The 57,671-nt window shown below is 52.3% G+C and carries 44 protein-coding genes and 2 pseudogenes (2 of these 46 running past the window's edge); 25 read left to right on the top strand and 21 right to left on the bottom strand.

The features are described from left to right. On the top strand, positions 1-476 hold the end of the coding sequence (locus PED39_03090; protein ID WII08201.1) for a glycosyltransferase. The gene continues 673 nt to the left of window position 1, outside the view; 476 of the gene's 1,149 nt are visible here — the last part of the coding sequence; its start codon lies beyond the left edge, outside the window; it ends in the stop codon at positions 474-476. Positions 477-509: 33 nt separating this feature from the next. Here the strand turns inward: PED39_03090 and PED39_03085 are convergent, their stop codons facing one another. Both PED39_03085 and PED39_03080 read right to left on the bottom strand, forming a co-directional pair. Further along, complete coding sequence (locus PED39_03085) at positions 510-1,529, bottom strand: NDP-sugar synthase (GenBank protein WII08200.1); 1,020 nt, start codon at positions 1,527-1,529, stop codon at positions 510-512. 4 nt (positions 1,530-1,533) lie between these two features. After that, on the bottom strand, positions 1,534-2,397 hold the full coding sequence (locus PED39_03080) for an ARMT1-like domain-containing protein (GenBank protein WII08199.1): 864 nt from the start codon (positions 2,395-2,397) through the stop codon (positions 1,534-1,536). Between the two features lie 334 nt (positions 2,398-2,731). Here PED39_03080 and PED39_03075 point away from each other — a divergent pair, with 334 nt between their 5' ends. Next, complete coding sequence (locus PED39_03075; protein WII08198.1) at positions 2,732-3,163, top strand: hypothetical protein; 432 nt, start codon at positions 2,732-2,734, stop codon at positions 3,161-3,163. 130 nt (positions 3,164-3,293) lie between these two features. On the opposite strand, the gene PED39_03070 is transcribed toward PED39_03075, so the two are convergent. From PED39_03070 to PED39_03050, 5 genes are all read right to left on the bottom strand, one after another. Beyond that, on the bottom strand, positions 3,294-4,949 hold the full coding sequence (locus PED39_03070; protein ID WII08197.1) for a hypothetical protein: 1,656 nt from the start codon (positions 4,947-4,949) through the stop codon (positions 3,294-3,296). Positions 4,950-5,175: 226 nt separating this feature from the next. Then, positions 5,176-8,211, bottom strand: coding sequence for a hypothetical protein (locus PED39_03065; GenBank protein WII08196.1), 3,036 nt, complete (start codon positions 8,209-8,211; stop codon positions 5,176-5,178). 178 nt (positions 8,212-8,389) lie between these two features. Continuing rightward, complete coding sequence (locus PED39_03060) at positions 8,390-10,420, bottom strand: InlB B-repeat-containing protein (protein WII08195.1); 2,031 nt, start codon at positions 10,418-10,420, stop codon at positions 8,390-8,392. A 2-nt stretch (positions 10,421-10,422) separates the two neighbouring features. After that, complete coding sequence (locus PED39_03055; GenBank protein ID WII08194.1) at positions 10,423-18,438, bottom strand: MBG domain-containing protein; 8,016 nt, start codon at positions 18,436-18,438, stop codon at positions 10,423-10,425. Between the two features lie 245 nt (positions 18,439-18,683). Then, a complete protein-coding gene (locus PED39_03050) occupies positions 18,684-24,149 on the bottom strand; it encodes a hypothetical protein (protein ID WII08193.1) in 5,466 nt (1,821 codons plus the stop codon). A 542-nt stretch (positions 24,150-24,691) separates the two neighbouring features. Here PED39_03050 and PED39_03045 point away from each other — a divergent pair. From PED39_03045 to PED39_03020, 6 genes are all read left to right on the top strand, one after another. After that, on the top strand, positions 24,692-25,615 hold the full coding sequence (locus PED39_03045) for a hypothetical protein (protein WII08192.1): 924 nt from the start codon (positions 24,692-24,694) through the stop codon (positions 25,613-25,615). Positions 25,616-25,739: 124 nt separating this feature from the next. Then, positions 25,740-26,339 (top strand): DUF4365 domain-containing protein, encoded by a 600-nt coding sequence (locus PED39_03040; GenBank protein WII08191.1) that lies wholly within the window; start codon positions 25,740-25,742, stop codon positions 26,337-26,339. Between the two features lies 1 nt (position 26,340). Next, a complete protein-coding gene (locus PED39_03035; GenBank protein ID WII08190.1) occupies positions 26,341-27,435 on the top strand; it encodes a hypothetical protein in 1,095 nt (364 codons plus the stop codon). 191 nt (positions 27,436-27,626) lie between these two features. Next, positions 27,627-27,794, top strand: coding sequence for a zinc finger domain-containing protein (locus PED39_03030; protein WII08189.1), 168 nt, complete (start codon positions 27,627-27,629; stop codon positions 27,792-27,794). Between the two features lie 9 nt (positions 27,795-27,803). Next, positions 27,804-28,073 carry a translation elongation factor EF-1beta gene (locus PED39_03025; protein WII08188.1) on the top strand — a complete coding sequence of 90 codons (270 nt, stop codon included), beginning with the start codon at positions 27,804-27,806 and terminating at the stop codon, positions 28,071-28,073. A 51-nt stretch (positions 28,074-28,124) separates the two neighbouring features. Beyond that, positions 28,125-28,301 (top strand): hypothetical protein, encoded by a 177-nt coding sequence (locus PED39_03020; GenBank protein WII08187.1) that lies wholly within the window; start codon positions 28,125-28,127, stop codon positions 28,299-28,301. Positions 28,302-28,514: 213 nt separating this feature from the next. Here PED39_03020 and PED39_03015 read toward each other — a convergent pair whose 3' ends face one another. From PED39_03015 to PED39_03005, 3 genes and pseudogenes are all read right to left on the bottom strand, one after another. Continuing rightward, the gene (locus PED39_03015; protein ID WII08186.1) at positions 28,515-30,011 is read right to left on the bottom strand and encodes a trimethylamine methyltransferase family protein; all 1,497 of its coding nucleotides are present in this window, start codon (positions 30,009-30,011) and stop codon (positions 28,515-28,517) included. A 9-nt stretch (positions 30,012-30,020) separates the two neighbouring features. Continuing rightward, complete coding sequence (locus tag PED39_03010) at positions 30,021-30,386, bottom strand: cobalamin-dependent protein (protein ID WII08384.1); 366 nt, start codon at positions 30,384-30,386, stop codon at positions 30,021-30,023. Positions 30,387-30,446: 60 nt separating this feature from the next. Next, a pseudogene (locus PED39_03005) lies at positions 30,447-32,243 on the bottom strand (trimethylamine methyltransferase family protein). A 288-nt stretch (positions 32,244-32,531) separates the two neighbouring features. Here PED39_03005 and PED39_03000 point away from each other — a divergent pair. The 5 genes and pseudogenes from PED39_03000 (at position 32,532) to PED39_02980 (ending at position 36,776) form a co-directional block, all read left to right on the top strand. Continuing rightward, positions 32,532-33,170, top strand: coding sequence for a methyltransferase cognate corrinoid protein (locus PED39_03000; GenBank protein WII08185.1), 639 nt, complete (start codon positions 32,532-32,534; stop codon positions 33,168-33,170). 19 nt (positions 33,171-33,189) lie between these two features. Continuing rightward, positions 33,190-34,581 (top strand): annotated as a pseudogene (mtbB, locus tag PED39_02995) ([dimethylamine--corrinoid protein] Co-methyltransferase). Between the two features lie 60 nt (positions 34,582-34,641). Further along, a complete protein-coding gene (locus PED39_02990) occupies positions 34,642-35,679 on the top strand; it encodes a DMT family transporter (GenBank protein ID WII08184.1) in 1,038 nt (345 codons plus the stop codon). Between the two features lies 1 nt (position 35,680). After that, positions 35,681-35,965, top strand: coding sequence for a hypothetical protein (locus tag PED39_02985; protein ID WII08183.1), 285 nt, complete (start codon positions 35,681-35,683; stop codon positions 35,963-35,965). Between the two features lie 250 nt (positions 35,966-36,215). Then, positions 36,216-36,776 carry a hypothetical protein gene (locus PED39_02980; GenBank protein ID WII08182.1) on the top strand — a complete coding sequence of 187 codons (561 nt, stop codon included), beginning with the start codon at positions 36,216-36,218 and terminating at the stop codon, positions 36,774-36,776. A 418-nt stretch (positions 36,777-37,194) separates the two neighbouring features. Here PED39_02980 and PED39_02975 read toward each other — a convergent pair whose 3' ends face one another. Further along, the gene (locus PED39_02975) at positions 37,195-37,662 is read right to left on the bottom strand and encodes a nucleoside deaminase (GenBank protein WII08181.1); all 468 of its coding nucleotides are present in this window, start codon (positions 37,660-37,662) and stop codon (positions 37,195-37,197) included. Positions 37,663-37,879: 217 nt separating this feature from the next. On the opposite strand from PED39_02975, the gene purE reads away from it, so the two are divergent. From purE to PED39_02945, 6 genes are all read left to right on the top strand, one after another. Next, a complete protein-coding gene (gene purE, locus PED39_02970; GenBank protein ID WII08180.1) occupies positions 37,880-38,359 on the top strand; it encodes a 5-(carboxyamino)imidazole ribonucleotide mutase in 480 nt (159 codons plus the stop codon). Continuing rightward, positions 38,346-39,293, top strand: a complete 948-nt coding sequence (gene guaA, locus PED39_02965) for a glutamine-hydrolyzing GMP synthase (protein ID WII08179.1) — start codon at positions 38,346-38,348, stop codon at positions 39,291-39,293. The genes purE and guaA overlap by 14 nt, the downstream gene beginning before the upstream one ends. Before the next feature lie 127 nt (positions 39,294-39,420). Beyond that, positions 39,421-40,215, top strand: coding sequence for a 2-amino-3,7-dideoxy-D-threo-hept-6-ulosonate synthase (locus PED39_02960; GenBank protein WII08178.1), 795 nt, complete (start codon positions 39,421-39,423; stop codon positions 40,213-40,215). Positions 40,216-40,302: 87 nt separating this feature from the next. Continuing rightward, positions 40,303-40,878, top strand: coding sequence for a GMP synthase subunit A (locus PED39_02955; GenBank protein ID WII08177.1), 576 nt, complete (start codon positions 40,303-40,305; stop codon positions 40,876-40,878). Positions 40,879-40,923: 45 nt separating this feature from the next. Next, complete coding sequence (locus PED39_02950) at positions 40,924-41,508, top strand: hypothetical protein (protein WII08176.1); 585 nt, start codon at positions 40,924-40,926, stop codon at positions 41,506-41,508. A gap of 1 nt (position 41,509) precedes the next feature. Further along, a complete protein-coding gene (locus tag PED39_02945; protein WII08175.1) occupies positions 41,510-42,376 on the top strand; it encodes a nucleotidyl transferase AbiEii/AbiGii toxin family protein in 867 nt (288 codons plus the stop codon). A gap of 35 nt (positions 42,377-42,411) precedes the next feature. Here PED39_02945 and PED39_02940 read toward each other — a convergent pair whose 3' ends face one another. Both PED39_02940 and PED39_02935 read right to left on the bottom strand, forming a co-directional pair. Next, positions 42,412-43,287: a tetratricopeptide repeat protein gene (locus PED39_02940; GenBank protein ID WII08174.1), complete on the bottom strand. Its 876-nt coding sequence runs from the start codon at positions 43,285-43,287 to the stop codon at positions 42,412-42,414. A gap of 83 nt (positions 43,288-43,370) precedes the next feature. Beyond that, on the bottom strand, positions 43,371-44,831 hold the full coding sequence (locus PED39_02935) for a hypothetical protein (GenBank protein ID WII08173.1): 1,461 nt from the start codon (positions 44,829-44,831) through the stop codon (positions 43,371-43,373). A 137-nt stretch (positions 44,832-44,968) separates the two neighbouring features. Here PED39_02935 and PED39_02930 point away from each other — a divergent pair, with 137 nt between their 5' ends. Continuing rightward, positions 44,969-46,261 carry an orotidine 5'-phosphate decarboxylase gene (locus tag PED39_02930; protein WII08172.1) on the top strand — a complete coding sequence of 431 codons (1,293 nt, stop codon included), beginning with the start codon at positions 44,969-44,971 and terminating at the stop codon, positions 46,259-46,261. Here PED39_02930 and PED39_02925 read toward each other — a convergent pair. Continuing rightward, positions 46,255-47,145, bottom strand: a complete 891-nt coding sequence (locus tag PED39_02925; GenBank protein ID WII08171.1) for a zinc metalloprotease HtpX — start codon at positions 47,143-47,145, stop codon at positions 46,255-46,257. The two genes, PED39_02930 and PED39_02925, sit on opposite strands and share 7 nt — an antisense overlap. A gap of 148 nt (positions 47,146-47,293) precedes the next feature. Beyond that, on the bottom strand, positions 47,294-48,841 hold the full coding sequence (gene hcp / locus PED39_02920; protein ID WII08170.1) for a hydroxylamine reductase: 1,548 nt from the start codon (positions 48,839-48,841) through the stop codon (positions 47,294-47,296). A 93-nt stretch (positions 48,842-48,934) separates the two neighbouring features. Between hcp and PED39_02915 the strand changes: the two genes are divergently transcribed. Continuing rightward, the gene (locus PED39_02915; protein WII08169.1) at positions 48,935-49,291 is read left to right on the top strand and encodes a helix-turn-helix domain-containing protein; all 357 of its coding nucleotides are present in this window, start codon (positions 48,935-48,937) and stop codon (positions 49,289-49,291) included. Between the two features lie 18 nt (positions 49,292-49,309). Here PED39_02915 and PED39_02910 read toward each other — a convergent pair whose 3' ends face one another. From PED39_02910 to PED39_02900, 3 genes are all read right to left on the bottom strand, one after another. Then, on the bottom strand, positions 49,310-49,648 hold the full coding sequence (locus PED39_02910; GenBank protein WII08168.1) for a hypothetical protein: 339 nt from the start codon (positions 49,646-49,648) through the stop codon (positions 49,310-49,312). A gap of 64 nt (positions 49,649-49,712) precedes the next feature. After that, positions 49,713-50,459, bottom strand: a complete 747-nt coding sequence (locus tag PED39_02905; protein ID WII08167.1) for an MBL fold metallo-hydrolase — start codon at positions 50,457-50,459, stop codon at positions 49,713-49,715. 9 nt (positions 50,460-50,468) lie between these two features. Continuing rightward, the gene (locus tag PED39_02900) at positions 50,469-51,305 is read right to left on the bottom strand and encodes a TatD family hydrolase (GenBank protein ID WII08166.1); all 837 of its coding nucleotides are present in this window, start codon (positions 51,303-51,305) and stop codon (positions 50,469-50,471) included. A 103-nt stretch (positions 51,306-51,408) separates the two neighbouring features. Between PED39_02900 and priS the strand changes: the two genes are divergently transcribed. The 4 genes from priS to ftsY all read left to right on the top strand — a co-directional run bounded on the left by priS (position 51,409) and on the right by ftsY (position 54,527). Further along, positions 51,409-52,638 carry a DNA primase catalytic subunit PriS gene (priS, locus tag PED39_02895; protein WII08165.1) on the top strand — a complete coding sequence of 410 codons (1,230 nt, stop codon included), beginning with the start codon at positions 51,409-51,411 and terminating at the stop codon, positions 52,636-52,638. 131 nt (positions 52,639-52,769) lie between these two features. Then, entirely contained in the window at positions 52,770-52,997 is a 228-nt protein-coding gene (gene rpl18a / locus PED39_02890) for a 50S ribosomal protein L18Ae (protein WII08164.1), read from the top strand. 2 nt (positions 52,998-52,999) lie between these two features. Then, a complete protein-coding gene (gene pfdA, locus PED39_02885) occupies positions 53,000-53,428 on the top strand; it encodes a prefoldin subunit alpha (protein WII08163.1) in 429 nt (142 codons plus the stop codon). A 10-nt stretch (positions 53,429-53,438) separates the two neighbouring features. After that, positions 53,439-54,527: a signal recognition particle-docking protein FtsY gene (gene ftsY, locus PED39_02880; GenBank protein WII08162.1), complete on the top strand. Its 1,089-nt coding sequence runs from the start codon at positions 53,439-53,441 to the stop codon at positions 54,525-54,527. Here the strand turns inward: ftsY and PED39_02875 are convergent, their stop codons facing one another. From PED39_02875 to PED39_02865, 3 genes are all read right to left on the bottom strand, one after another. After that, the gene (locus PED39_02875) at positions 54,528-55,754 is read right to left on the bottom strand and encodes a M20 family metallo-hydrolase (protein ID WII08161.1); all 1,227 of its coding nucleotides are present in this window, start codon (positions 55,752-55,754) and stop codon (positions 54,528-54,530) included. Between the two features lie 78 nt (positions 55,755-55,832). Beyond that, on the bottom strand, positions 55,833-57,182 hold the full coding sequence (locus PED39_02870) for an NADP-dependent malic enzyme (protein ID WII08160.1): 1,350 nt from the start codon (positions 57,180-57,182) through the stop codon (positions 55,833-55,835). Between the two features lie 134 nt (positions 57,183-57,316). Then, positions 57,317-57,671: the 3' portion of a hypothetical protein gene (locus tag PED39_02865; protein ID WII08159.1), read on the bottom strand. 179 nt of this gene lie beyond the right edge of the window; 355 of the gene's 534 nt are visible here — the last part of the coding sequence; the start codon falls outside the window, past its right edge; it ends in the stop codon at positions 57,317-57,319.

Raw genomic sequence — 57,671 nt, 5'->3', positions numbered from 1 at the left:
TGAAGCACCTTGACGATGACATCGTCCTTCTGATTTGCGGCAAAGGTCCGGCCGGTGACGAGTGGAGACAGCTCGCATCGGACGAAGGGGTGACGGACAAGGTCGTGTTCGCCGGATTCGTTCCCGACGACGACCTGGTCTCGTACTATTCGTGTGCGGACCTCTTCATAACCGCATCCAAGTTCGAGACCCAAGGACTGACCACCCTGGAGGCCATGGCCTGTGAGGTACCTGCGCTGTGCGCCAACGGCCGTGCGTTCACCGACGTGATCAAAGACGGCGAGAACGGTTATCTGTTCGAGACCACTGAGGAGGATTGCGTCAGGGTCATCCATCAGGGACTCGAGAACATCGACAAACTGAAAGCGGGTGCGAGAAGGACCGCCGAGATCTACTCGATACAGGGCACAGCGGATGCTCTTGAGAAGCTCTATCAGGAAGTCATCGAGGAAAAGAAGAGAAAGCAATCCTCGTAAACTCCAGGACCGAAAATTTTTGGACCTTTCTATTCAGACGATCCTGTCGCCTTCCAGATTGCTGCCCTCTTCGACGACCGTCCTGTCGGCAAGGACGCAATTGGAGATCTTCGCTCCCTTACCTACCCTGCAGCCCACTCCGAGGATGGAATTGACTATGGTAGCGCCGCTGACCTCGCAGTCATCGAGCAGAAGTACCCTGTCCAGATCCGAATCCTCGACCTTCGATCCCTTGGATATCACGGTGCTTTTGGCCTTGGAATTGCCTATGAACGCTCCCTCTCCAAGATAGAAGCTACCCTTGGTGCAGCATTCTACGGCGGAATCGAACCTCTTCAGACGGTACTCCCGCTCGGCCACCAAAAGATTCGCTTCCAATAGATCGTGGGGGCGTCCGACATCCATCCAGACGCCGTTGAGCTGATAGGCCTGTATGCGTCCCTCGGCCATCACCTCCGGGATCAGCTCCTTCGAGACATCGTAGAAGGTGTCCTTCGGAACCTTCTCCAGGACACTCCTGTTCATGACGTAGATCCCCGCGTTGATCAGATTGGAGAACACCTCCTCGGGTTTCGGTTTCTCCTTGAACTCCAGAATCCTGCCGGTGTCGTCGACCCTGGCGATACCGAACTGCGTCGGATCCTCCACCGCCGTCAGAGCGACTGTGATGTCCGCCTTGTTTTCGAAATGGATCCTGACCTCCTCGGAGACGTCTATATCGGCGAAGATGTCGCCGTAGGCGGCTATGAAGACGTCGTCTAGCCTGTCCTCGGCCAGCTTCATCGATCCGGCGGTCCCCATCGGGGTGTCCTCATAGGAATAGACTATCCTGATGCCGAGATCGGATCCGTCGCCGAGAGCCTCCATCATGCCGGGCTTATATCCGCATGCGAGGATGACCTCTTCCACTCCCGCCCTGGCCAGAGACCTGAGCAGATACCAGATGCAAGGCCTGTCGGCCACCGACAGCATGGGCTTCGGCCTGTTCTCCGTCAAGGGACGGAGACGCGTTCCCATTCCACCCACCATCACGATAGCCTGTCTGACCTTCATATTATCATCTCACATAGACAACGTTCTGGTCCAGCGGCATGCCGATGGATTCCGCCACCGGAGCGCACTTGGTGCGCATCACATGGACCACGGGAACGGGTAGGGCCTCATCCGATAAAGACTCGTAGTTCCCCATGCCCTTGGCGATTATCAGATCGCTGTTCCCGATCTCCTTCATCAGATCGTCCGGGACGTCCCTCCAGTCGATGCCCACGTAGAACGTTCCCGTCGTGAGCAGGAGGTCCACCTCCCTGTCCAATCCGGAGCGGATGGCGTCATCGTATGTGACGTCGTTGAGTATGGGTTCCCCGCGTACCATCCCGACAACCCTCTTTCCGTGGCTGCGGAGGTACCTTATGAATATCTTATCCAACTGCGATTCGCCGCAGTTATCGAACATGTAAACGATTGTGCCAGGCTTGTCCAGAACTGCCCTGATCCTATCGGAGTCGTCCCTGCCGAGTCCCTGGTCGATGAGCTTCTGGAAGATGGGCTCGAACTGCTCCGGATTGTCTATCCCCCCAGTGGAGCCGAAGTCCATGATGTTGCCAATCACGGACACCATCAGGCATGCCCTGAGCTTGTCGTCCGAGGAATCGACGTAGTCCTGCGCCATGCCCATAAACTTCTCAGCGATGATATCCGCCCTGACCTTCAGATCATGATATGGATCCTTCCCGAGAACGGCATAGGATGCCCTGTGAACCTCTGTCGCCAGATCGACCGATTTCTTGTCGTAGCTGAACCCCTCCGCGAAGACCTTCAGACCGTTCTCCACGGATGACCTCTCGTCAGATCCTGGTACGAGTCTGGATTGGAAGAGTATGCGTTTCATCAGACAGGGCACGCAGTCGGGATGGACCTTCATGGACCGAAGGATGCGTTGATTCTATGAAAACAATTGCACAGGAATCTTCCGAAGATTTCGGATCGACACCCCTATTCAGATCGATCACTGTCTGGTCGATCCTCGCTGATACTGAAAATTTGAACCTTTCGGAATATTTCACTTTTCAGTCGAACTGATTATTGCACCATCATACATTGTTTCTGGTTATCGGTTATATAAAGACAAGACCAAACGGAATTCGTTGGAAATGTTAGGCGATTCATTCTTCTCAGCGATAACTGACGTGAAATCCGAGCAGTTCACGTTCTCACAACCCCTTATGAGCGCATCGGGGGGGGGGGAGGAGCCGACTTTGTCGAATCCGAGTACGGATGCTCAGACGATGTCCATCCCGATAGGGAAGAAACTGGATGGACGGGAGAGCGTTGCCAGCGAGCCCCATGATTATGATGATCTGCCGGAAGAAGTCAAGAAATTCGTATCGGATCGTTACGGAAGGAAGAAACCCGAAAGGACGGCCATCCAGAAGTTGGAAGGAAAGCATATGCTGTCCCTGATACTCTATCTGGACAATATGGCACCGGTGATCAAGACTGATATCTACAATGACGTGGCAAGGTCCAGCAGCATGCTGGAAAGGATAGACGACCTAGAAGAAATGGGGATTGTGAAGATATACGCCACCGGCAGGACCAACAACAAGGTGGTCACCATGACCGATAAAGGAAGAAAGGTCGCTAAGATCGTCCGGGAAATGGTGAGTATCGCCGAGGACAATCGGTGAGTATAGTCATTCCGTACCCTTGTTTTTTAAGATAACTCTGTCTTAACTCGGGTTGGGTTAAATATAGAGTGGGTGCTCGGGCACTAGTCGAATACTCAAATGAAAGCCTTAAGGCTTCTATCAACCGACCTCAAAACTGCAAGAAATGCGCCATTGTTTCCGCCAACAGGACCACCATACCTATGATTATGGATTTATGATTCCAGAGAGGCCTATGCCATTTTGATTCGGGATTATTCCTCGTCAACGTTATCCTCTCAGACACCCTGTGACCGTCCAGAATGATCAGATAAGCGGATGCCATGATGATCAAAGTCGTCAGGATTAACCAAGGACCGAACCTGAGAATTGTGTCGCATGACCCTGTGCATAGGTCCAAAAAATAAGTTCCTAATATCGCCAGGATAACTGTGGATACCAATCTGATTGAAGACCCCAATTGTCTTGTCAGTTTCAAGACATTCATGAGGATCCATACCGGACCGATCATTATGAACATAGAATAGATGGCGGAATAATGCTCGTATGATGGGTCATCATCCCCCAGTCCGATGAAATCCATGATACAAGTGATCATAAGGATAATGGTGAGGACCTTGTACATGTCCTTGAGGAGCAGGGCCCTATCATGGATTTTTCCGTAATCGTTTCCGAGAGAACCTATCCGGCTATCTTCCAGATCGACCTTGGATGATGCACGTAAATTATCGACATCGAGAGAGTAGGCCTTGCTGTACAGATGGTTCGCGTTATATCTGAGCCCATACATGGTGCCGTACGCCTCGATCGTGTCGCCCATCAGGGTGTACACGTATGAATCTCCTTCGGAGATGTAGTCCTTCCTCCCGACTATACGGTTCATAAGGGATGGGCTCTGATGCTTCTCAGCATACCTGATGTATCCCGTGAGCAGGGTCATGCACATCTCCATGGCAGATACATCATCGTATCTGGAGTAAATGGCGGAGCATATCTGATACACTCCTTTGGGACTCTGGACCTTAGGCTTCATCTGCCTACTGTACTTCCTGATCCTGGAAAGGTCCTCATCATCGTATCCGGTGACATCACCGTAACCGAACATGACCTTATTGAGTGCATCAATGTTCAATTCGCCGCTGTCGATGACAAAGCTGAGGGTCTCCTCCGCACCACTATGTCCTTTGCTAAAAACATCCTCAGACAATGCTTTGAGGAAGACCATGAACTCCCAATCGTTGTTCTTAATCGTACGGTTACTCCAATGAACATTATCCTGCGGAATGTAGTCGTAATATCTCCCTCTGAGATGCTGGGAAGGGCCAGGATACATCTTGGACAATACTGAGGTGATGTTATAATTGGGGAATGAAGACCTGTTTGTGCAATGAGGGTCGATCAGGGTTACTTCCCCGACCAATTGCTGACTCTCCACCTGCAATCCTGAGTAGTACACTCTGTTAATGAGCCTCCAGATCGATAGCACCATGATGAAGGCGGATCCCATCTCCATGAGAAGGATCATGGAACAGGACACATGCTTCATTGAATCGATGATAATCATACAGGCCAATGGCGTGATGATAGAGGAGATCGAACAGGCGACAAAATCGAACTTGATGAACTTACGGAGCTCGATGTCATGACCGGGTCTGGTGGCCATGATCGCGAATATGGCAACGCTTATCGCCACGAATGTAGCAGAGACCTCTGCTATAGTGTTGAAGATGTAGTCGTGACCATTGATCATGGACTCGTTGCTTAACATCTCGTTGATGAGTTCTGCCACATATGTCGTAATTATCATGATGATCCGTTCCCGAGTCCGGATGCCGAACCGAATCGAAGAGGTCGGTCGGACACCAGATTGGTATCAGAAGGCATCCGGCCGTTGATGAGCCGGCCGGCCATCAACATGGGATTCTTGTTCAATGGCTGGCCGTTGATGATTCCCTCCCACACCGTTCCTAGGGGATCGGGGGCGTGGGAGGTAAAGGGCCATACGGCCCGTTTTGTCTTCTTTTAGGTAATCGTCAGCGGGATCTGTTCCTACTGTAGTACACATAGCCTGCGATAGCCGCTATCGCTATGATCACCAATACGATGATCCACCAGGGGAACCCGGAATCGGATCCCTTGTCCTCCTCGAATACCGCCTTTATGGAGACATCCGAATCAGGCATAACGAAGGTGTTGTCACTGCTGACCTTCACCTGCGAGGACTGCCAGGTAACCTTGTATCCGTCCTTCATTGTAGGATACAGGGTCACTGTGGTACCGGGGGAGCATGCCTCAGTGGAGAGCTCGACTGAGCCCTCTCCCTCAATTGAGACAGTGACGGTCTTCAATCCCTGGAAGGACGATGCAGCGAAGTAGTTCGAAAAGTGCTTCAGAGTTGCGGATACATATCCGTCGCTCCATACTCCTCCGACCAGCTCGACGTTTCCGTCCTGGTTGACGAAGTAAATCTTCACCTGGCTGCCGCTCTCTCCCGGCTGGAGCTCCCATGGGATGGATATGGTGACCTCTCCCTGGAAAGTCGTCATGACGTTGTTGTTAACCACAGCATAGATGTCGTAGATGGTGTTGCCGTCCGCGGCCTCGATCTGCTTCTGGTTGACCGTATCGTCCACTTCGAACACGATCTGTATGGTGCTCGCGGTCTGCGCCGTGGTCTGGATGACCTCGTTGTCGAAGGTTATGGTTCCGGCGTCACCTATGAGGGTGATGGTGATGGTGTTGTCATCTGATATTCCCTCCAGGTTGACAGTGGCGCCGTCAGAATCCCCTTCCTCGGTGGTCGCATCTATGACAATGTGCACCTTGTCGTTGGCCTCCGCATCGATCGCTTCGGCTGCCGTTGCTGCCATGTTCTTCGCGGCGTTGATCTCCGCAAGGGTAACGGTATCTCCGCTGGAGCCCACGAATGTCGCGATGGTCTCCGTGGTAGAGGTGCCGTCCTTTGACTTCGAGACAGATACGGTCGCCGTCGCTCCGGAATCGTCGGATACCGAAGCCGATGATGACGATGTGCCGTCAGTGTTGAACTTAGAGACCACATCCACATCGGTGGACTGGACATCGTCTGTATAGGACTCGATGATGCTTCCCTCGGAATCCGTCACGGTGACGGCTCCGCGCTTGTACTCTAAGAGCACGGTGATGCTATGAGTGCTCACGACATCGGTCAGTTCGATTATTGCGGTCTTACCTAATGATTGCCCGTCGACCAGGACCTCCGAGAGGATGTAGTCCTCCTCTGCCATGATGCGGTATGTCGCGCTGTGGCCGTAGTCGATGGTGTTAGGTCCGTACACATCGCCCTCGCCTGTGACATATATCGATATCGGAATATGGATGATCTCATAGACGTAGGTAACGACGTTGCTCGCGGCTCCTATGGTTATGGTCTGAACGGATGACGGCGAGGTATATCCCGTTATGCTGGGGATCTCCGGGGTCACCGTCGTGCCGTATGTGGCGGTCGACGTATACGGATCCCTCAGCTGGGTGCCGTCGGTGCTCACATAGTTCACCGTGTACGGGTACTGGCCGATGATCTCTGTCCATGTAGCAACGTAGCTCTTGTTCCCGGTCTCTGACGGGAGGATCGATGTTACGATCGTCCTCGACGGATCGGAACTGAGGTACCATCCTCCGAATGACACTGTGTATCCGGTCCTCTGATAGGGCTGCAGATTGCCTGCGGTGGGCAAAGTCAGTCCGGTACCGGAAGTGTAACCTGTGGGAGCGGAGTACCCGGTTGCCCAGGACCCGCCGGAGAGATTGTACGTGATACTGTAGACATTGGCTGATGTCGTACCGTTGACTACGATATTATGGGCGGGCATGACCGAAGGGATGCTGACATCCCAGCCGCTGAACGTTGTTCCCGACGGTGCTGTGTATTGGTACACGGTGACGGTGTCCCCTGCCCCGTAGGTATCCTGATGGACCTGTGTGCCGTTCACATAATAGGTTATGGTGTAATTGGATGTAATCTGCTGGAATGTGGCCGTGTACGTCACATTGCCGATAACGGTGACTGTGCGCGTGGCAGAGGTGTTCCCATCATTCCACGATACGAACTGGTATCCGCTTGCAGGAGTGGCCGTCAGCGTAGCCGAGGCATTCACCGCGTAGGTCCCCGACCCTGTAACGCTTCCACCGATGGCGGGTGATGCGTTCACGTTCACGGTATAACTCGCGGGCTGCGGCGAATATGTGAAGTTCGCCTGCACGGACATGTTGGCCGTGACCGTGGACGAACCCACACCGCTCCAGTTGGAGAAGGTGTAATCCGTCGCGGCCGTTGCAGTAACATCGGTCGTTCCGACGGTAAGCACGTTACCGTTCGCTGATATGCTCGTTCCCGATACCACCGTTACGGATTGGGAGCTCACCGAACCCCCTGTGCCCGCCGAGATGGTAACGGTGTATGTCGGCAAGCTGTTGAAAGTGGCTACGACATCCATGTTCTGAGTAACGGTTGAGGACGATACCCCCGTCCATCCTGAGAAGTTATATCCGCTGGCGGGGGTCGCAGTGACAGTGGTGGAACCGACTGTCAAGACGTTCCCGCTGGTCGAGATCGCAGCCCCTTCCCTCACAGTGACCGAGTTGGTAGTTACGGATCCGGATCCACTGGTCGTGATGTTCACGGTGTATTCCGGAATGGCCTCGAATGTCGCTGATACGGTCGTATCTGTAGTTAACGAGAACGTATTGCTCGTTTGAGTTACGCCATTGACTGTATAATTAACCAATCTGTATCCATCTGTAGGCGAATACCCCAGGGTCACGGTCGTACCTGATGATCCTGAAGTCGGTGTCGCTGTTATCGTTCCACCGACAGTGGGTTGATTCACAGTCACACTGTATGTCACCGCTCCTGTCAGGACACAGCTGGCGCTGTATCCTGACGCTGTTGCGACGATGAGATACGATTCGCCTGCAGTCAGAGGAGCACTCAGACCGATTCCGAAACTCTGTCCCTGGCCATAATACGGACCGGTGGATCCCACATAGATCGTGAGAGTCGATAAGGGATTCTGATCCAGATACACCACCAGATAGCTATCACCCGTATTATAGGACACATCCATCCCGTTCTTCTCAGTGACCGTCCAACCGGTATTGGATGCATCGGTTTGGGGTATCTCCCCCACGGGGGGGGAGAAGATGGATAGGACCATCAACCCCGTTATTAAGAGGGTTATTCTTTGTTTGTAGTCCATAAGGATCCCTTCAACTCGATACCGGAATGTCTATTGCGAGTATGGTCTCCGAAATGGCGTATTCGATCTCGCTTCCGTTGTAGTACTTGAACACGGCATATGCGGTGTAAAGGTACTTTCCAGCCTCGATGGTCTGCGCCCCTTCATACGATGTAACACTTTGGGTAATGTCGAATGTCCAATCAACAACACCAGAAGAAACACCGCTGGTGTAGTATGTCCAGAAGTTGGTGTTCGGGATTATCTGCCTGTACACGTACTTTATGGACAGCTCTGACGGGTTGGTTCCGGCATTGGTCTTGGCGATGTATCCGCCATCGTTGGATTCCAGCTTGACCTTGAATCCGTATTGTCCGGACGTATCGGTGTAGTTCCTTATGGAGATCTCGTAATCAACGGAATCCGGGATCGCGACGAATGTGAATACAACGCTTACAGCTTCGCTTCCGGTGTGGTAAACCAGATACACATTATCGGCCATGGGCACCACTACAGCATTGGTCGGCGCAGAATAGGTACTTACCTTGTATCCTTCGCCGGGCACTGCTATGATCGTTCCGAAGGAGCCGTTCGAGACGGTGCCGGTCGCATAGACCGTACCCTTTGTGATGTCATCGCTGGTCGCGTTCAAGGTCCAGGTCGTGGGATCGTTGTCGTCATAATACGCCTTCAGGGTTATGTTGGCTGAAGGTGTGTAGTATCCATAGGTCGCTACACTCGTATGGTTGCTATCACTCTCATCATACCAGTAAGCAAATGTCTTCCCTTCGACGGCGGGAGCCAACGGCAGTGCGACGGAATCGCCCTTGGATACGAGCTTGGATCCGAGAGAGTTCCCGTTGGAATCAACGAATGAAACGGTATAGACGTCTGCATTCTTCTCGGTCCAGTTAGCATACATGACGATCTTGCAGGTTCCGGAATCGGCATCATCGGAGTTAACTGTGTACTGTGCACCGATGATGATATTGCCGATCTGCTCCAGAGACCATCCTACGAAGTAATACGTCTTTCCATCCTTGGTGGTGGTGGGCAGAGTAGGCAGCGATACTACCTTTCCGTTATACAAGAAGTCGATGTTGGGTGCTGCGGTCGCCATCTCCGTATTGGATATCACTACTCCGTCGACGAAGTTGAGGAAGTAGTGGACCAGATAGTATCCGTATGCAGTATCCAAGAGGGTACTGTCTCCCGTTATCGTTCCAGAAGATACGGTCTTGTAGACCTTCATGGTCAACATCGTTCCATCCTTGAAGCATTTGGTGTCATCGCTGAGATCGCTCCACTTGATACAGTATCTGCCGTCTGCGGTGTACTGGATGCTCTTGACGATCGTCGCCGCCGTGGAGAGATCGGATCTCAGAACGAGTCCGCTCAGCTCGAGGGTGAGATAATCGCCTTCGGTGAATCCGTATGCGTCGAACACGACGAATGCGGTCCTGTCGGATACTCCGAGGTGACTCACGCCCAGAGTGTCGAGGACGCTCTTCATCTCCTCGTCGTCATCATAGTAACCGGATGCGACTACATCGATGTACTGACCGGTCTCACTGACATAGATGGCTGCGATGGTGATCACACCGTCCACAGCATCAGACGCATTCACGATGTACTGCGCTCCGATCTCGTTCCCGTTGATGTAATAGCCTGTGAAGACCTTTCCTACTACCACGGGTGCCGATGGCATGGTGACTGCCTGTCCCACAGTCACATCTTCGATCTTATCGATCGAGGCGTCACCTGAGAATACGATAGCACATGTAGCCGTGGCCTTGAAAGTCGTACCATTGGTACCGGCAGTGTTGCTTCCGCTTGCAGTAACCGATGCGTAGTACGTTCCTACAGCAGAGATCTTGTCAGAAACCGGCGTACCAGACGCTGAATCTCCTGGGTAGAATGTGATGGTATAATCGGAAGTCGACAGGTTCACCGAGCTTCCACCGACCGTCATGGTGAATGTCGGGGTGATGGAAGTTAACAGAACATCTCCGTTCACGAGAGAGATGTCATTCACCGTTACTGTGACATTGCTAAGATCCAAGGCTACGATGCTGAATATGCATAGTTGTTCGCAGGGGTACTGCTGAGAGCGAAGTTCACACCTTCGTTGAATACTACAGTAACATAGTAGGTTCCGACGTTCGTGGGGGACTCGATCTCAGTGGTCAGTTCTGCATCGGAGCAGTACTTCACGGTATAGTCGGATGCATCGACGGTTCCTCCGGACCAGCTGACGGTCGGGGCGGGAGTGATTCCGCTTCCGGTGTATGTGTACTGAGTCGGAGATACAGTCACGCCTGTGATCTTGGCCGCAGCTACAGTGAAGTTCACTGACTTGGTCCCTTCAAAATTCTGAAGACTGTCAGCAGCTATCGTGGCTGTTGCAGTACCGACATTCGTGTTATCGCTGTACGACACGGTGTAATCCGTACCGGAGACCAGGGTGTAGCTTCCCAGCGTGACCGTCAGAGCCGGTTGGATAGCGGATCCGGTGTAGGTCTGGTCGGTGATCGCAGCGATCGTAACGTTGCTGAGATCGGCCTTCTTGATATCGAATGATGCATAGTTCTGCGCAGCAGTATCGCTGAGAGCGAAGTTCGAACCATCGCCGAACACAACGGACACATAGTACGTTCCGACATTCGTGGGGGATTCGACCACAGTGGTCAGTCCTACATTGGAATAGTACTTCACGGTGTAGTTGGATGCACCGACGGTTCCTCCGGACCAGCTGACGGTCGGGGCGGGAGTGATTCCGCTTCCGATGTATGTGTATTGAGTCGGAGATACAGTCACGCCTGTGATCTTGGCCGGAACGATGGTGAAGGTCATCGAATTGGTACCTTCGAAGTTATTCAAACTGGTGGCCGTGATGGTCGCTGTAGCCGTACCGGCGTTGGTGTTATCGCTGTACGACACGGTGTAATCCGTACCGGAGACCAGGGTGTAGCTTCCCAGCGTGACCGTCAGAGCCGGTTGGATAGCGGATCCGGTGTAGGTCTGGTCGGTGATCGCAGTGATCGTAACGTTGCTGAGATCGGCCTTCTTGATATCGAATGATGCATAGTTCTGCGTATCGGTGTCACTAAAGGTGTAGTTCGCACCATCACCGAATGCGATCGATACATAGTATGTTCCCGCATTCTTGGCTGAGGTGATCTCGGCCATTCTACCTGAATCGGAGTAGTACTTCACGGTATAGTTAGTCGAGTTGACGATACCTCCTGCCCAACCGACGGTCGGTGTCGGAAGCTCTATATTGCTGCCAGAGTAGGTGTACTCGGTCTGTGACGCAGCGACACTGGTGATCTTCGCCTTAGCGATGGCGAATGTCCGAGTCACTGAATCAGGCAGCTTGTAGTTCGCATTGCTCAATCCCGTAGCCGTAGCTATATACGATGCTCCGGCATTGGTCTGCTCTCCCGTGACCGTTACATCGCATTCGTCTTCACCGACAAGGTTGGAGACGGTAGCGGTCGGCTTGTGGGAATTTCCATCGTATGTGAATTCCGTGTTGGACCATACAAGCGCAGCCTCCATCTGTGCGATGGTGAAGTCGACGGTAGCGTTATTGTAATCGTAGTTGGTGGTCGATGCAATCGATACGGTGAGCCTGTAGGTTCCTGCGTCTGTGGGCACCACAGTCGTTGCCGCGTATGAAGTGGAACCGGTCCCTTCGTAGGTATATGTGAATGACGTCGCCTCCGAGGCTCCGGAGACCGTGGGCGTATTAGCAACGTTCCCATAGGTCCATCCATCAATCTGAACGGTGGGTGACAGGGTCGCCTTGCCGATGGTAAGGGTGCCGTTCACGTAAGTCACGACATAGTTGCCCTGGTTGTAGGATATAATGTTGTTGTTGGTATCAACGTTGGTACTGTCGTAGGTATTGGGCTTGGCGATAATCGGATAGTTTCCAACAGTCTCTCCGGAATACCCCCTATCGACCGAGTAATCGATGGTGTCTTCCCCGTAGAGTCCGGTGTCGGTCTTCCCATCCACCTGCACCGTAGCATCAAACGTCGGATCCGCAGCATTATATGCCTTGTTCTTATCGTTCGCCGTGATGGTGACTGCGGCACGGTCCACCGTGAATCCCTTACTGACGGTGTTCTTGTAGTTCCCATCATCGACGGGTGTCAAGAGGACATAATACGTTCCCGCATCCTGCACGGTGGCGGGGACGGTGCAATCCACATCTGAATAATAGGAAAGGGTGAAATCCGTTCCCGCGGTCGGCGAACCGGTAGTGACAGAAGCCAATGTGGCCGTCACAGATGGCGACAGCTCCGATCCGTTGTAGGTAAGATCTCCGACAGAGACAGTAGCTGCAGACAGATCGGCCTTGGTGATCGTCCAGACATAATCAATATTATAGGACGATTCGGTATAAGGTGACACGTTACTCCTCAAAGTCAGGATGTAGTACAAGTGATACTTTCCGACATCCGTCTGAATGCTTCCGGAGCTTGTCTTGTCAGGATCGGACGCCAGAGACACCAAAGTATATCCAGGATATGATATCGCTGGAGTACCGGCAGGATGTTGCTCTCCGTCGTAGACATAACTGACCGTCGTTCCACCAAGGGTGTAGGGCAATCCTATCAGCGTGACGTTGTTACCTACGCTGTAGTTGTCCGCCGTGACAACGTTCTTCTTTTCATCCGCATCAGAGTCGAAGACGATGGTCGAATCCTCCTCCTGAGTGAAATCGGAGAACGTAACGGATGCACCGTAAACGACATTCAGTGTCACATAGGCATCGAGCGTTCCTGAGATGTTCACATTGGTACCTGTGACGGTTATCGTCGAACCGTCACCGTTCTGGGTGAACTCTCCATCGATGGTAAGCGATCCTCCCACTATGGTGGCATCGTTTCCGAACTTGATGTTCTTGAGAACCATGATGTTATCAGTATTGGCATCCTGACCGACAGTCTGAGGACCGTATATGGTTCCGGAGAATATTACATTCTGTTTAATAGTGAGTTCCGCTCCCTCGGCCAGCTCGAGCACATCGGTATCGAGGTCGTAATTCTGCGTGAGTGTGGCCTTGCCGATGATCTTCGCGACCATAGCATTGTCCTTCGGGTAAAGCACGACGCTACCCGATGAAAGCTCAAATATACCGCCAGTTCCGACAATGACATCCGTGGAGTTCTTCCAGACCGCTCCGGTGTTCAGTATGACCTGAGCGCCCGTTCCGATGTCAGCAGCGAAGTAGGCGACGGATGAATCCAATGTACCGGACACCTTAAGCTTCCCTAAGAGTATGATGGGTGAGGATACCGTCAATGTCTTTCCGCCGTTGATGACTACGTTCGCGACAGCAGGAATGGTCACGCCTTCAGGTGCCGTGCCGTCCGTGTCGATGTACACGGAGTAGGAAGATGCTGTACTGCTGAGATAGGACAGGACATTGACGTCCGTGAACGTTCCGCCTGCAACGACGGGATCCTGAGCACCGGCGTTGATGACGAAGACTCCGTCAAAGGTTCCGCCGTTGATGGTTATGACCCCGTACGCACTTCTGTTATTGATCTTGCCTGTGAACTCTCCTCCGTTGATGGTCAATGCCCCGGTATCATGGGTCGCATCGCAACCGCAGTTATCGATCGCGTAGATCGAGCCCTCTACGGTGAAACTTCCTCCGTTCACCGTTGCGATACTGTGGTTCTGGAACGCCGCCTGGGTGTAGTTCTTGAATGTTCCTGCGTTGATCGTGAGAATGGCGTCATCATCGTTCTTGATGGTGTTCAATCCTCCGTCGAAAGTACCTCCGTTGATGGTCAATGAAGGCGAGTTTATTCCATCCTTGTTCGTGTAGCTGTAGTATCCGTTCTCGAACAAGGAGGAGAACTTCCCTTCGTTCTTCACGACGACCCCGGAGTTGACAGTCATCGTTCCGTGGTTGAGTATGGTGTAGAACGAATTGCCCCCGTTGTTGCTGCTGGATGTTCCCGCCTCTGCCGATCTCAGGTATGTTCCTCCTCCGAGGACCACTGTTCCCATGTTGTAGATGGCAGCCTTTCCGTGAGTGATGTTGTCGACCTTTCCAGTAGATCCAGCAGATGTATCGATGATGGTCAGTTCGGATCCGTTCTGAACAGTTATCGTGTGAGATCCTACATTGGTTATCTTATAGCCGTTGAGATCGAGGATAAGATCCTTTCCGATGACGATATCCTCTGTGATATCGGTCAGGAGGGTCAAGGTGTCGTCATCCTGTGCTGCGGCGTACGCGAGACCGAACGTCGCATACCTCTCGGCATCGATCATAACGACTCCTGTGGAAGTCTCGTTTATCCAGTAGTAACCATCATCATCAGCATCCGCCGACCATGTGAATCCGTCAGGCGCTGCAATAGCTGTGTTCTTGCTACCGATCTCCCAGGACTGTTCGGTCATACTGTCAGTATCGACGTCGAATGAACCGTATATCACGGTCCCAACATCGATCTTCAGACAGAGCGTATCAACGACACTGGCCGTGGAGCCCTTTCCGATCTCGATGTTACCGTAGATCTTGGAACCCTTCAATGTGACCGAGGGACTTGTGTACTGCTTGAACTTGTACACGTCGAATGCCGTCTTACCTGCGGCGACCTTGAGGACCGAATCCGTCACCGTAACGGTACCGCTGTTGTTGGACAGGGCGTAGCTGTATCCCATGACGGACGCATCCAAGGTCACGTTATCCAAGGTCAGGTTGCAGTAGTTCTGTATGATCATCTTGAGACCTTCAAGCGTGGATGTTATGGTCCCGTTCTTGATGATCACGACATTGTTTGTGCTCTTGTTGGCAAGGTGCATTCCCTGCGTCTTGGTTCCGGAGGATCCGACCTTATCCTTGGTTATGGTGTACTTGTGGCCCTTCAGATCCAATGTGACGTCGATCTGCAACGCATTATCATCGGCGATGGCCAATCCGGAACCTTCTGAATCCGATAGGAGGGTTATGGTCGCCTGACCGGACTGTGCAACAGCTGCGTTCCACGCCTCTGCAAGGGTCTCGTAGTATGTTGTCTCGGAACCGATCGTCAGCGAAGCTGCCGCAGGGATGACCGTGTAGTTACTTCCCGAGAAGGTCGCCACGAATTCATCGACGACATAACTTCCGGGATCGGAACTGAACGTTCCTCCGGAAATCTCGATGTCTCCGCTGTCCGTTTTTACATACATGCCCGATGTAGCTTCCGCGTTCTGGAAGGTACCTCCTGAGATCACCACGCTCTTCTCCGAATATATGGATGCTCTAGCATTAGCAGATTTGGAGAATGTTCCGCCCGTGACCTCGATCTCTGCGTTCGCACCACTACTGGTGTAGAGATTGTAATGAGATTCGGATCCTGTGATGGAGAATGAACCTCCGTCCACGATGACCTTTCCGCTGTTGACAGCGATGTTACCGTTGTTCTGTCCGTAGACGACAGCATCATCGTTTATAGTGATCACTCCGGAATCGTTCTCAGATCCATTACCGCTGATTATGGCGTACGCCCAACCGCTGTTCAGGTAGTTGTCACCCGCAGTGAAGTGTCCGCCGTTGATCGTGACGATCCCGCCCAGGTTCCTGACGCCTGCTCCCCTGTTGACGTTGTTGCCATTGGTCATGTCGTTATCTGAATCTCCGAACCAGCCTCCGTTGATGGTGAGAGTTCCGTAGTTGACTACCGCATCATGGCCCTGTTCAGAAATCTCGGTATTGTATATGCATCCGTTGTCACCGTTGATGGTGAGCGATCCCTCGTTGCGGATCAGCTTACCGTTGTAATCGCCTATGATATCGTAATTGCCGATATCGATCGTGATGTACTTCCCTGAGCTGATCACGATCTGCTCGAAGACCTTTATGTCCCTCTGGAGTTCTATCGTATCCCCATTCACGGCCGCGGCGATCGCCTCGATCAATGTATCATATTGCACATCCCCGATCTTGGCCTCAGGAGAATAAGTCACTGTGTACAGCCCCGTAGAAGAATCGTACTGAGCCATGTATCCGCCATCCAGATATCTGGATGAATCGACAGACGTCTTCGTGCCTTCTTTCAGTATGAAAGAAAGCTCACCATTATTCACATATACGAGCTCAGCTGAAGGAGTATAGATGTATATCTCGGACGATTCCACCTCAACGCTAAGTCCAGTCAATCTGACAGTACCGGCCTGAGAATTCACATACGACTCAACATCGATGAATGTCTGCTCGTTCTCAGTGGTGGAATCCGTGATGATCTTGGAGTCAATAATCTTGACGGATATTCCAGAATCCTCAAATTTCATCAGGCCATAACCATTAGTCTCTCCCGAATATCTATTCTCGGCATACAGAGTTGAACCTGTGACGGTGATCTCGGTTCCTGCGGACCCCTTAGAACTACTCGCGGCCTTGATGTTGAAGTTAGCCCAGCCGGATAATTTTGAATCGTCTATATTGATGATGACTGGATTGAATGTCGTAATCACATATCCATCGGTATGATCCCAATTATCAGGATGTGGATCCTTCGTTGAAATAATCGAATTCTTGATATTCAGCTTGGTGATGCTGTCCCAGTCTGTATCGTCTCCACCTATGGTGATAGGTTGGATGTCGGCTGGTGCCTCTCCCCCACTTGCGTAATAGACTACACAATTCTCGATGGTAAGGGATTCAACTCCTCCTCTTAATTCTATAGGGCGTGGACTAGCAGAGTTGTAATTGTTGTGTACTGTCAAATTCTTCAATACAACGGATATGCCGTTATTCTTCGAATAGCCCAAACTACTATTGTCGTAATTCAACGCTATGGTCGGCTTAGAATACCCCCTATCCCAATATCCGGTAATTGAGTGATTATTACCATCCAATGTTATGGACTCATTTATGCTGATAATTGTGCTTGTTCCGATCTCTACATCCTTCAACAGAGTGACCGTGTCACCATTCTGAGCACTGTTGATGGCATTCTGCAGCGATCCATACGGGATTCCGTTGAGTGCAGCCTCCGATGTGACCACATACTTTCCATCTATCAGTTTGGCGGTCGCTCCTTCTACCAGATATGAAGACGGATCATCCGTAAATGTCCCTCCCGCGATCTTCAATGTGGATGCTTCCTGATTGCTTACTCCGAGTTTTCCGGTGTATGTTCCGCCGTTCACGGTAACGAACGCTGCCCCTGTGGGATATGTCTGGGTGTCAACATTAGATATGATCACGTTCCCTGCCCCTGAGTTGGAGTCGCTGAACGTACCGTCGTTCAGGATGACATTGCCTCCTGAGCTGTACACGTAGACGGCAGATGCCTGCGCCGTATACTCGACGCCGTCGACCACGACTGTTGCTCCATAGGAGACTGCCAACGCAGTGGAAATCCAGGTGCTTGTGTCCTGCCCGCTCTGTGTGAACTTCCCGTTCGTTATGTATGCCGTGGCAGGTGTTGCTCCAACGATCTCGTCGTCGAATGATACTTCGATGCAACCTCCTACGGTGGATTCGATGGTCACATTATCGATATACGCGGTACCGTTCAACATCTTGACGTTCAGTCCCCAGATGTGATTGTCCGAGGTACTGATCGGCCCGTTGACCAGTTTGATATCATTCAGATACAGGGTACCGCTGCTCTCGAACCTTATGGCCCCATAGGCCCCTGTTATGCTGCTGCCGTCATGTGTTCCTTTGACCTCGATCGATCCGCCTTTGGATTCACTGAGGTCCTTTATCGTGAAATCGGCCGTTCCTGTGATCTTAAATGTACGATGGTTGCTCTCATCGCTATTGGCCTGGGATGTTATCTTATGATTGTTGAGATCCAAAATCAGGGTCTTCGAAATCACATATCCTTCCGAACCCAGATCGATATCATTCAAAAGCGTCAGTGTCGAACCTGACTCTGCCTCGGACAACGCCTGTCCGAATGTCGAATAATTACTGGTGGTTCCACCCAGCGTGGTGACCTGGACGACGTCATTGCCGTCTGCAACAACCTCATCCTGTCCGACGATGATCGCTCCTGCCAGGAACATTGCAAGGACTGCAATCATCGCCATGAACCTTGTTCCTTTCTTGTTCATATTAATCTCACCTTTCCTCGCCTCTCCTAGGGCTCGGATTGAGTAAGGGAAGTCTCTTTGTCCCTTATCGATCTAAAGCGTTTTTTACACGCATATCCACACTCGAGGGTTCCTTCCCCCGGCGATCCTCTATATGATCGGACATCGGCCGGATCCTCACTCCTTCAAGAGTCGGGATCCGGACGATGCCCTTTGTTTATGGTTTCGGTTATTGGTCTTCTTTCGACGTCATTCCGAAGTTACCTTCAGCTCCTGTTGAGCCTGATCGCGACGATGACTGCCATGATGGCGATCAGGATCACGAGGATCAGCAGGAGGATGGTGGTGACGCTCCAGGTCTCGGGCGCGAGGGGTTCGGGCTCGGGTATGGGCGTGTCGTCGATTGCGGTGGATCCGTAGAGGTCCAGATTGATTGCAGTGTTGTCAGCAGAAGATCCGCCGAGGGTGAATTCGAGGCCACTTACTGTCACGTACTTAGCTTCATCTCCGGTATCTGAACCGATAGAGAGTTCTGCGGTGAACTCGTTGTATCCGGCTGCGATGACGTAGTCAAAGGTGTAGGTTCCCTTAGCCAAGTTCTCGATCACATAGGTGTGTGAACCAGCTTCGGTGGGCTCCAGAATCCTTCCCTCGAAATAGACGGTTCCGATACCGGAGTCGACCCTGAGGGTGACATCGTAGATCTTAGTCTCGATCTGGGCAATGAGGTTCAGATCCTTGTTAACTGCTCCAGATACTTTGTTAGTGAAGGTCAACGTGTCGTTGCCGTCCTTCCATTCATTGCTAACGACTCCGTCGACGACAGAGGTCTTGGGTTGCTTGATCTTCTGTCCGTTGAGGACGTAGACATCGAGGATCTTCTTTCCTTCGACGGTGAAGGTCACGTGCTTGACGTTCTCCTGCTTTGCAAGGTCATCGCTGACAGTGCATCCGGGGAGCACATAAGCTACACCAGTGGTAGAACCAGCTACTCCATTGGTCTCCAGGAGCACCTTGGGTCCGATGGTTCCGGTGGCTGCAAGGATGTCGCTCGACTTTCCGCCAACATACAGGATCTGAGAAGTGACCGTGTATGTGGTGTCGTCGTTCTTCACTCCGTTGAGCTCTCCGAAGATGGTAGCCTCGGTTACCTTGATGTTGGCTCCGGCAACTGCGACTGCGCCGGCGTTGACGGTGAGCTTAGCAACATCTGCTTTGAGGGTGGCGGTTCCGGTCTTGACTGTCAGAGGCGTGACTTTCTGGTTGATGGTCACGGCCCCGTCGGTGGATGCGCCAAAGGTTCCGTTGGTCACGGTACCGAAAGTGGTGTCGACTACGAATCCCTTGGTTGCAGAGGTCTCGATCTTCTTTCCGACAGTACCAACGGTTGCATCGGTCAGTGTGATGGATCCGTTTGCATCTCCGAAGGTTCCGACGAGCTTCTTGCCCTCAGTCAGGTTCAGTGTCATCTTGGACATGATGAACTTGGTGACGGTGAAGTCTCCGAGAACGGTGATGGAGGTGGCGGCTGCGGGCGACACAGTGAGGTCAGCGGTCAGCACATTGGTTCCTCCGAACCTGATGTCTGATATGTCGTCGATCTTGTTCATGGCGTAGGGTATGGAGGAGATGTAGTAGTACGCACCCTCCTGGTAGTACGCTCCGCTGATGTTCTTGGCGTAGTTGGTTCCGGCAACAGGGTTCTGGAAGTACTCGGTGGACTTCATGAGTCCGTTGAGCTCGATGGATCCCTTGGTGTTGGCATCCTTGTCCTTGACGACGAGGTTTCCGGAGTTGAGGAACACGATACCGTTGTTCGTGAGCTTTGCTCCGGTGACGGTAAGGGTCTTGCCTCCGTCGATCTGGAGGACGACTCCGGTATTGACGGTGAGGTCCTTGGTGGTCGACACTTCGTCCTTGTTGAGCTTGACGGTGTCTCCGGACACTGCTGCGTCCAGTGCTTTCTTGATGTTGGTGTACTGGGCGAGCTTGTCGCCGGCGTTGAGGACATCGCTCTGGATCTTCTCCTTTCCGATTCCGGTGGTCTTGTCCTCCACGACGAATGTTCCGAGGACATCGATGGTGACCTCTCCGGTGTTGTAGAACTCATCGGTGGCGGTTATCTTGGCGCCGTCCTTGATGGTCATGGTGACATCATCGTTGACGGTGATGAGGCTGTCGTGGACGATGGTGACTCCCGAAGGCACGGTCACGCTCTCCTCGACTTCCTGCTCTCCGCTGATGGTGATCTCGGTCGCACCGTTCTCGATGGCCTTGACCAGGGTGGTGTAGTGGTAGGTGTAGTACTTGACCTCTTCGATCTCCACGTATGTGGTGTACATGGCGCCGTCGACCTGTCCGGTGACGGGCTTGACGTAGGTCTCGACCATTCCGAGGGCGACGATCTTAGCGGAGAGATCCTCCTGGATGGCATCGGTGGAGTTGTTGTACTTCATCGTTCCATCGACTGTTAGGACACCGTTGTTAACGATCTTCACGCCCTTGTCGGTTGTGAGTTCCGATGTGACTCCGAGATCGTCTCCGGCCAGCCTGATGGTGACTGCGCTGGTGAGGTTCTTGAAAGCCTTGTCTCCGGTGTATGCGACCGCAACGTCTCCGCTGAGGAACATGCCGTTCTCGACAACAGGTGTTGCTGTCGAATCGTCATAGACACTTGCGTAGTAGATGTTGAGTCCGGTGAGTTTGAAATCCCATCCGGTGTCGCTTGCCGAGGTGTCGCCGTGCATGATGGTGCCGCAGACGATAGCTACGCTGTTGTCGTTGGGGCCGTCTCCATCCCTGATGGTCAGGGTCTTTAGGCTGTATGTATCCGGGTCACTTACGACCTTCTCGATGATGACATAAGCGCCGGTGACCTTTGAGTTCGCGGAAGCCTTGACATTGGTGATGATAACATCACTCTTGAGCTTTCCGTTGATCGTGACGACTCCTGAGTTTTTACTAATATTCGCGTTGAGGACACCGTTGACGGTAACGTATCCGCTGTTCTCATTAATCTCACCTGCGATCTCTCCGTTCACAGTGATGACTCCTGCGTTAACGAACTTTGTATCAGCGGTGAGGGTCGCATCGTTATCTACGAGGATCGTTCCGTTCTCCGTGTTGTTCAGATTGTCGAATGTAAGAGCGACTGTTCCGACAGCTACGAGAGGGGTGGTGCTAGCCGCAGTTCCTTTCATCTGAATGGTTCCTGCGTTCTTAACAATAGAGTCTATCGGGTCATGGCCGTTAGTAATCTCCTTTCCAGAGGCGGCGGTGAACGAGATGGTTCCGTTGTTGATGATGTAGGATGTGTCAGAATGTCCAAATTCACCAGCGTTGGTCTGCTTAATGACCTTTCCGTCGGCATCGTTCGCAATCACAATGGTTCCGTTGTTGATTATCTGGGAGTATCCCATAAGTGCGATCGACGATCCCTTGCTGATGGTAAGGGTTACCCCTGCAGGGATCTCGAGGGTAGCGGTCTGGAAGATCCAATCAGTCTCGTTCATCAAAGTGGTGTCACCTGTCAGTGTGAGATACTGTCCTACGAAGTAGGTATTATCCGCATAGACGTTACCTGACATCGTTGCGGGATCCTTGATGGCGGTCGTGATGACGCTCTGGGTGTCCAGATCGATATCGCTTCCGAGGAATGTTGCGGTTTTGTCCGTGATAGAGACCGTTCCCTTGTCCTTTGCGGTTCCCTGGATCTTTCCGACGACGGTTCCAGAAACCTCTATGGTTCCGTAGTTCTCAATGATTTCGGTGTTGTTATCTCCGAGTGTTGCATTCTTTGAAACGGTAACGGTAACATTCTTGCTGATAACGATTTTCTCGTTGTTCGTATAGTTGATAACAATGGATGCTGCAGCTGTGCCGTTACCGATGGTGAGGTTCCTGGTGATCTTCAGTACACCGTCGGTCAGTGTGAACGTTCCGCTCGTGATGCTTCCGTACATATCTATGGATCCGACGTTGAATGTCAGTCCACCGTTTCCTGCCTTGAGGTTATCGAGTGTTGCAGCAGCTACATTATCTCCGGTTCCGGACTCAATTGAAGCAGAGATTGTCGCATCTTTGGAAGCGTAGATGGTTCCCTTGTTGACAATCTTCTCATCAGCCTGTTTGATGATCTTGGAATCACTACCAAGCGTCAGCCTCTTGTTGGAATCAACAGTGAGGTTTCCTCCATTGAGCGTTATGGTCTTTCCAGTCGCAAGAACAGCATCATTCTTGAGTATGACAGCATTGGTGATCGTAAGATCGGAATCGATAGAGTTGCTGTTCGCAATTAGAGCATCCAGAGCTTCCTGTGTTGCTATTGATGCACCAGTAACATCGATGTTGATCGTGTACTCTGTGGGATTAGAGCCGGAAGATGTGGCCGAGGTCTTGAATTTGAAGGACTGAGAGGTTCCGTCAAATACCTTCAGACATTTGTTGTTAACAACCGAGGCCTCAGTCCAGGACGAATTCAATCCGAACTGGAAGTAAGCTCCCGCAGTAGCGTTTCCAAACAACAGTCCGTAATAGTAGTGACCGTTGCTTATGTAGGTCTCACCGTAAAGGGCATTGAAACTGTTTAACGCCGCTCCAGAAACGCCGGTGAAGACTCCATACACTGTATATGTGTTGGTCGAAGCTACATAGGACACGCCACCGATCGTCTGGACATCGGCGATGGTGAATAGTTGTCCATCTACCGTGTATTGCGAGATTGGGCTGTCGTCATGGGCATAGAAGTTGAAAGCAAACGGCACATTAGCTGCTACGGGTGTGAAACCCTTGATCGTGAGTGTACCTGAACTGTTTGTCTTATCATAGGCCGTTGCAACATCAATTGTTGCAGCTCCGTCGGCTTCAGTGTCTTCGACGACGATCGTTCCGTAGTTCTTCAGACTAGACTCTGCACCGTCTGAAGTAAGCGCTGCGTCGTTGACTGTCAGCGAAGCGTTGGCGCTGACGGTTCCGTTCAACACGATGTCCAATCCGGTGGAGATGACACTTCCAGAGGATATGTTGGTGATGACGAGTGTGTGTTCTGCTCCGTATCCGATCTTTCCTGTGAAGTTCTTCAGAGTGACAAATTTGGCGGTATCGCCTGAAATGTACAGGGTAACACCCTCGCCAGTCAATGAGAAGTTCTCAGCATTGATTACTGCGCTTGTATTAGCACTCAAAACGACAGGTTTGTTCTGGGTTCCCTTGAAGGTGACTTCGCTGACAACATTTGTGGAGGTCAACGACTCGATGGCCGTATAGACTATCTGGGCTGTGTTCGCACTCGTTAGAATCGAGTTCACAGCGATGGATTCGCCGGTCACCAATTCAGGCGTAACGTAGTGATACGCTGTGCCATCGAAGGTAACATTGTATGTTCCGTTGGGATTCTGTGTCGCAGATATGACAGGATAGATCGCAATATGACCGTAGTCTGATGTTCCATCTGCGACGGTCACAGTCACTGTTGCTCCTGTCGCTACGTACAGAGTGATAAGTTTTTCCCCAGTATTGTCTTGGTTTCCGTCCAACTGGACTTCGATGCTTTGACTTGTGTAATACTTACCGCTTGTCACAAGTATCTTGTCCGTGGGCACCACAGGAATGTTCTGTGCCGAGCTATTAGAAGACGCATCCTCTGTCTCCGCAGGTGCGATGACAGCGAATGCAGCGAAAGCCATAGCGAGAACAGCCAAGACTGCCAGGAATTTCATTCCTTTTGTATTCATATCTCATTTCTCCTTTCAGCGGTGACCATACCTCTGATCCGGGTTCCCTCCTGAAATCGGAAGGATGATGTCGAAAAACCTCCGTCTACTTGCAGGATCCCATGCCCTTTTTCATGGATCCTGCGGGCCTTCACCGCCCGACCTTCCCCCTAATCTAAGGCCCCTAATTTCCGTCGATGTAGGAAGATATGGTCTAAAACATTCAATCAACTCTCTATATTAAGAAGGTCGGGAATGAAAAGTAAAATTGCTCCAATAATCAGTTTTACGAAATCCTGCTTTCTAAACCGAAAGATTCCCCAGCTTTTCTAAAACGACACTTCATTCGTCTCACATCGGTACGAATGAAGATGAAAAGAAGAACCAACAGATCGTCTCAATGCCTCGAAAGGGGATCCAGAATGTTCCATCGGAGTAACCCAATAACATTCGCAACATGTGACAATAAATCCGATCTGGCCCCGTACGCGATAATCATCGATGCTCTTCATATTGCTGACAATTTCCACACAAGACAAAATCTGGTCCATAGGTGAGTATCCATGGATGTAATCAATCTTATCCTCGCATTGATCGCAGCATCCGCTACACTCCGCACTATCTCAATTGATATCTCCTCGTCAATCAAGGGATATTTCCAACTATCGATATCGGACAATACAGACATATTGGAATTCCATATCATGAACCGTTCCAAATACAATGTCAGAATATACGGGACATTCCTGACAAGAACGGAGAACAAGACAGTGAGGATCCCGATAAGGCAGCAACTCATCAGAACAGGCCTCAAAAAAGACGGATCCTCCTGCATCCGGATCGAACGTTCTGAGTTCATTGATATGATCATGCAGTTCCGTGACCGTCTCTTATGGAGCGATTACCCGTACATCCCGATCAAACTTTTATTGGATACTTCGGAAGGAAAGATCTGTTCTGAATGGTTCGTTTACGATCTCAGGAAAGACCGTATCGATCGTTACGCCGAGACCGGAATGCCTTGCTTCGTTATGAAGCGTAAGATCACGGATACTCTCCTGATCTATTTCGCAGTCTTGATATCGACAACGGTCCCAATGGCGGAATTCATCGACCAGGAAGCATCGTTACAAATCTCGCTCATTCTGTACATACCTGTCCTGATGATAGCTTGCGTCCACTCCTCAAACGGTCTCGGTCCTCACTGGTGCATTGTATCAGCTGTACTCTCCGTCTCACCGATCCTCATGGTAACAATATACGCAATGACTTTGGAGTCCGCCATCACATTGCTGATAGCCCTATTCCTATCATACATCTCATTATTTTCGTTATCAGGTAACTTCCGCCCCAAGGAGATCAAATGGTATGGAACGATGAAATACGATCCTTACGATCCCGATTATATCATCGAAGATCCCGATATGCGCATATCCTCAGATACTATATCCGAATCCACCGTAAGTGATCAGGGAATGGATGAATAACTTCTGAAGCGGAATCATCACAGATCTCAATATTATGCGGTCATAAAACCGGTATATAATAGCGATAGTTACTTCCGGGCATACCGTTATAAACACCGCCTCTCATCGATTAACCGAAGCACACATGAGCGAAGCAAAAAGGGCATATTGTGGTTCATACGACAGGGAGTTCGAACCTAACGATAAGAAGTATAATCTGATTAAAGAGGAGATCAGCTATAGCTTCCTGAAATCGATCGCTTCATACATCGGTGCGGACTTCAGTAAGACCGGACGTATGATCGATGACGATGGAATAGATGTATCTCTCAGGCTTCCTCAGGGAAGATTGGGTCCCACGAAGAATCCGAAACCAGGAATAGATGTGCAGATGAAATGTACATCGTCCCCTAAATATGATAAAGATGAGCAATTCCTAAACTTCGATCTGAGTACGGATGTATTCAACTTGATGAAAAATACCAGTGCAGTGAACCCGACAATTTTCATGATACTAATACTACCGAAAAAGATTAGTGAATGGGTCGGTGTTGATTACGATAAACTAATGATCAAGAACCACGCTTTATGGTATAATCCTGCAGATTGCGACAAAGTGCCGGAAGACAATCAACAGACTGTCAGGTTAAAAATACCTGTCAAAAACATAGTGAATCCCGACAGCTTGCAAATGATGATAAGAAAAGCGGCCAATGAAGAACTAATAAGCAATATGGGGTCCTGAGATGTTAGATGCTAGCCTTAACAAAATTACCCCCCAAAAAGTTCGCATGTATCTCTCATCTAGAAAATGGGAGAAGCAACGCGGTGAACAGAAATTCGATGTGTATTCCAATCCTTCGTTCGATGAAGATCTTATCGTTCCAAACGATAATTCTTACAGCGACTACTCAAAAAGAATTAAAGAACTAATATCGGATCTATCCAGACTCTATGATGAAAAGCCTGATCTGATCACCGCAGGTCTTACGATATCTACGTTTACAGACGTTGTAGAATATCATTATGAACCTTCTGGCGGAGAGGTGGGTCTGATACCTATTCCAGATCTCAGAAACATACTGAAGGCAGGAGAAAACCTCAACAAATTCGGTCTGCGTGATGCTCTAGATTTCCAGCCTTTCTACAAAGGACGCGGAAAATATGACAAATGTCTGGATGCTGTCCGTGTCGGTCCGACTATCCCTGGCAGTTATATAGTACAGTTTATTTACCCTGGACTGGAATCAAAATCCTATATGGAAAGCACGGTAGATGGCGAGATAAAAATGGATAATCCAAATCTCCGCATATTGTGCGATAAAATCGAAACATCTATCTCCGCAATAATCGATGCAGCTGAACGTGGTAAGTCATCATTAGATCAGGAACTAAAAATATCATACAACTTTGTAGATTCTCTGATGGATCTCAGGTTCGAGAGCGCAGAGATCGACATCCAGCGTTACAAAACGTTGAACACAGATGTACAACCAAAACCCATGAATCTCTCTAAAGGTGTTTTCCGTAATATAGAGAGAATAGATAAAGAAATGCGTCCGGATTTCATGTCCGAACAATGTACAATCATCGGCAGATTGGTACAATTGAATGATATCCGTGAAAATTCAAAGGGCGAGCCCATAACAATGAAGATCAAATACATGAATGATGACAATAACAAGGTCTACACAGCAAAATTCCAAGTGGATCCCGAAGATGTCGATACTGCATATGATGCTTCCCGCACCCGTAAGATGGTATCAATAACGGGAACCATCGTCGGTCTATCCAATTCGAGGAGGATCGAGGACATATCTGACTTCAAAATCGTGTCCTGAAAATGCACAAACATAACATCTCGGCCGCCATTTGATCTAAGAATGTTAACAATGTTAAACCATAGCATATATGTATCGATAGGGTTGTCTCACTACACCTAAACAGAATGACCGAAAAGGGGGTCCACTCCCCCTCTTCGCCCCCATACCGAGGATTGGTGTTTTATATAAGTTATATCATCGCAAAGAACATGGCAGCTGACAAAATATGCTCTTCATGCGGTAAGAGGCTCATCGGCCACGGCAACACTTTCTTCAAGTGCCCCAAGTGCGGGGACTACGAGATCGGAAGGTGCGACCAGTGCCGCGACCAGAGTGTCCCTTACGAGTGCAAGAAATGCGGATTCATCGGACCATGAGGTGTTGAAATGGGACAGATTGTTGCAGGATACGACCTCATGCCCGAGGGAACGGAAGTGGATCTCCAGGCTATCATCGATAAGCTGGCCAGCTACATCCCCGCAGGTATTCAGATCACCGAGACCAGCATCAACCCTGTTGCATTCGGTCTCATGAAGATCACGGCCGGTTTCGTCATCGACGACACCGATTCGGAGATCGGAAGCAAGCTCGAGGACGCGCTCCGTGCAATTCCCGGAATCGCGGAGATCGAGTGCGTAGCATCCACAGTTCTCTGAAAGAAACATCTCACGGAGGGTCACCCCTCTGTTCTTTTTCATTTTGATACCATGACCCTTTACAGGTTCCCCTCTGGAAAGCTCGTCTCCGACGAGGACTACAGATCGACCTTCGAGCAGGAGTACCCCTCGGACAGGCCGGAGGCAAGCCCGGATTATGTCGCACCGTCCAAGGACGGGGACAAGCAGGCCGTCTTCGAGGACAGCGACGAAGAGGAAGAGGACTGAACTTCTCTTACTCTATTTGTCTGTGAAAACAGAATGAATGTAACAGATCCAGGCTGGACCATATAATAGGAGGAAACATCGTCCAGCCTGTAAGATGTTTTTAGGCGGTTAATGACTGAATCCTGATCAGAACTCTCCGTTCTTCATCCGGTCAAAGGATTGAAACAAGGTTGAAACCCTCCCCCGAGCGAGTATTGGGAGGGTCTAAGGTGTTTATAGATGGTGAACACGATCTAGGAGGTTTTGTGTAGATTCCGTTGCACCTTCTGCCTTATCGGCATTTATGATAATCTGATCAAGCTGCTTACGCACATCTGAATCAACAGGGGTAGGCTGATAGTTAAAGAGGATATCGGTCACCTTTGCATGCGCGCGATCCAGAGCATCTCTAGGATCGGAATTGATCCAATCATCATACATCTTTCTGTTGAATGTCAAAGTCTTGGACATCGAATCGAAGTTTGCTATAGTCTCCGGGCGTGTTATGAAGTCTCCTGCAATACCTATTGCTTTGATGGCATCTACTGAAAGTGTCTCATCATCGACCCTTATCCCATGTTTAACCCTCTTCTCCATGGAGATCATCTCATCTCTGAGCACGAGTTCCTCCAATGAGAATGTCATTCCGAGTTCGATTAGTCCTGAACCAAATACGTTGTTAGATCCGGCCAATTGGGTCAGCATAGCGGTCAGGGTGCTCTCGTGTCCTGCCTGTGCATCGACATGAATGGAATCGGAACCTCCACCTGTCGTGATGTTCGGAAGACCGTAGAATTGTGCTATCTGAGCCAGTGCAGAACTCAGAAGAGCAGCTTCGGGACATCCGAAGGGTGCAGTGCTGTCCACGAAATCGAAAGCTGTAGTAGCAGTGCCGTAGATAACGGGTGTCCCCTTCCTGCACAGTTGGGCCAGAACCACATTCGTAAGTGCCTCGCAATTATGCAGGACCAGGGTACCCGCCAGGTGTATCGGTGAAGTGGTTCCTGCCATCTCCATGGTCATTGTCATGACCGGCAGACTATTCCTACATGCACGGATGTACAATTGACACATATGAGCATCGAGCTGTAGCGGACTGGAGGTTGTTCCTCCGATAATGAAAAAAGGCCTCTTCCTGGCCTCTTCCTCATCTCCGCTATAGACCGTCTTGATCATCTCGAAATATGTGTCGATATAGTTGACATCTGGATCGGGAAGGAACGGTTTTGCACAGTTACTCATCATCGCATCCACTTCATGCAGGCTGCGGGCACATTTGGTATTAATCAGATCCATCGCAGAGGCAGGTTGAGTAAACCAATTGATGTTCTCACAGCTCTCTAGGACCATGGCAAAGTTAGCCTCGTCCCTCAAAGTCGCATCCCTAATGTCATACGAGCCGTCTCCGTTGTATATGGCGGTTCTCGTCCCTATTCCAAGGTTGATGTAGTTGGTGACGGAACCATCTCCGACCATCTTTACATCAAACTTCGAATCGCGACCGTGAAGGATAAAGCTCTTAGGAACAGAATGAAGACATTCGTCCACGATGGAAGGGGGTATGCGGACCACTTTCGAGGATTCGTCCACTGAGCATCCAGCTTTCTTGAATATCGACCTAGCTTCGGAATCACCCACTGAAACACCGACTGTCGACAGGATGTCCAGCGAACATGCATGGATCTTCTTGATCTCTTCCTCCGTGAGGATTTGAAGCTTCAGATTCTCCATCTTATCACCTCAATCTGCATCCGACAGAGCTTTGTCAAATTTGCTGACGATATCGTTGGAGCTCTCGGAATATATGTCCGCACCGATGTCATCGGCCCACTGCTGGCTAACAGGTGCGCCACCGACATTCGTCAGGCATTTGCCCTTGAGCCCGGCCTGCACGATCTTCTCCTCGAATGTCTTCTGACCAACCATGGTGGAGGTCATGAGTGCTGATGTTCCGACTCCGACCGCATCGTTGTCCTTGCAAGCCTGGACTATGGTATCAAGGGGGACGTCCTTACCGAGGTTTATGACGTTGTATCCTCCGACCTTCAGCATGATGGAACAAATGTCCTTGCCGATGGAGTGGATGTCTCCCTCGATGGTGCACATGACGATGTTGCCCTTGGAATCCGTTGAATCCGATGCAAGGTATGGAGAGAGAATATCGACACCTGCGCTCATCGAACCTGCTGCGGCCATCATATGGGGCAGGAAGATCTTCTCCTGATCGAACAGCTCGCCTATGTGCTGGATCGCCCTGGTGTATCCATTGTCTATCAGGCTGATGAGGTCCGCGCCCTCATCTATGGCGGCCTGGGAGACCTTCTTGCATCCGTTGACATCATACTTGCATACGCAGTTGAATGCTGTCTCTTCGAGTTCCTTCTGCCTCTCCGGGGAGACGTCGATGGTCCTCTTCTTGGTCTCGGCTGCAGGTTTCATCTTTTTGGCTGACGATTCTTTGGGGACTTCTGTGGCTGCTTCTGCCGCAGGAGCTGCCTCCGCCTCCTCTTTCATCCTGGCTTCGACCTCTGCGATGATCTCGTCGATCCTCTTGATCGCATAATCGCTCAGAGGTTCGACCTCGAAGTTCTCGAGAATGTCAACGACGATCTCATGCGCGAAATCTGCCGTGTCCTTGAATCCGTTCGATTCCCAATCGGGACGCATGTTACGGTCGATCACTCTGGGCCTGGAGGGGTTGTCGGTGTGAGACAGGGTGTCTGGACAGGACAGGAAATTGTTACCTATTCCGACATCGACGATGGTCTGGTATCCGATGGTCTCCTCATTGACCTCGATTCCCCTGCCCATGGCGTAGTTCATCATGCCGATGATATCGTTGTCGATGACCAGCTGCTCCATGGAGAAGTCCATTCCCAGAGAGAGCATTCCGGAACCGTAGATGTTGGATGCTCCGTTGAGTGCGGGCAGCAGTCCGGTGATGGTCTTCTCGTGACCGGCCTGTGCGTTGGACCTCTTGGCATCAGACTATGTACCGGCGACGACGGTGGGGATTCTGTAGTATCTTCCCAACTGTGCTACTCCGGAGCTGATGAGAGCGAGCTCGGGAGATCCGACGGGTGCGGAATTGCTGTAGAAATCGAACGCGGTGGTGGAACTTCCGTAGAAGCAGGGAGCTCCGGGGAAGGCGCACTGGATGAGTGTGATTCCTGCAAGCACCTCGGCGTTGTGGATGACTAGCGTTCCCGCGATGTTGATGGGGGCCGAAGCGGCGCCCATGGCCATACTTAGGACCATCATTGGGAATCCGTATTTCGGTGCCTCGAGTGCGAACATTCCGAATCCCTCATCCAACTGGAGCGGACTTGAAGGACAGCATCCCATGATGGAGATGGGTTCTTTCAGAGCCCTCTCGCGGTCACCGTTGTACATGGCGACCTCCATCTCGAAATATTCTTTGATGTATCTCGGATCGGGATCCGCCATGAGCGGTTTGACAAGGTTTGTGAAGATCGCCTTCCATTCCCTTAGCGGCCTGCATTTGTCGGTCTCGATCGCCATATCCATGGCGGAAACAGGTGCGCACATCCAATCTATGTTCTCCAGACCGCTAGTGAGCTTCGAGATGTTCGCAAGGTCCTTCATGGTGCTTGCTCTGACATTCACCTTGCCGGGACCGACGTATTCGGCGTACTCGGTTCCTACACCAAAGGTCAGATAGTTGGTCTTCGAACCGTCGCTGACCATCTCGACAGGGTGCTTCCCGTCACGCCCGTACATGAAGAATGTGTCGGGAGTGGACTCGATGCATTTTTCTACAAGCTCTCTGGGGAATTTCACAACACGAGTCTCATCGTCCACTATGCAGCCCTTTTCTTTAAGCAGGGCTCTTGCACCATCATGATCCACGCGGAGACCCGGATTCATCAGGACATTCATCGTGGCCTCATGGATCCGATCCAATTCCTCTTTGGTCAATACTTCGCTTCTGATGTTCTTCATGAACTTCACCTTATGAATAAATTATCGTACTACTCATATTTAATCGTGAGTACTCATTATTTTTCAAACAAATGATAAATATTTCAAAACAAGTACAAATTCTTGATTTATGGACATACTTTCCTATATATTTATAAATAAAACTAATTTAAGTAAATTATACTTTACCGATAAGGCATGAAAATTCATGTGTTCTAATCATTTTTGTGGAGTTATCAAGATTTATATAATTGCTAAATCAATTTATTTTTCACGGGGACCGAGAAGGTCCCATGGAGGAATGAATCAATGGACGAAAATGTACAGAAGCTGCATGACGCAATGGTCGGCTGCAAAGTACCTGAGATCGTCAGCGCGATGAATTCTGCGCTCGATGCAGGTATGGACCCTGTAGCGATCATAGACGCCATGGCAGATGCTATGTCGGAGGTAGGAGTCCTCTTCGAGAGAGGGAAACTGTTCCTGCCCCACGTTCTCTCTGCCGCTGCAGGCATGAACAAGGCCATGGAGACGCTGGGCCCTCTCCTACTGAAGGACGGGGAAGAGGCCGGAAAGAAGACGGTCATCGTCATGGGTACCGTCGAGGGAGATGTGCACGACATCGGAAAGTCGATCACATCGACCATGCTTCAGTGCGCAGGGTTCGACATCCACGACCTCGGAAGGGATGTACCCCTGAAGAATTTCGTTGAAGAATGCAAGAACGGAGCCGCGATGTGCGGAATGTCCGCTCTCATGACCACCACGATGACCGGAATGAAGACTGTCATCGAGATGCTGGAGAGCGAGGGCCTCCGCGACAAAACCACCATCCTTGTCGGCGGAGCGCCCGTAACTCAGGCATATTGTGAGAAGATCGGCGCGGACATCTACGGAGAGTCCGCATCGGAGACCGCGACCAAGGTCAAAGCATTGGCGAGTGATTGAGATGACACTAGATTATCGTATGCGTATGGGAGACGGAAGTCTCCAGTGGATGTCCAAGGAGCAGATCCGCGCAGATGTCGAGGACGGAATGCACAACGCCGTCGACTGTGCAGAGGTCCCGGCACTGACCGAGGATGATCTCTCCCGTATTGTTGACATAATGTGCGAGAAGAGCCGTATCGTTTCCGTCGAGCCCGGAGAGGAGGTCGTCCTTTCCGCCGACGGAGGAGAGCAGAAGATCCTGTCCGACAGCGGTTCCTCCGCATTGGGATTGGAGATGAGCCGTACGGCAGCCGTCCAGGTGACCGAGCGCATGAGCTCGCTGGATGTCTGTGAGATTGCCTATTTCGATGCCAGCACCAAGGCCATCAAGCCCGTCATCGGAGCAGAGATGGTCCACTGCCAGAACGCGCTGGCCAACACCGTGTCGCCGTTGCTGTACATGTTCATGCCCAACATCGGTCTGTACTACGAGCCTACCGGACCCTTCGGGAACCCCCCGGACCTAATGAGGGAGTTCAAGATCGACGAAGCCATGGAGGCCGGACAGCTCGCCAAGGACGCGATGCGCGATGATATCATCTTCATGGGAGAGAGGCTCATGTCCGTCGGAATGGACGGTCTTGACTTCGACACATCCGCTTCCGGAGGGGACATCGATTTCGTAGGATGCCTCGAAGCGGTCGAGAAGATGCGCGAGCTCTATCCTAACGCGTTGATACAGATGGGAATGTCTGCCGAGACCGTTCTCGGAATCAACGGTGTCTGCGAGTATGACGGAAAGGTCGTCGCAGGACTGTATCCCCACCAGCAGGTCGCATTGGCAGAGAAGGCAGGGGTTTCAACATTCGGACCTGTCGTCAACACCAACACTTCAAAGTCCACCGCATGGAACGTAGCACGCTCGGTCACTATGATCAAGGAGTGCTCCAGGGTATCCAACGTACCTCTGCAGGTCAACATGGGAATGGGAGTCGGCGGAACGCCTATGTACGAGGTGCCTCCGGTCGACGCGATCACCCGTGCCGACAAATGTATGGTCGAGATCGCCCACGTCGACGGTATTTAGATCGGAGTAGGGGATCCCGGAGGAGCTATCGCTCACACCTTCGCAGCAGGTCTCGGAGGAATGCGTGCAGCAGGAGATCTCGTCTCAAGGGTCCAGCTGGGCAACAAGATGAGGGTTGCCGATTCCAAGAAGTACGTCATGGACAAGCTCGGAATCGATGAGAACAACCTCACCGACGAGTGCTTCATGAGGGAATTCCGTGAGGAGCACGGTCTCGGTGTCGTCACCGGAGTAGCCGGTCTTCCCTACGGACTCGAGGCCAAGTTCAACATCGAGGATATTCTGGGCATCGAGATCGCAAGCTGCAGCCGTCTCAGAGAGATCGCGAAACTTCACAGGTAAACAGATTATCGCTAAAGAATCCAAACTTAAACAAGTGATACTATGTCGGACCTATCTGAAATGTCAAAGAAAACGAAGAAGAACCGTGTAAGATGGGGATTCATCTGGGTGTTCCTGGTCGCAGCTTTCTGGGGACTCGGATACGTACCTCTCCAGCTCGCATGGTTCGTGCCCCCGTTCATAGACGGGCCCGTCACCATGGATGAGTCCAGCTGGACCATCATGGCCTCGGTCATCATATCTGCCACGCAGGCATTGCTATTCACCATCATCCTGCTCATCCTTTGGACCGCAGTAACCGGAAAGCTGAAGGATTACGTCAGGACCATCCGCAACTTCAAGATCACGAAATGGTTCCTCGTCGGATGCATCTTCGGCGGACCTATCGCCATCCTCGGATCCATGATCGCTACCGGAGCCATCGGTGCCCAGTTCGCCGCTGCGATGGGATTGATGTCAACTGTCGTCGGTGCGATAGTCGGAAGGATCGTCAACAAGGAGAAGCTCTCCAAGAAGACCATCCTCGGTCTGCTCCTGATCGTTGTGGGAGGAGTCGTCATCCTCAACCCTGCGGTCATGATAGAGGAGATCTCCTCCGGAGGATCCGCCATCGGATACATCGGAGCGATTATGTCCGCCATCGGATGGGGACTCGAAGGTAACTTCGTGTCCAGGGCACTGGATGTCACCGACTCCGACTCAAGCGTCGTCGTCAGGTACTCCATGGAGGCCTTGGTATGGTTCGTCATCGTATTCCCCATTACCATCGCACTGTTCGGTATGGACAACTTCGGAACCATGTTCTCCGCGGCATACTCCAATGTAGACTTCCTGTTCTGGGTCGGAATGGCCGGAATGACTCTCGGAATGTGCTACGTCATGCAGTACAAGGGATTCCCCCTGCTCGGAGTCGGACGTACCCTTGCCATCGGTTCGCTGTATGTCCCCGTATCCGTGGTCGCACTCTTCGTGTTCCTCGGAATCATCCCCGACTGGACCCTTATCGTCGGTGTGGTATTGGCAGTCGTCGGAACCTTCGTGATGTACTGGGAGAGCGATTCTCTCGAGGACAGCATGCGTGATACTGGAGGTGCCTGAGATGAGCAAAGTCCTGCCTACCAAGTCAGCACTGCTGAAGTCGTTCAAGGACGGTCCCATGTGGGATTATGAGGCTGTAAGCAAGATCCAGAACGAATACGGCATCGACAACGACTACTGGAAGTTCACCCTGAGGTTCTACCTGATGGAGCTGTCAGGCGGAGGAATGCTGGAGGTCATCGAGGAAGCCATTGACGACGGATCCCGTTTCAAGGCGGACTTGGTCGTGTTCAAGTACAAGCTGACCGACTTCGGATCGATGAGAGTCGAGACCCTATTGGAGTGATAGCATGTTCGGAATCGACGAATGGCTTGCATTCGAAGGCGCAGATATCGCCTTCATCGTGGTCGTCGCTGCCCTGTATGTGGTCTCCGCATACATCGGACGCACCTTCCACAAGAAACTTTGAAAACCTGTTCGGATCCGGCCTCAGGGCCGGGTCCACACTTTATAATACGGTGAAAGAAAGATGCTCTTGCATTCTGATATCAACGGAGATATCATTCAAATAAGAAAGGAACAATACTTGAATGACATGGGTGAGATCTACGACGACTATTGGAATACCCTCCTCCCGACGTTCATGGACAGGGTCAGCTATGTCATGAAGAAGAACATGACAGAGGCTGTCAAGGGCTACGGTATCACCAGTGCACATGTCATCTATCTCATCGCATTGAAACTTCAGGACGGCCAGACCATCGTCGAACTGTCCAGGTTCCTGGATCTCGACCAGACCAACACCAACAGGGTCATGAGGGTCCTGAAGGAGAAGGGATACGTCACGGACGACCGCGAATCCGCGACCAGCAAGAAGTATCATTATTACATCACCGACATGGGCAGGGCTATTGCGGAACATGCGATGGAGCACTTCGAGACGACCATCAATTCCCCTTTCAACAGCATCTCCATAGAGGAGAAGATGCAACTCCGTAACATACTACTCAAGATCATCTCGAGCCTGGACCCCGATTACGAGACTTATATGCAATCCAAGTACACTAATCCGTTCTACACCTACCTCGGTTTCCTGCCGCCGGCGGATACACCTGAATCCAAGATTGCCCTTTCCAGACGTGTTCAGAAGAAATGATGGACACTGCCCGTCATCCCTATCCTATGTTGGATGATATTTCGTCCTATCTTGCGCATATTATGCCTTTACTCCGTATACAGTCTATCCGAAGATGTTAACAGGGTATAATGCGCCGATAATTTTCAACGGTTAAGTTCCGACCTTTAGACCTCAATAAATACGGTAAACTCTTACCGTAGATTATGGGATGCATTTGCAAATACTGCGGAACGACGAATGATGAGTTGAATCCGTTCTCAAGGTGCATGAACTGCGGTCAGCCCCTCGAAATGAGATTCGAGCCAGCATTCTGAAAAACCCTAAGCCAAGTCAAAGAACAGGGGGTGCCAAGCCCCCTGCACCTACCACCAATAACCTACACCTACTATCTTCTAGCGTGCGCCTTATCGGACAATACACCCAATTACTGGCCGGATCAGTAGATCGTGCCCTGCATGTCGCGGTACTCCTCAAAAGGTTCGAGATACCCTTCGACATGGATCCTCTCGGACGGAGTGAGGTCCTCCCCGTTCTTCATGGCATTGCTCATGCGGAGATCCTTGAACCCGAGGATCTCGTTGGCCTCTTCCATCGATGCCGCGTAGACCACCCTGCCGACCTTGGCCCAACTTATGGCCGCCTTGCACATCGGACAGGGTTCTGATGAGGTATAGAGCGTGAAATCGGAGAGGTCTATGGTCTTCAGCTCCCTGCAGGTGTTCCTGATCGCTGTAATCTCGCCGTGGGCTGTAGGATCATTATCGATCAAAACGCGGTTATGGCCCTTGCCGTGGACCACTCCGTTCTTTGCTATGACGCAGCCGAATGGTCCTCCGTGACCGGCCCTGATCCCGATCTTCGCCTCTTCCACTGCGATCCTGAGAAGTTCCTCGTCCGATGGCATGGTCCATGGAACGCAATGGAGGGTTATGATATTGCCGATACGTTCTTATCGGGACAACAAGATCATAGACCGAAACGGAAGCCATAAGTCCTGTACTGATACGGAACGACAACTTAAGCTCGCTTCCATCAAAAATGAAAATATGTCAGGCCGGCGTAGGGACCCGTGCCCGCCGTTTCACTATTCTTTTTATCGGATTATCTGATTTAGACAAATAATGTCCACAGTCTCCATCATCATGGGAAGCAAAAGCGACCTGCCGGTCGCCGAGAAAGCGATCAACATCCTGAAGAAGTTCGGCGTAGGATACGAGATCAACGTAGCATCCGCCCACAGGACCCCCCACAGGGTCGAGGAGCTCGTCACCAAGAGCGGTGCCGACGTTTTCATCGCCATCGCAGGACTTTCGGCCGCTCTTCCCGGAGTCATAGCATCGTTCACGACCAAACCCGTCATCGGAGTGCCCGTAAGCGGCACCCTGAGCTACGACGCACTCCTGTCGGTAGTCCAGATGCCCCCGGGAATCCCGGTGGCCGCAGTCGGATTGGACCGCGGGGACAACGCTGCCGTCCTGGCAGTCGAGATCCTGTCAGTCTCCGACGGATCCCTCAAGCAGAAGCTCGCGGACTACAGGAAGGAGCAGGCGGACAAGGTCATCGCGGATTCGCAGAAGGTGCAGGAAGATGCTGGGTGCTGAGGATTTCATCAACGATACCATAGAGGACACCAAGGCCAAGATCACCGGCAAGGCCATCATCGCCTGCTCCGGAGGAGTGGACTCCATGGTGGCGGCAGCATTGGTGCACAAGGCCATCGGAGAGAGGCTCCTCGCAGTCTATGTGGACAACGGACTGATGAGGAAGGGCGAGACCGAGGAGGTCGAGACCATGTTCAAATCCATGGGCTTCAACTACATCATCGAGGATGCCGCCGATGAGTTCTTCGAAGCACTCAAAGGAGTCACCGAGCCCGAGAAAAAGAGGAAGATCATCGGAGAGAAGTTCATCCGCGTCTTCGAGAGGAGAGCGAAAGAGTACGGCGCAGAGTTCCTCATCCAGGGAACCATCGCACCCGACTGGATCGAATCCGGGGACGGCGTCCGTGACACCATCAAATCGCACCACAACGTGGGAGGGCTCCCCAAAGAGATGGGGATGTCCCTTTACGAGCCGCTGAGAGACCTCTACAAAGATGAGGTCAGGGATCTGGCCAGGATGCTCAATGTCGCTGCCTCGGAGAGGCAGCCCTTCCCCGGACCCGCACTTGCTGTCAGATGCCTGGACGAAGTCACCCCAGAGAACATCGAGGTCGTACGCGAAGCATGCTACATCGTCGAGGATGAGATCAGGAAGGCCGCCGATGCCGGCAAGATGGAGCTTCCCTGGCAGTACTTCGCTGTCCTCCTACCGTCGAAATCCGTCGGAGTTCAGGGAGACAGGAGGGCATACGGAAGGACCATCGCCATCCGCGCCGTCGCTTCGATCGACGGTATGACCGCCACATACTCCAAGATACCCCTTGATGTCCTGGACGCGATGTCGCAGCGCATCACTAACACCATGAAGCAGTCCGTGAACCGCGTTGTTTACGACATCACCAACAAGCCTCCCGCGACCATAGAGTGGGAGTGAAACCTAACCGGTGCCGGGATCTCCCGGTACCGACTGTTTTTGATTGATTCTTATCAAAAAATTGTCAAAATGATTAAATATATCGCCTCTATAGTGTGGCGTGCTAACACTTAGCACGGTGACAGAGATGTACGGCAAGAACATCAGGATCGAAAGGATAATGGACAGACAGAGCGGGAACGCTGTAATAGTACCTATGGACCACGGGATTAGCGTTGGTCCGATCTCAGGCCTCACGGACATGAAGAGCACGGTCGACGACGTCGTAGAAGGCGGTGCAACCGCGGTCCTGATGCACAAGGGAATAGTACCTCTGGGTCATAGGACCTCAGGACACGATGCCGGTCTCATCCTGCATCTCTCGGCGTCCACCGATATAGGAGTGAACTCCAACAACAAGGTCCTTGTCGCAACCGTCGAGGAAGCCCTGTCCATGGGAGCAGATGCGGTCTCGATGCACATTAACGTCGGTGCCGAGTGCGAACCTCAGATGCTGTCCGATATGGGAATGGTCTCCAGACAATGCCGTCAATGGGGAATGCCCCTCATCGCCATGGCCTACCCCCGCGGGCCCAAGATCAAGGACTCCTTCGACCCGCAGGCCATCGCTCACGCCGCAAGGGTGGCAACGGAACTGGGCGCAGACATCGTCAAGTGCAGCTACACCGGAGACATCGATTCCTTCAGTGAGGTCGTGAAGGGTACAATGGTCCCTGTCGTCATAGCCGGAGGGCCGAAGATGGATTCCGATTTGGATGTGCTGAACATGGTCCATGACTCGCTTGAGGCGGGAGGACATGGCGTATCTATGGGAAGGAACATCTTCCAGCACAAGAACGTCCGCGGAATGATGAGCGCGGTATCGGACATAGTCTTGCATGGAGCTACGGTGGAGGAAGCCCAGAAGCACCTTCAATCCTAAGTTCGACATGTCAAAGAGACCAGAGAAATGATAATCACAGTTGTCTGACCGTTCGTTTTTTATCCAATCTGCAAGATTGCGTGCGCAATGAAAGTCTACGTCATAGACAACGGAAGCCAGTGGACGCACCGCGAATGGCGCGTCCTGAGATACCTCAAGGTCGACACCAAGATCGTGCCCAACACGACCCCGTTCGACGAGATCAAGGACGTAGACGGACTGGTCCTCTCCGGAGGAGCGCCCAATGTCGCTACCGAAGGAGCGGCAATGGGGAACAACGGAGAGTATCTGGACAAAGCTGAGTTCCCAATCCTGGGAGTGTGCGCAGGGATGCAGTTCCTCTGCGAGCATTTCGGAGGGACCTTAGAGGCCGGTTCCACCCCCGAATTCGGAGCCGTTCCACTGAAGGTCACCAACCACGACGACCTGTTCAAAGATCTCCCCGACGAGTTCACCGTGTGGGCATCCCACAACGACGAGGTCAAGGTCGTTCCCGAGGGATTTGAGGTCATCGCCCATTCGGAAGCGTGTCCTCACGAAGCTGTCCGCTGCAAGGACAGGCCCATCTGGGGAGTCCAGTTCCACCCAGAGGTCGAGAATACCGAGCACGGCGTAGACATTTTCAAGAACTTCCTCAGGATCATAGAGGAACACGACTACTGAAATCCTCCATAAAGTATTATATTTCAATACTTACTGGAGATAATCGTGATAGTTACAACCTCCATGCTCATCGATCAGCTCAGCGATGAGTACTCTAACCCGAAATGCAGGATCGCCAGGATGGTCAAGGAAGGCAAGTACACACCGATCATCAGGGGATTGTACGAGACCGATCCGAAGACCGAAGGATACCTTCTGGCGAGTGCCATCTATAACCCTTCATACCTGTCCTTCGATTACGCACTGAACTATCACGGCCTCATACCCGAAAGGGTCTATACGTTCACTTCAGCTACATTCGGAAAGAACAGGTCCAAGATGTACAAGACCCCTTTCGGCGTGTACACGTACAATGATGTCCCGAAGGATGCTTTCGCGGAAGAAGTGAATATACACACAAAAAACGGATACACTTATCTGATGGCCAGTCCGGAAAAAGCGATGTGCGACAAAATGTATTCACTCTCGCCAATAGGCTCGCTAAAGAACATGGATATTGTTATTTCAGAAGATCTACGGATCTATGAAGAAGACCTTAACGACCTAAATATCGACACAATAGAATCCCTGTCTGAACTATACCGGTCTAAGAACGTCTCGCTTTTCTCCAGATTCGTCAGGAGGATGTAATATGAATATCTTAGAGGAGATGATCTCCAGATATGAAACCAGTACCGAAACTGAACGTGATCATGCTATCAGAGAGGTTCTACAGGAACTCACCTTGTACAGTCTCTCAAAGACAGATTTCTTCAACCGCGCATCGTTCATGGGAGGTACTGCCCTTAGGATACTCCACGGTCTGGACAGATTCTCGGAGGGCCTGGATTTCATACTGAAAACAGCCGATCCGGAGTTCTCCATCGAGACATACATACCTGAGATCGAGAGACAGATGAACGTCTATGGCCTGGACATATCTGTGGAACCTACGACTAAGAAAACGGAATCGAACATAAAGGAAGGAGTGTTGAAGTCCAGCACCAGAAATCTGTATCTGAAATTCTTCTCCGACAAACCATATTTTAAGGACATCTACGGAACACAGCTTACCAAAATCAAATTGGAGATAGATATAAGCCCCGCGAAGGGAGCACGTTCAGAGAACGTATTCAGGACATCCCCATACGGTTATAGGGTGACGGCTTGCGACATGCCGACGATGTTCTCTGGTAAACTTCATGCCATCTTATGCCGCCCTTGGTCGAACAGATTCAAAGGCCGTGATCTGTACGATTACCTCTTCTATCTGGATCGGAAAACTCCGTATAACATTGAGTTCCTCAACAACAAACTGTCAATGTCTGGTATCGACGTGGGCAACGGATTGTCGCATAGGGATATCGTGGCCATGCTCAACGATAGATTCCGCGAAATAGATTACGACACTGCCAAACAGGATGTTGTCCCGTTCCTGAATCCAGAAGCGTTGAAATCGACTGAGATCTGGTGTCCGGAAATGTTCATACAACTGACGTCAGAACTAAGGGAAAAATAATCGCGGACATACGTCCGCGTAATTAGTTTAGAGGATCACTCCTCATTCTCTTCAGGGACGGCTTCCTCTTCCTCGAAGTAGTCGTCATACATCATCTCGGATTCCTCGAAGAGATCGTCGGCGACTATCCTCATCCACTTGAAGGCCTCCTTGTTGGATTTCTTGACACCGGTCCCGTAGTGGTACATGAGCGAGAGGTCGTACATGGCGCTGGTGACTCCCTGCTCCGCGGCCTCCTTCATCCATTTGAACGCATCCTTGTAGGACTGCTTGGTGCCCTTGCCCTCGAGGTACATAGTAGCGACAGCGTACTGTCCCAGCGCATGGTCGTTCTCTGCAGATTTGAGGTACCACTTGAAAGCTGTCTTCTTGGATTTCTTGACGCCGATTCCAAGGAAGTACATCTCTCCCAGATCGAACTGCGCGTAGGGGTTGTTCTTCTCCGCTGCCTTCTCGAACCACATCTTCGCCTGCTCGTAGGACTGCTCGACGTAGTCCCCGTCGAGATAGAGCAGACCGAGGAAGTACTGTGCATTGGGGTTACCGAGAGCCGCTGCTTCCTCGTAGAGCTTGATCGCCTTCTTCTTGGACTTCCTGACCTCGGGGTCGAAGAGGTACATGCTTGCCAGGTCGCACATCGCATCGGTGTGGCCCTGCTTGACGGCTGCCTTGTACCACTTGAGCGCCTCGTCCACGTTGACCTCGACGCCGTCTCCCCAGGAGTACAGCCTCGCGATGCAGAACTGAGACTCGGCGACACCTGCCTCGGCAGACTTGAGATACCACTTTGCGGCCACTGCCGGATCGAAATGCTCGTCGAAAACGTCATAGTAGATATTGGCCAGTTCGCACATGGCCTCAGCATCGCCATCGGTTGCCTTGATGACTAATTGATCAAATTTGTCTGCCATGCGGGAATAATGGATGTTCCTTTTAATGAATGTATGCCAAAATCTAGCATCTGGCGGCCAGATATTCCTACCTGAAGGTCAGATCACTTGAACAGCGGCAACTTGCAGCTGAAGCATCTTGGTTGATCCGGGTCGACCTTGTTCATCTTCCTGCACACCATACAAGGTATCCTGGAGTCCTTCGACTTGTCGTACTTCTCCAGCATATCGAACATCGGGAGATACCTGACGCGGTCGCCCTCATGCACCCATGTGTAATTGGGATTGTCATCCCCCTCCTCCATGGTGTACATCTGACCGTCGTACCTTGCGACGGTGATGGTGTACCTGTTATGGACATCCTCCAGCCTCTCACCTGTGTCCTCGTCGTATCCTCTCTTGACGGTCTCGGATTCGTGCTGCTTGTTGATGACCGTTCCCTCCCAGATCAGACCGTCGTTCTTCTTGCCGAAGATCCCGCTGGCCCTTTTATGGGCCGCATCCAGTATCTCCGGGTCATCCAGCATCTTGGAGTAGCCTATGAGGGAATCGTCGGCCTCGCCCATGAATGCCTCGAGGATCTCCTTATCCTGACCGGATAAGGGGACGAACAGCCAATCGGCCATGCCGCCCTCCTCCTGCCTTCCTATTGATCCGTCCTTCAGCACGATATACCACTCGTCATAGTCCAGGGTCTCCTCCTGATCGGAGATCTCCGCCATGTCCTTCAATGACTTGATGTCGAAATGCTCGCTCTCGTCATCGAAGAAGTACCATGATGAGCAGAATGTAGAAGCGGCATCTGCCGCATCCATCAGCTTGCTGAACTTTCCCGCGACAGGATCCGCTGCGGTGCTCTTAGCGGGTGCGGGTGCCTCCCCGCTGTCCGAAGATGTACCGGATCCTCCGCTCGATGGTCCTATGTTGGATCCCGATGACCTGTCCATGGTCTGAGGAAGGGAGAAACCGCCGCTGGGGACCGATGATGCAGGCTGACTGGGGGTGCTGGGCTGGCTGATCTCCTCTGGCACGGAATAGGATGTGCTCTCCGTCAACTGCTTGGAAGAGGATTTACCGAACGAACCGAACCCTTTCCCTTTGAGACCGCCCAGACGGTCTTTCATTCCCAATCCGGAACCCTTGGATGTCGCTTCTGCCGCCTTCTCCTTCAGACCCTTTCCGAATCCCGACAGGGATGCCATGGCGCCCAGCGCCATGTTCTTCGCATCCTCCGTAACCTTTCCCGTTTTGGCCTTTAAGGCCTCTGAATCGAAAGTGAAGATCGGTCTGTTGACGGCATCGGTGGATCCGCTGCCGGCAGGGGCCGGACTTGACTGTGCCTGCGCTATGACCCTCTGAGAACCTTGGACGATGACGGATACCGTACCGTCCGAAGAGACCTCGTAACATTCCCCGCCGTAGAGGATGCCTGAAGCATCAACCTCCGCCGCCATTGATGAGAATTCCGAAGAAGAGACTGTGTTCCCGCTCTCTGGATCCGTCCACTGGCTGCAAATTCCGCTCGCTTCCTTAACAGCTTCCGTCAGGGTCTGATGACTGGTCATGCGCATACACCTGATAACGGAATGTGGTCAACCGTAATTAACCATATGGTAGACCGCCTCCTGCTGTCTGAGAGTAGATCGGTTCGACGAACGCACAATCCCAATAGGTATATACGCACAGGGATTAACGCAGGAACATGCCCGTATTGCAGATCGCACTGGACCTTATGCAGCTGAACAGAGCCGTAGTCATAGCCCACGAGGCCGTGGACGGCGGAGCGGATTGGGTCGAGGTGGGAACCCCGCTGATCAAGAGTGAGGGTGCAGAGGCCGTGCGCACTCTCCGCAGGGAGTTCCCCGGCAAGAAAATCATCGCCGACACAAAGACCATGGACGTCGGAGGGGTCGAGGTCGAGATCATGGCCAAAGCGGGCGCGAACATAATCACTGTCCTGGGGCTCTCTGAGGACTCCACCATCGAGGAGGCGGTCATGGCCGGAAGGAAGTACGGCGCAGAGGTCATGGTCGACATGATCAACGTCCCCGACAAAGTTGCCCGCTCCAAGGAAGTGGAGAAGCTCGGCGTGGCATACGTCTGTCTGCATATGGGCATCGACACCCAGATGAAGGGTGAGGAACCTCCCATCGACACGCTCAAGAAGGTAGTCGAAACGATCTCCATACCTGTCGCTGTGGCGGGAGGCATCACGGCGGAGAATGCCGGACTCTATGCCGAGGCCGGAGCGACGGACATCATCGTCGGCGGTGCGATCATCAAGACCGGTAACATCAAGGAAGCCGCCGAGAACGTCAAGAAGGCGATCAACGGAGCGAAGATCGATGCCGGGATCTCCAAGAAGTACACCGAGGACGAACTCTTCGAGGCCTTCTCCAAGGTTTCCACATGCAACATCTCGGATGCATTCCACAAACAGGGCGTCATGATCGGAATCGTTCCGCAGTCCCTTCAGCACAAGCAGAGGATGGTCGGACGCGCACTCACCGTCCAGACAGCGAACGGAGACTGGGCCAAACCTGTCGAGGCCATCGATCACGTCAAGAAAGGGGACGTCATCGTGGTGGACGTGGGCGGAGCCCCCGTCGCCGTATGGGGAGAACTGGCCACATGTTCGGCGATGGTCATGGGCGCCGCCGGGATCGTCATCGACGGGGCCATCAGGGACATAGATGACATAAGGGACCTGAAGTTCCCCGCATTCTCTAGAACCGTTGCTCCGTGCGCCGGAGAGCCCAAGGGTTACGGGGGAATCGGTATCGAGGTCACGGTCGGAGGTCAGAGGGTCAGGACCGGCGATTGGATAATCGGAGACGAATCCGGTCTGATAGTCGTCCCCAAGGAGGTGGCCGTCGAGGTAGCGAACCGCTCGCTGGACGTCCACGAGAGGGAGAACCGTACGAGAGAGGAGATCAACCGCGGATCCACTCTCTCGAAGGTCAACGAATTATCGAAATGGGAACCCGTTCAGTAAAAGTGGCGTACCCCATTGAGCTTCTCATCAAGCTTCATGAGCCTCTCTACGCGCTCCTCGGTCGAGGGGTGGGTCCTGAACAGTGTTGCCAATCCGATTCCTTTCTTCTTACCGTAGGGGTTGGTGATCCACATGTTGGCTCCCGAGGGATTGTCGTACTTGTTGGTCCTTGAGGAACATCCGGTCTCCAATGCCTGAAGCGCCCTGGCCAATGCCATGGGCTTGCCTGTCAGTTTCGCGCCGGATTCGTCGGCGAGGAACTCGCGGTTCCTGGAGATACCGAGCTGCACTAGCATGGCCGCGAAGGGCAATGTGAGATCGGCGACAATAGCGATGACCAATCCGTAAGGGTTCCTGTTGTCGGACAACACGGCGGACCACACCGCCATCCTAGATATGAATGACACTATCGATGCGAGCGCCGAGGCTGTAGACATAACAAGGATATCCCTGTTCTTGACGTGCGAGAGCTCATGTGCCAGCACACCTTCGAGTTCCTCATCGCTGAGCAGACTGAGGATCGGTCTCGTAGCCACTACAGCCGCATTCTTCGGATTGCGTCCTGTAGCGAATGCATTGGGCATGTTGACCTCAGATATCCCTACCTCAGGCATCGGTAGGTTGGCCTTCATGGCGAGCCTCTCGACGATACCATATAGCCTGGGCTCCTCCTCGCGCGTCACTATGCGGACCTTGTTGGCCGACAGCGCCATGCTCTTCGAGAAGAAGTAGGAGGCGAAGCTCACCAATATGGAGATCCCCAACATGATGTAAAGTCCGGTCCACATCCTGTCGAATGCATAGCCGATGACGGAACCCAGTGCTACCAGTATCCCTGTCATCGCAACGAACATACCTGCCGTTCTCAGATGCCAAAGGCTCAATTTATCACAGAAGGCCACTTACTGTTCTAATATATAGAACTGCAGAATGAAAATTTGAAGAACTTGCGAAGCCTGATGTCCGAAGACAGAATGACCCGCAGTCCGAAGACTGCGGTAAAACGTTTCTTTGCTAGGAGGTTGATACATCTCAATCGATGTTCAAAATGACCCTGTCAGCAGCAGGCTCGCTGTTCGCCTTGATGCCGAAAGTCTCGACCAGAACGTTTGTAACGCCTGGGGTCAGGAATACGGGAAGCCTTGGACCGAGCATGATGTTCTTGACACCGAGATTCAACAGTACTAGGAGCACAAGGACGGCCTTCTGCTCGTACCAAGAGATGTTGAACGACAGAGGCAACCCGTTGACATCGGTGCCGAAAGCATCAGCAAGGGCATTGGCGATGACTACAAGGGAGTAGCAATCGTTGCATTGTCCGGCATCTATGACTCTTGGGATGCCCCCGATGTCACCGAGGTCCAGCTTGTTGTATCTGTATTTAGCGCATCCTGCGGTGAGGATGACGGTGTCCCCGGGAAGTTCCTGGGCGAATCTGGTGTAATAATCCCTTGCCTTCTCCCTTCCGTCACATCCGGCCATGACCACAAACCTCTTGATGGCTCCAGCCTTGACCGCATCGATGATCTTCCCGGCCAAGGCAAGGGTCTGCCCATGGGCGAATCCGATGGTGAGGATTTTATCATCGATCTCGGTGGGCGCGGGGCATTCCTTGGCCATGCTGATAACCTCCGAGAAGTCCTTCTTACCGTCTTTCTCGGGAATGTGCTTCACCCCTTCGACACCGGCGGTTCCTGTGGTGAACAGCCTCTGCCTGTATCCGTCCTTAGGGATCAGGACACAATTGGTCGTAGCTATTATCGGACCGTTGAACTTCTCGAACTCGTCCTTCTGTAGATACCATGCGTTGCCGTAGTTGCCGACCAGATTGTCGTACTTTTTGAACGCGGGATAGGCATGTGCGGGGAGCATCTCTCCGTGGGTGTAGACATCGATGCCCGTGCCCTTGGTCTGCTCCAGAAGCTGTTCGAGGTCCTTGAGGTCATGTCCGGTGATCAGGATACCTGGATTCTTTCCTGCTCCGGTCCTTAGCTGTGTGATCTCTGGGCTGCCATAACACTTCACATTGTATTCATCCAGAAGAGCCATGGCCTTGGCACCGACCTCTCCGCACTCCATATTCAACGCTATGAGCTCCTCGGCTGACTTGTCCTTCTTGATTGCGGCCAGTGCTTTCCTCGTGAAGGCGGTGATCGATACATCGCTGGCTCCCAGAACATAAGCGTGATGATAGTAGGCTGCCAATCCTTTGAGTCCGAACAGGAGGAGCAGCTTCAAAGATTTCAGATCCTCGTTGGAATCATAGGTATCGACGGAATAATCTTCCCCGAAGAGCGAGTACTGCTTACCCGCCCTCCTCATGAACGAATCGCTGACGGATATTGCATCATCTATCCTCTGCATATCGAAATTGGTATTGGACAGGGTCATGAACAAAGAATCGACAATGTGCTCGTCGATTTCCTTGATGAATCCCTCGTTTGTGCAGTCCGTGGTTGCCGCTGAGATCTCTATCAAGGAAGCGATCAGCTTGTCCATCTTGTCTGCCAATTCTCCGCTCTTTCCGCAAACTCCGTTCCTTATGCATCCCGTAACGGCGATGCTTTCCTCACACTGCATGCATTTCATCTTCTCAAACCTCAATATCTTTTTGATATTAGATTTCAAATAGATACTAGTCTATATATACCACCAAGTTTCTAAGCGGAAAGCATGCACGAGAGTTGCACCGTGTACAACACCCTGGATTATCTTTCAAAGAAATGGGCAATGGTCATCATGTTCGAAATGAGAAGATCTGGCGATTGGATCAGATTCTCCGAGCTCCACATGAGGATGGCTAGCATAACTCCCAAGGTACTGACAGAGAGACTGAAGGAATTGGAACAGGAAGATCTGATAGAGCACAGGGTTGACTCGTCGGAAGTCCCTATCAAGAGCGAATACCGCCTGACCCAAGCCGGGTTTGAACTTACTGATATCATATTGGATGTCAAGATGTGGGCCCTTAAGTGGAAAATCGACAATAAACCATGCGAAAAGCTGAACTGCTGCAAATGCAGACTTTGATATCTCCTATGACAGGACTTACCATTCGTCTCTGCCCATGTCTATGGTGATGGGCCCACTCTTGGGAAATATCCTTCTGGACAGCATACCGCATTCCATCCACGCAGCCTGATAGACCATGATCGGTGCGACGCATATCATTGACATGTTTCCGCGGACCTCTTCCTTGTTGATGGTGCTAGTCTCGAAATTCAGGATGTCGTCCATGGTCACCGCGGTCATTTTCTCGGCGAACCCCTGGATTGCATCGCAATCCGATTCCACCTTGATCCCTATGGTGCCGTCCTCTCTCTGGTCAGCGGTCACTCTGATGTACTTGTCGCAGATACTCATCTTGGTCTCGATGGTTGATGACATGCACATACTATCTTTTTGATAGTATAAAGCGTGGCGCTATCCGTTTGGATACTATACGAAAGATTCAGTTCAGCTCGTACGAGTTACCCACGTAGAAATCCTTGACCCCTGTCAGGCCCAGATGGACGCGGAGGTTCACTATTCCGTCCTTGCCGACGCAATGGTTGATGTAAAGGTCGGGAATAGGAGAAAGCATGTCCGCGTAGGTCTTCGCGACCGGTTTCTTCTTTTTCTCGAGGAAGACGGGACCGATGAACGCCACTATCTTCTTGCCGGTGTGCTGCTCGACCTCTGAGATGACCTTGTCCGGGAAGCATGAGCAACGTCCGCTGAGGATCGCCGCCTTGTTGCCGTCGGTAACGACCATGAACGTCTCTCCGTAGCCTTTGTCATCGTAGAAGTAAGGTGTGATGAGGACTCCCGGCACCAGCTCCTCCCACGAACCTATGTCGTGATAGACTGGCTTGGATGCGTTGGAATCGTCCAGACCGACACCCCTGGAGATGAATGACCTCTTTCCGTACAGACCGTTGGGGCAGTACACATCGATGGGCTTCTCCCTCCTCTTGAGCAGACCGTTCAGTGCCGCTGAATCGCAGGGGTTGCTCTGTGAAACGACCACCATGTCAATGGATTCGGGATCGATGTCCAGATAGTCCATGTTGTGCGACAGGTATCTGTCGCGCAGCCCGGTGTTGAACAGGATCTTCTTCCCATCCTTCTCTACGAGCATGGACGTGCCTTTGGCACCGATCAGACTGGTTCCCGGAAGGGAGCCTTCGTCGTAAACGCATGTGATCTTCGCGGTCATTTCTGCACCTCAGCGATGGTATAGCGAGTCAGGTATATCCTTGCAGATTCTATAAATCGATTCCATGGGGACCTGCCCGTTGGCGACCCATGAGGCCACCTTCTTGGGCACTGTAGTGACCGCCATGATGGCGGTGGGCTTCTCCGGGTCGTCTATGTAATCCGTCTCGATCATGAACCTGTCGGTGCCCTTGGACAGGGCCTTCTTGAGGTTGGATTTGGATGCGGGTATGGACGGCATCACCCCATGCGTCTCTTCTGGGGTTACCCAAGGCGGAGAGGAGTGCTTGATCACCAATCCCCTGTCCAGACCGGCCTTGTCGGCCAGCTCCGCGAGGGATCTGTCCGTATCGTCCTCGTTCTCGCAGTGGATTATCACGGGGACGTCCAGCTCCTTGGCTAGCTCGAATCCCCTCAGAAGGACCCTGTTGGATGCATCCCAGATCTCGCTGTCCACCGGGAAATGCGGCCTTCCGACCTCACCTATGGCCTTGGCACGGCCTTCGGCTATGTCCTTGGCCGCCAGCTCCATGCCCTCGATCATCATCTCCTCCGCCTTCTCGAGGCCGAACTGCTCCGCCAGGGATATCAGGAGGATCGGGTAGGGACCGACAGCGATGTTGATCTCCAGGTCGGTCTCCGCTTTCGCTCTGTCCGCAAGCCTGTAGGTGACCTCGTACGACTCTGCGAAATCCTTTCCGCTGGTGATCGGAACCTCCTTGTGGGGCAGCGTGACCAGCGTCAGACCGGTCCCTCCTGCGGCCTCGAACTCCTTCAGGGCATCCACGTTCCTGCCCGAGGGGCTCATGTGGAGGTGGTTGTCGTATACGGGCACCTTCTCGCTCATATGGCATCTGATTGGGTACGCATCGATTAATTACTTTTGATGAGGGAACGCAGCTATACCGCACAGCACAACCTTAATGTTCGAAGTACACAATCGCTTCCCCATGGATTCGAACCAACGCTTCCTGTTCAAAGCGTTCAGGAAGTACTACAAGGTGAACACGCCGATGCTACCGGACAGGTTCACCCGCAGGGAGTTCGGATTCATGTTCTTCGACAAGAACTTCGTCCAGAGGCACATGGGGTTCACCAACCAATCCGAGCTGCACAAGTTCATGCTCGGCCAGGTGCCCTCGCACAGCTACTACTCCACATCTTACTACCGCAAGCCCGACGCGCCAACAATGGACGAGAAGGGCTGGATGGGGGCGGAGCTGATCTTCGACCTGGATGCCGACCACCTGGAAGGCGCAGGCAACATGACCTATGCGGAGATGCTGATCGAGATCCGCAAGCAGATGATACACCTGGTAGACACCTTCCTGATGGATCATCTTGGATTCCAGGAGGAGGACATCCTCATCACGTTCTCTGGAGGAAGGGGTTACCACGCCCACGTCAGGACCCCGGAGATCATGGGGCTGGGCTCTCCTGAGAGAAGGGAGCTGGTGGATTTCATCACAGGCTCCGGACTGAACATCGATTGGGTGTTCCCATACAACAGGGTGGCCACCTCCCAGGTAGCCACCGGCAGCGGTGTCCGTACGAATGTCGCGAAGGACCGCCTCATACCCCCGGCAGATGCCGGCGGCTGGAAGCTGATGATGAGGAATTCCCTCATGGATGTGGTCAACGACCTGTGCGACGGGGATGTGAAGGAGTTCAAGAAGGAGTACCCCAGCATCAAAGGCAGTCAGAGCACCACGCTGTTCAAGGCCCAGGAAGAGCTGAGGAAGACCAGAGGCCTCCTCTTCGAAAAGAACACCATGGCGATGCTGTCGCAATCCACGCAGAACATACTGGTCAAGGTCATGAAGGAGGATATGGCACCCCGTCTCTCGGGAGAGGTGGACGAACCTGTCACCGCCGACATCAAGAGGCTGATCCGTCTGCCCGGATCCGTCCACGGCAAGAGCGGTCTGAGGGTCACCCCGATCACCAGAGCGGAGCTCACAGACTTCGATCCTCTGCAGATGGCGGTGCCCGACGAGTACTCCGACGATGAGGTCAAGATCACCATGAGGAAGGACGCTAAGCTCGACATGAAGGGGCAGCACTTCGACCTCAGCGGAGAGACCACCGTGCCCGAATACGCTGCGATATTCCTCGTCGGCAGGAAGATGGCCGATTTCGGCTACAAATCCGAGGAAGTGGAGAAAGAGAAGTTGTTCTGATCCCTATCTGGCACATACGGATTTTATCTTTGAACTATGCCCATGGGCATGATGTTTCCCTTATTAAACGCCTGTAAATAAACGCGTTAGCTTTATTAATAGGGTCTTTATCACGAGGAACAGGTAATAAAATGAAAGCATTCCTCGTATCAGGAACTTACGCTGACGTCAGGCAGGTCAGGCAGCCTTTCGCTGTCGAGATGGCCGCTGACGATGAAGCGGCTGTCAAGGAGAAGGCACTCTCGACAATCGGAAGCAAGCACAAGCTCAAGAGATGGCAGATCGACATCACCGATGTCAAAGAGCTGTCCGCCGACGAAGTCACCAACCACGTCGTGAAATACCAGATCGGTGAGTGAACGTGAACGACGACGAACTCCGTCAGATGATGGCTCTGATGGAAAACTACAGGACCAGGACCGAGGCGCTCAGCCGTCAGGTCCAGGTGCTCCGTTCGACCCTCGACGAGGTCAACCTCGCCAACGAATCCATCAAAGCATTGATGGCCGCGAAAGAGGGCGACGAGATCATGATCCCTATCGGAGCTTCGTCGTTCATGACAGTCAAGGTCTCGTCCAAGAAGGACATCGTTACGGGAATCGGATCGGGAATCTCCGTGGAGAAATCCCCCGAGGACGCATCGAAGTACATGGACGCCAACGCCGCTGAGCTCACAGAGGCGCTGAAGAAGACAGTTGACGCACTCCAGGAGGTCCAGCAGGCCCTCTCCACGGTCTCCGAGGCCGTGCAGATCGAGTACGCGAACAGACAGGAAACCTCAACTCAGTGAGTGGTAAGGGATGTTCGAATCTCTCAAATCCAAGATGAAGAGCCTCTTCAGCAAGGCCAAGGATGACCTTGACGAGAAGGAGATCTTCAAGGACGAGACCGAACAGACCACCACTCCCGAAACCCCCATTCAGGATTCTCAGCCCGAACCGGAACAACCCAAGCTCTCCAGGAAGGAGATGCTGAAGCTCCAGAAGCAGGAGAGGGCATCCGGCAAGGACACGCACAAGTCCGCCTCCGTGGTATCGGAGAGCGGCGGAAAGAAGATCAAGGACTCCGCACTGGACGAGATCCTCGACGAACTGTACTTCACCCTTCTGGAGGCCGACGTGGCCCTGCCCGTGGCCGACAAGATCAAGGAGGGCGTGAGGGCCAACCTCACCGGCAAGAAGTACGACCGCTCCTACTCTCTGGAGGAGGTAGTGGAGATGTCCGTCAAGGATGCCGTCAGGGACGTCCTGGAGCTCAATGAGTTCAACTTCGACCAGTGGGTCGAGGAGCAGCAGAGGCCGACGGTCATCATGTTCGTCGGTATCAACGGAACCGGCAAGACCACGGCCATCGCCAAGATCGCCAACCGTCTCCAGAAGAGCGGCAAGTCCGTCGTCATGGCGGCATGCGACACCTTCAGGGCCGGTGCCATAGAGCAACTCAGCATCCATGCCGACAAGCTCGGATGCAAGATCGTCAAGCAGACGCAGGACGCGGACCCCGCTGCAGTGGCTTACGACGCAGTGGAGCATGCGAAGGCTAAGAGGAGGGACATCGTCCTCGTCGACACCGCCGGACGCATGCAGACCAACAGCAACCTCATCGAGGAGATGAAGAAGATCGTAAGGGTCGCCAAACCTGACCTGAAGGTCTTCGTCGGCGACTCCCTTGCCGGTAACAACGCAATCGAGCAGGCCAAGGTCTTCGACGACGCTGTAGGGATCGATGCTGTGATCCTCACCAAGATCGATACCGACGCCAAGGGCGGCGCGGCGCTTTCCATAGCCCACACGATCGGCAAACCCATCGCATTCGTCTGCAACGGTCAGGAATACGACGACATCGTCATGTTCAACACCGAGTGGATGATCGACAGGATGTTCGAGTGATCACTGCAGGCAGAGCTTGTAGAACAGTGTGGCGAACACCTTCGTATCGTTGACAAGATTATCGATCAGCAGGTACTCGTTAGGAGCATGCAGTGTTCCAACGCCGGTCTGCCACGCATATGCGTCGAGACCCTTCTCCCTGAAGAAATTCGAGCAGGTTCCACCAGCGATGCCCACCGGTTCGGGGGCCTTGCCCATGACGGATTCTATGGATTCCGACAGAGCTCTGTAGCCGATTGAATCTATCGGCGATGGCTTCCCTGCGACAGCCTTCTGGACCACCTCCACGGTGATCCTTGCCCCTGTGGATTCGGAATACAGGTCGGCCTTCTCCCGGGCCATCTTCAGAACCGATTCGGGATCGTATTCCGGATTGAGACGGATGTCCATGCAGAACTCGTCGTAGCCCGGAATCGTGTTGATGTTGTCCACGGTGGAGATCCTCTTCGTGGGCTCGAACGTGGACCCGTTGGGAAGGTACATGCTGTTCACATCGCCGAATCTGTTATCGAACGATTCTATCAGATCCATGAGGAGGAGAGTCGATACCTTGTACGCATTGACCCCCAGATGGGGCGTGGAGGCATGTGTTGTCTTCCCTTCGATGCAGAACTTCAGCCAGAGGATGTGCTTCTCCGCCACGTCGACCCTGCTGCCGTCCTTGGTGCAGTAATCGGGGACTATGATCACATCATCCTTCGTGAATACCCCCTGTTCGAGAAGATACTGGATACCGCATACGCTGCTGGTCTCCTCATCGGCCACCCATGCCATGCCGATCGACATCCCCTCGAGCTCCTCCTCCAGGAACGGCCTGGAGGCGAACATGGACGATATGACGGATTGCCCGTCATCCTCCGTTCCCCTGCCGTATATCCTGCCATCCTTCACGATCGGGTCGAACGGAGGATTCTCCCAAAGCTCAGGATCGCCTGTGGGAACGACATCCATATGGGCCACCATCCAGACGGTGCCCTTCTTCTTCCCCTTCTTGACAGCTACTATGTTGGACCTCTTCACAAAGGGATCCGTCTTGTCAGGGACGTCGTAGCGCCTGACCTCGTCGAACCCTCCGGTCTTGGTCATGAGGTAGTCGGCCTTCATTCCCTCCCCGTCCCCTCCGTTCACCGGAGCGAGAGCCGGTATCCTGATCATCTCGATTGTGGTCTCGATCATCTCGTCCTTCAACGAGTCTATCTCCGAGAGGATGTCGGCAAGGGTCTTCATGACCTCATGTATGAAGATTATCGGTTTTACCGATTATGCAAAAAGAAGGGGCCTTGAGGCCCCTGAATAAATTGGATTTCACTCGACGTACTCTTTGATGAAGCCGTCCTTCATCATCTGGGCGGTGAGGTTCCTGGATCTCTTGATCATGAACTCTGCCCTGTCGTGCATCTCCTGCTTGGAGAGCTTGAGCCTGGCGACGCCCTGCTCCTGAGCCTTGGCTCCGACCGCGACGGCCTCGTCGATGAACACCTCGGTCTCCGACATGGTCGGGACGATGTACTCGGGAGTGATTCCCTTCTTCTCGGCGGATGCCGCGAGGGACCTTGCGGCCGCGATGCACATCTCGTCGGTGATGGTCTTAGCTCTGACATCGAGAACACCGCGGAAGATAGCGGGGAATCCCATGGAGTTGTTGACCTGGTTGGGGAAGTCGGACCTTCCGGTGGCGAAGATCTTGCATCCGTGCTCCTTCGCCTCCCAGGGCCAGATCTCGGGGATCGGGTTGGCTGTGGCGAAGATGACAGGGTCGTCCGCCATGAGGTCGACGTACTCTGCGGGGATGGTTCCGGGTCCGGGCTTGGATGCCGCGATTACGATGTCGGCTCCCTCGAAGGCCTCCTTCATTCCGCCGGTCTTACCGGCTCCGTTGGTCTTCTTACAGATCTCCCACTTCTGCTTGAAATCCTTCTCGACGTCGGATCTGGACTGGTTGAGGATTCCCTTGGAGTCGCACATGCACATGTGCTCGGGCTTGAATCCGGTTGCGAGAAGAAGCCTCGCGATTGCGATTGATGCCGCTCCCGCTCCGATGACGGTGATGTGTGCGTCCTCGAGCTTCTTTCCGACGAGCTTCATGGCGTTGATGGCTCCGGCCACCTCGACGGTAGCGGTTCCCTGCTGGTCGTCATGCCATACGGGAATCTTGCAATCCCTTCTGAGCTCATCGAGAATATCGAAGCACTTGGGGTTCGAGATGTCCTCGAGGTTGATTCCTCCGAACGAGGGTGCGATGAGCCTGACGGTCTCGATGATCTTGTCGGGGTCCTTGGTGTCCAGACAGATGGGGACGCAGTCTACTCCTCCGAGGTACTTGAACAGCATTCCCTTTCCTTCCATGACGGGCATGGCCGCCTCAGGACCGATGTCCCCGAGACCAAGAACGCGTGTTCCATCGGACACAACGGCAACGGTGTTCCATTTCCATGTGTGCTCATACACCTTCTCCGGATTGGCAGCGATGTCCTTACAGGGCTCTGCCACTCCCGGGGAGTACCAAATCGCGAAGTCGTCGAACGACCTTACGCATGCCTTCGGTACGACCTCGATCTTTCCTCCGTAGTACGGGTGCATCTTCATAGCGTCCTGTCCGGGCTTCTTCGCCTTGGCCAGACGCTCCTCTACGCTAATTTCCTGGTCATTTACCATCTTATTCACCTCGATACGTGCTGATACCCATCGCCAGCCGTAGTCGGTAATTGAGGCGATGCCCCTACCAAGTATATAATGCTAATATAGAGAAGGAAAAACCGGGGTGCTGGACCCCGGGAATCGGTTTGGGATCACTCTTCTTCGTCTTTGGGTGCTGCGATCTCTTTGTACGCGATGATGAGCGCGACAGCCGCTGCGACGATGCAGATCGCACCGACGACGGCATCGGCGTCTGTTACGATGTCGATCCACTCGTTCTTGTAGATGCACTCGACGAACAGGAACAGCAGCATGAAGATGCAGAACACGGGTGTGTTGGAATCTCCGCCTTTGTAGGAAGCGGCCATCATTATGACCATCACGACAAGGAAGGCGGGGATGGCGACCAGGTTGACGTAGGAACTTTCGCTGATGATGATCATCGATAAGGCTGAAAGGGCCACGATGACACCCTGCGCGGCTCCTCCTTTGAACACCATCAGGATG

This window comes from Methanomassiliicoccales archaeon LGM-RCC1, from assembly GCA_030168575.1.
Lineage (GTDB): Archaea > Thermoplasmatota > Thermoplasmata > Methanomassiliicoccales > Methanomethylophilaceae > Methanoprimaticola.
The sequence above is the reverse complement of the archived record's forward strand: the minus strand, read 5'-3'. Positions and strand labels throughout refer to the sequence as shown.

What these genes read in the sequence shown, in the direction of transcription:
- PED39_03085 (WII08200.1), bottom strand. Translation starts at nt 1,529, where the DNA reads ATGAAGGTCAGACAGGCTATCGTGATGGTGGGTGGAATGGGAACGCGT.
- PED39_03080 (WII08199.1), bottom strand. Translation starts at nt 2,397, where the DNA reads ATGAAGGTCCATCCCGACTGCGTGCCCTGTCTGATGAAACGCATACTC.
- PED39_03070 (WII08197.1), bottom strand. Translation starts at nt 4,949, where the DNA reads ATGATAATTACGACATATGTGGCAGAACTCATCAACGAGATGTTAAGC.
- PED39_03055 (WII08194.1), bottom strand. Translation starts at nt 18,438, where the DNA reads ATGAACAAGAAAGGAACAAGGTTCATGGCGATGATTGCAGTCCTTGCA.
- PED39_03050 (WII08193.1), bottom strand. Translation starts at nt 24,149, where the DNA reads ATGAATACAAAAGGAATGAAATTCCTGGCAGTCTTGGCTGTTCTCGCT.
- PED39_03045 (WII08192.1), top strand. Translation starts at nt 24,692, where the DNA reads ATGGATGTAATCAATCTTATCCTCGCATTGATCGCAGCATCCGCTACA.
- PED39_03040 (WII08191.1), top strand. Translation starts at nt 25,740, where the DNA reads ATGAGCGAAGCAAAAAGGGCATATTGTGGTTCATACGACAGGGAGTTC.
- PED39_03035 (WII08190.1), top strand. Translation starts at nt 26,341, where the DNA reads ATGTTAGATGCTAGCCTTAACAAAATTACCCCCCAAAAAGTTCGCATG.
- PED39_03030 (WII08189.1), top strand. Translation starts at nt 27,627, where the DNA reads ATGGCAGCTGACAAAATATGCTCTTCATGCGGTAAGAGGCTCATCGGC.
- PED39_03025 (WII08188.1), top strand. Translation starts at nt 27,804, where the DNA reads ATGGGACAGATTGTTGCAGGATACGACCTCATGCCCGAGGGAACGGAA.
- PED39_03020 (WII08187.1), top strand. Translation starts at nt 28,125, where the DNA reads ATGACCCTTTACAGGTTCCCCTCTGGAAAGCTCGTCTCCGACGAGGAC.
- PED39_03015 (WII08186.1), bottom strand. Translation starts at nt 30,011, where the DNA reads ATGGAGAATCTGAAGCTTCAAATCCTCACGGAGGAAGAGATCAAGAAG.
- PED39_03010 (WII08384.1), bottom strand. Translation starts at nt 30,386, where the DNA reads ATGTGCACCATCGAGGGAGACATCCACTCCATCGGCAAGGACATTTGT.
- PED39_03000 (WII08185.1), top strand. Translation starts at nt 32,532, where the DNA reads ATGGACGAAAATGTACAGAAGCTGCATGACGCAATGGTCGGCTGCAAA.
- PED39_02990 (WII08184.1), top strand. Translation starts at nt 34,642, where the DNA reads ATGTCAAAGAAAACGAAGAAGAACCGTGTAAGATGGGGATTCATCTGG.
- PED39_02985 (WII08183.1), top strand. Translation starts at nt 35,681, where the DNA reads ATGAGCAAAGTCCTGCCTACCAAGTCAGCACTGCTGAAGTCGTTCAAG.
- PED39_02980 (WII08182.1), top strand. Translation starts at nt 36,216, where the DNA reads ATGGGTGAGATCTACGACGACTATTGGAATACCCTCCTCCCGACGTTC.
- PED39_02975 (WII08181.1), bottom strand. Translation starts at nt 37,662, where the DNA reads ATGCCATCGGACGAGGAACTTCTCAGGATCGCAGTGGAAGAGGCGAAG.
- purE (WII08180.1), top strand. Translation starts at nt 37,880, where the DNA reads ATGTCCACAGTCTCCATCATCATGGGAAGCAAAAGCGACCTGCCGGTC.
- guaA (WII08179.1), top strand. Translation starts at nt 38,346, where the DNA reads ATGCTGGGTGCTGAGGATTTCATCAACGATACCATAGAGGACACCAAG.
- PED39_02960 (WII08178.1), top strand. Translation starts at nt 39,421, where the DNA reads ATGTACGGCAAGAACATCAGGATCGAAAGGATAATGGACAGACAGAGC.
- PED39_02955 (WII08177.1), top strand. Translation starts at nt 40,303, where the DNA reads ATGAAAGTCTACGTCATAGACAACGGAAGCCAGTGGACGCACCGCGAA.
- PED39_02945 (WII08175.1), top strand. Translation starts at nt 41,510, where the DNA reads ATGAATATCTTAGAGGAGATGATCTCCAGATATGAAACCAGTACCGAA.
- PED39_02940 (WII08174.1), bottom strand. Translation starts at nt 43,287, where the DNA reads ATGGCAGACAAATTTGATCAATTAGTCATCAAGGCAACCGATGGCGAT.
- PED39_02935 (WII08173.1), bottom strand. Translation starts at nt 44,831, where the DNA reads ATGACCAGTCATCAGACCCTGACGGAAGCTGTTAAGGAAGCGAGCGGA.
- PED39_02930 (WII08172.1), top strand. Translation starts at nt 44,969, where the DNA reads ATGCCCGTATTGCAGATCGCACTGGACCTTATGCAGCTGAACAGAGCC.
- hcp (WII08170.1), bottom strand. Translation starts at nt 48,841, where the DNA reads ATGCAGTGTGAGGAAAGCATCGCCGTTACGGGATGCATAAGGAACGGA.
- PED39_02915 (WII08169.1), top strand. Translation starts at nt 48,935, where the DNA reads ATGCACGAGAGTTGCACCGTGTACAACACCCTGGATTATCTTTCAAAG.
- PED39_02910 (WII08168.1), bottom strand. Translation starts at nt 49,648, where the DNA reads ATGTCATCAACCATCGAGACCAAGATGAGTATCTGCGACAAGTACATC.
- PED39_02905 (WII08167.1), bottom strand. Translation starts at nt 50,459, where the DNA reads ATGACCGCGAAGATCACATGCGTTTACGACGAAGGCTCCCTTCCGGGA.
- PED39_02900 (WII08166.1), bottom strand. Translation starts at nt 51,305, where the DNA reads ATGAGCGAGAAGGTGCCCGTATACGACAACCACCTCCACATGAGCCCC.
- priS (WII08165.1), top strand. Translation starts at nt 51,409, where the DNA reads ATGGATTCGAACCAACGCTTCCTGTTCAAAGCGTTCAGGAAGTACTAC.
- rpl18a (WII08164.1), top strand. Translation starts at nt 52,770, where the DNA reads ATGAAAGCATTCCTCGTATCAGGAACTTACGCTGACGTCAGGCAGGTC.
- ftsY (WII08162.1), top strand. Translation starts at nt 53,439, where the DNA reads ATGTTCGAATCTCTCAAATCCAAGATGAAGAGCCTCTTCAGCAAGGCC.
- PED39_02875 (WII08161.1), bottom strand. Translation starts at nt 55,754, where the DNA reads ATGAAGACCCTTGCCGACATCCTCTCGGAGATAGACTCGTTGAAGGAC.
- PED39_02870 (WII08160.1), bottom strand. Translation starts at nt 57,182, where the DNA reads ATGGTAAATGACCAGGAAATTAGCGTAGAGGAGCGTCTGGCCAAGGCG.